Raw genomic sequence first — 56,632 nt, 5'->3', positions numbered from 1 at the left:
TCGTGACGATGTTCATCTATCGCGACTACAAATGGAGCGAACTGCCGAAACTGATGCACCGCACCGTGCGGACCATTTCGATCGTGATGATCCTGATCGGCTTTGCCGCCAGCTTCGGTTACATCATGACCCTGATGCAGATCCCGGCAAAGATCACCACGATGTTCCTGACGCTGTCGGACAACCGCTACGTGATCCTGATGTGCATCAACGCCATGCTGCTGTTGCTGGGCACGGTGATGGACATGGCGCCGCTGATCCTGATCCTGACGCCGATCCTGATGCCGGTGATTCTGGGCATTGGCGTTGACCCGGTGCAGTTCGGCATGATCATGCTGGTCAATCTGGGGATCGGGCTGATAACGCCGCCGGTGGGCGCGGTGCTGTTTGTCGGTTCGGCGGTGGGCAAGGTGAGTATCGAGAGCACCGTGAAAGCGCTTATGCCGTTTTATGCGGTGCTGTTTCTGGTGTTGTTGCTGGTGACGTATGTTCCGGCGATTTCGCTGTGGTTGCCGCATCTGGTGCTGTAAACCGTCGCTGTGGTGAGGGAGCTTGTGCCCCTCGCCACAAGGTTCAACTCAAGCCCGCAGCAACATATAAACCGCCACCACCACACACACACTGGCAAACCCCACCTGCAACGCCCGCGCCGGCACCCGCGCGCTGAGCTTGCGGCCGATGATCATGCCAACAATGCTGGCGACGATAAACGCGACGCCCTGACTGTCGATGCGAACGCCGGCGTGAAACGCGCCGATCACACCGATGGCGGAAATCAGACTGATCACCATCAACGACGTTGCGACAATCGCGCGCATCTGCACGTCGGTCAGTTGCTTGAATGCCGGCACGATCAGGAAGCCGCCGCCCACACCGAGCAATCCGGACACCACACCGGTAATCGCGCCCAGCGCCGCAAGCGTGGCGGTGCATTTGGCCGTCCAGTCCAATCGGCCGGTTTGTTCATTGAGCATGCAATTCTTCTGGCCCCAACTGGCGTGGCCATGATCGCTGGGGCCCTGCTGCTGACGCTCACGGCGCAGCATGCGCCAGGCCACCATGACCATCAGCAGGCTGAACAGAATCATCAGGATCTTTTCCGACAATTGATGCGCGAAGTAGATCCCCAGCGGCGAAAACACGGCGCCCAGTGCGGCAATCAGCAGCGCCGCACGATAACGCACCAGGCCATGGCGCAAGCCGTCGATGGCACCGACCGCCGCCGCACTGCCGACCGCAAACAACGCCACCGGCGCTGCCTGGGTCATCGTCCAGCCGAGCCCGAGCACCAGCGCCGGCACCGCGAGAATCCCGCCGCCCGCCCCCGTCAGCCCAAGAACCAACCCCATCAGCACACCAAACAGACTTGCCAGCAACATAAGGAGTCCTCAGTCAACTTTGGACAGGGAAGTCAGCCACTCGCGCCCCTTGAGCATGCCGTGCCAGTAGAACCACGGCAGCAACGTTGCCTTGAGTAACCACGCCGAACGACGCGGCACCGTCGGGTCAAGGGGAAAGGTCGGCAGCAACTTCCCGGCATAACCGAACTCGGCGAGGATCACCTTGCCCTTCTCCACCGTCAGTGGGCATGAGCCATAACCGTCGTATTTCAGCGGCAGCGGCTGTTGCTTGCGTTGGGCCAACAGATTTTGCGCCACCACCACGACTTGCTTGCGCACCGCCGCCGCGGTTTTCGCATTGGTTGTGCCGCAGATATCACCCAGTGCGAACACCTCGGGATAACGCGGGTGCTGCAGGCTGTGCTGATTGACTTCACACCAGCCGGCAGCGTCGGCCAACGCACTTTGTGCGATGAAATCCGGGGAGACCTGCGGCGGTACGACGTGCAGCAAATCGAAGGTTTTTGCCTCGCGGGTGACGTTGCCGTCAGCGTCCTTGATCTCGAACCATGCCGTTTTCGCCGGGCCGTCGACCTTGACCAGATTGGCGTTGAAGGCCAGTCGGGCGTTGTACTTGTCGATGTACTTCATCAGCGGCGGCACGAACGTCGCCACGCCGAACAATGCGGCGCCGGCAAGATTGAACTCGACATTGACGTTGTTCAGCACGCCGGTTTTACGCCAGTGATCGCAGGACAGGTACAGCGCCTTTTGCGGCGCACCGGCGCATTTGATCGGCATCGCCGGTTGTGTGAACAGCGCTTTGCCACCGCGCAATTTCTGCACCTGGTCCCAGGTGTATTGCGCGTGCTGATAGCTGTAGTTGGAGGTCACGCCGTGCTGACCAAGGCTTTGCTGCAAGCCTTCGATTTTTTCCCAGGCCAGACGCAGGCCGGGGCAGACGATCAGGTTTTGATAGCTGACGATACGTTGATCGTTGAGGGTGAGTTGGCGAGTCTCCGGATCGACGTTGGTCACCGCTGCCTGCACCCAGGTGACTTGACGCGGTAGCACCTTGGTCATCGGTCTTACGGTGTCTTTCACGTCGTAGGCGCCAGCGCCGACCAGCGTCCACGCCGGTTGGTAGTAGTGCTGGGCGCTCGGTTCGATCACAGTGACTTTCAAGTGCCGATCGCGCTTGAGCAGACTGGCAACGAAAGCGATGCCGGCCGTACCGCCGCCGATGACCACGATATCTGCACTGATGGATGGGCCCCCGTGTTGATCGTTCATTGCTTGTTCCTTTTACTGCACGCAAGAAGGGTGTCGCCTTGACGCAAGTCCGCTCCCGAATCGGGTTTGTTTGCTGGCTGACATTTATGAGTGACCCCAGCTTTTGACTACCGCCCCGCAATACAAACCGGAGAGGGTTTTCATCACCTGGATGACTTCCGGGCTGGCCAGGCCGTAAAAAATGTATTTGCCTTCGCGGCGCGTCGCGACCAAACCTTCATCACGCAGAATGCCGAGTTGCTGGGACAGGGTCGGCTGACGCACGCCGGTCATTTTTTCCAGTTCGCCGACGTTGCGCTCGCCCTGAGTCAGTTGGCACAGGATCAACAAGCGATCCTCGTTGGCCAGGGCCTTGAGCAAGGCGCAGGCCTTGGAGGCCGAGGCGCGCAATTGCGCAACTTCACATTCGCTCAAACTGGATTGCATTTGCAGGAAGCCCTCAACGTCACTTAAGCTGCGAACATTATGTTTTTACATAAAGTGTTGCAAGCGACTTTTCGCCACCTGACTTTTCTCGTCCTCTGCACAGGTTCATGCCCATGCCCGCGCTGATTGAAGCTTTCCTCGACCCCACCTCCTGCACCTACACCTACGTGGTGTACGAGGCAGATGGCGGGCAATGCGCGATCGTCGACCCGGTGCTCGATTACGACGGCGCCGCCGGGCGCACCTGTACCGCTCAGGCCGACAAAATCATCGCCTTCGTCCGCGCACACAACCTGCAGGTGCAATGGCTGCTGGAAACCCACGCCCATGCCGATCACCTGTCCGCCGCACCGTATCTGCGTCGCGAGCTGGGCGGGAAGATCGCCATTGGCGAATCGATCAGCAAAGTGCAGAACGTGTTCAAGGCGCTGTTCAATCTGGAGCCTGAGTTCTGCGTTGATGGCTCACAGTTCGATCACCTGTTCGCCGCGAACGAGTCGTTCATGATCGGCAACCTCAATGCCACCGCCCTGCATGTCCCCGGTCACACCCCGGCGGATATGGCTTACCTGATCGACGGCGAACAGATTCTGGTCGGCGACACGTTGTTCATGCCTGACGTCGGCACTGCGCGCTGCGACTTCCCCGGCGGCAATGCTCATCAGTTGTTCAACTCGATCCACAAACTTTTGGCCTTCCCGGCGAGTGTGAAGCTTTACGTTTGCCACGATTACCCGCCTGAAAGTCGCCCGGCACGCTGCCAGACCACCGTCGGCGAACAGCGCAAAAGCAACATCCATGTGCATGACGGCATTGATGAAGCGGCGTTTGTAGACATGCGCACAAAACGCGATGCCGGGTTGGGCATGCCGACGCTACTGCTGCCGGCGATCCAGGTGAATGTGCGTGCGGGGAATTTTCCGGCGCCAGAGGACAATGGCGCGGTCTACCTCAAGATCCCACTGAATCTCTTGTAGGAATACTCTCTTAACTATCTGAAATAAAAGACTTTCCTACACTCTCTGGCGATAGAGATGAACTGGAAAAAATCCCGCCGACGGCCAGACTTCATTGGGTATACATTCAATGGAGTCTTTACAACATGGATATTCGTCAAAACCACCGCGACATGACAAAGGCGCAAAAAAACGCCTTCATCGATGCGGTTCTGTTACTTAAAAACAATGTCGACAGCGTCCTGCGGCCCGGACAACAAAGTCGCTACGATGACTTTGTACAAATCCACAAAAACTCGATGGGGCGAGGCAACCCCCTGACGCCCAACCCCCATCGCAGCCCCTTGTTCTTCCCTTGGCACCGAGTTCTGATCCGCCAGTTTGAACTGGCCTTGCAGGTTGCCGCCAACAACCCAGGCATAACACTGCCTTATTGGAACTGGCAAATCACAGGGCCAGACAATCCCTTCACCTCAAGCTTCATGGGCGGGAACGGTGACAACACACAAGATCAGCGCGTAACAAGCGGCCCATTTTCCAGCGAGCATTCTCAATTCAACGTCGCCGTTTGGGACGAAGGCACCGGCAATCCGGGCGTCCGCCGCAACCTCGGAGCACAAGAGACCTTGCCCTCTGCCGAAGCGGTTATTTCAGCCTTGAACAGAACGCCCTATTGGCAAGCCACCGATCAAGCAGGCTGGGAAAACTCCGCTGAACGCGAGCTTCACAATCCGGTGCACGCCTGGATCGGTGGCAGCATGGCCGAAGCCTCCTCGCCCAACGACCCGATCTTTTTCCTGCACCACTGCTACCTCGACCTGCTCTGGGAGCGCTGGAAGCACCAACACCCCAACATTCCTTCCTTTCCATCGGATGAAATGAGTGGATCAATACTGGTGTTTCACCCTGCCAACGAGCCTGCGCCCTGGATGCAAACCTACACCGTGCAGCAGACGCTGTTCACCGAAGAGCTCGATTACCGCTACGAGGACATCTGACGGTACATGACGCTCAATTGCCCAAGGTCAAACCGTTCGCCGGCAATGGCAACGCGGTTTTGTAGCGCACCTGCTTCAGCGCAAAGCTCGACCGGATGTTCGCCACGCCCGGCACCTTGGTCAGAAAGTCCATCATGAACCGCTCCAGCGACTGAATGGTCGGCACCAGGACCCTGATCAGGTAATCCGGGTCGCCGGCCATCAGATAGCACTCCATCACTTCGGGGCGATCGGAAATCGCCTCTTCAAAATGCTGCAATGCTTCCTCGACCTGCTTTTCCAGGCTGACATGAATGAACACATTGACGTGCAGGCCCAGCAGATCGGCGTCCAGCAAAGTGACCTGCTCACGAATCAGCCCCAACTCTTCCATTGCTTTGACCCGGTTGAAGCACGGGGTGGGCGACAAATTCACCGAGCGAGCGAGGTCGGCGTTGGTGATGCGCGCATTCTCCTGAAGGCTGTTGAGAATGCCGATGTCGGTACGGTCCAGTTTGCGCATGAGACAAAACCACCTGTTTTTTATGTTTATGCAGAATTTTTATCTGCAAATGATCTGAGGCGCAATGAAACAGAGATAAATATTCTTCTTGGCCGGGCCTATGATTGTTGTAGGACAAGATTTCTTTTATCGAAGAATGACTGCCAGCTCACTACAAGAAATTCACAAGATCGAGCGTAGAAGCCATGACCCAAGCGTATGAACCGCTGCGTCTGCACGTCCCTGAACCTTCGGGCCGCCCAGGCTGCAAAACCGACTTTTCCTACCTGCATCTGACCGATGCCGGTACGGTGCGCAAACCTCCCATCAACGTAGAACCCGCCGACACCGCCGACCTGGCCCGTGGCCTGATTCGCGTGCTCGACGATCAAGGCAACGCTCTGGGCCCCTGGGCTGAAAACGTGCCGGTGGAGATTCTCCGCAAGGGCATGCGCGCCATGCTCAAGACGCGGATCTACGACAACCGGATGGTCGTCGCCCAGCGTCAGAAAAAGATGTCCTTCTACATGCAGAGCCTGGGCGAAGAAGCCATCGGCAGCGCTCAGGCCCTGGCGCTGAACATCGACGACATGTGCTTCCCGACCTACCGCCAGCAAAGCATCCTGATGGCCCGCGAGGTACCGCTGGTCGACTTGATCTGCCAACTGCTGTCCAACGAGCGCGATCCGCTCAAGGGCCGTCAGTTGCCGATCATGTACTCGGTGAAAGACGCCGGGTTCTTCACCATCTCCGGCAACCTCGCGACCCAGTTCATTCAGGCCGTGGGCTGGGGCATGGCTTCGGCAATCAAGGGCGACACCAAAATCGCCTCGGCGTGGATCGGCGACGGCGCCACCGCCGAATCGGACTTCCACACCGCCCTCACCTTCGCTCACGTTTATCGGGCGCCAGTGATTCTTAACGTGGTCAACAATCAGTGGGCCATTTCGACCTTCCAGGCCATCGCCGGCGGTGAAGCCACCACCTTCGCTGGACGCGGCGTCGGTTGCGGCATCGCCTCACTGCGGGTTGACGGCAACGACTTCTACGCGGTCTACGCCGCTTCCGCCTGGGCTGCCGAACGCGCCCGCCGCAACCTTGGTCCGACCATGATCGAGTGGGTCACCTACCGCGCCGGCCCACACTCGACCTCCGACGATCCGTCGAAATACCGCCCTGCCGACGACTGGAGCCACTTCCCGCTGGGCGACCCGATTGCCCGCCTGAAACAGCACCTGATCAAAGTCGGCCACTGGTCGGACGAAGAACATGCCGCCGTCAGTGCCGAACTCGAAGCTGAAGTGATTGCCGCACAGAAACAGGCCGAACAGTACGGCACCCTCGCCGGCGGCCAGATCCCGAGCGCCGCAACCATGTTCGAAGACGTCTACAAAGAGATGCCGGAGCACTTGAAGCGCCAGCGTCAGCAGTTGGGGATCTGACATGAACGATCACAACAACAATATTCAGTTGGAAACCGCCATGACCACGACCACCATGACCATGATCCAGGCCCTGCGCTCGGCCATGGATGTGATGCTTGAGCGTGATGACAACGTCGTCGTGTTCGGTCAGGACGTCGGTTATTTCGGTGGCGTGTTCCGTTGCACCGAAGGCCTGCAAACCAAGTACGGCACCTCGCGAGTATTCGACGCGCCGATCTCCGAAAGCGGCATCGTCGGCGTCGCCGTCGGCATGGGCGCTTACGGCCTGCGCCCGGTGGCCGAGATCCAGTTTGCCGACTATGTCTACCCGGCTTCCGACCAGATCATTTCCGAAGCGGCGCGCCTGCGTTACCGCTCGGCTGGCGAGTTCACCGCACCCATGACCCTGCGCATGCCTTGCGGTGGCGGCATTTACGGTGGCCAGACCCACAGCCAGAGCATCGAGGCGATGTTCACTCAAGTCTGCGGCCTGCGCACCGTCATGCCATCCAACCCGTATGACGCCAAGGGCCTGCTGATCGCCTCCATCGAAAACGATGACCCGGTGATCTTTCTTGAGCCAAAGCGCCTGTACAACGGCCCGTTCGACGGTCACCACGACCGTCCGGTAACGCCGTGGTCAAAACACCCGCAAGCCCAGGTTCCGGACGGCTATTACACCGTGCCGCTGGACGTCGCCGCGATCACCCGTCCAGGCAAGGACGTGACCGTGTTGACCTACGGCACCACCGTTTATGTGTCGCAAGTCGCCGCTGAAGAGAGCGGTGTCGACGCCGAAGTCATCGACCTGCGCAGCCTGTGGCCGCTGGACCTGGACACCATCGTCAAGTCGGTTAAGAAAACCGGGCGCTGCGTCGTGGTCCACGAAGCCACACGCACCTGCGGTTTCGGCGCCGAACTGGTGTCGTTGGTGCAAGAGCATTGCTTCCATCACCTGGAAGCGCCAATCGAACGCGTCACCGGTTGGGACACCCCCTACCCGCACGCGCAAGAGTGGGCGTATTTCCCTGGGCCGTCCCGAGTGGGCGCGGCGCTGAAACGGGTCATGGAGGTCTGAATGGGCACGCACGTTATCAAGATGCCGGACATCGGCGAAGGCATCGCAGAAGTAGAGCTGTCGCAATGGCACGTCAAGGTGGGCGATCTGGTCGTTGAAGATCAGGTGCTGGCCGATGTGATGACCGACAAGGCGATGGTCGATATCCCGTCGCCGGTACACGGCAAGGTCATTGCGCTGGGCGGTCAGCCGGGCGAAGTGATGGCGGTCGGCAGTGTACTGATCAGCATTGAAGTGGAAGGCGCGGGTAACTTGAAAGAGTCCGCAGCCCCTGCACCCGTCAAAGAGGCAGCGGTTGCCGTACCTGCGAAAACCGAAACTCCCGTTGAAAACAAATCCGCCGCCATAGCGCGCCCGGCCCCTGCCTGCCAAGGCCCGGTGGTTGCCCGCGAGGCCGATGAACGCCCGCTGGCCTCGCCGGCCGTGCGTAAACATGCACTGGATCTGGGTATTCAGTTGCGCCTGGTACGCGGCACTGGCCCGGCCGGCCGCGTCTTGCACGACGACCTCGAAGCCTATCTGGCGCAAGGTCAATCCAACGCCTCGGCGCCTGCATCGGCGGCCTACGCCCAGCGTCACGACGAAGAGCAGATTCAAGTGATCGGCATGCGCCGCAAGATCGCCCAGCGCATGCAGGACGCCACTCAGCGTGCCGCGCACTTCAGCTATGTCGAAGAAATCGACGTCACCGCGATCGAAGAACTGCGCGCGCATTTGAATGCAAAGCATGGCGCCAGCCGTGGCAAATTGACCTTGCTGCCATTTCTGGTGCGCGCGCTCGTGGTTGCCCTGCGCGACTTCCCGCAGATGAACGCCCGTTACGATGACGAAGCCCAGGTCATCACCCGCCTCAGCGCAGTGCATGTCGGCGTCGCCACGCAAAGCGATGTCGGCCTGATGGTCCCGGTGGTGCGTCACGCCGAGGCGCGCAGCCTGTGGGACAGCGCCGCTGAAATTTCGCGCCTGGCCAACGCTGCACGCCATGGCAAGGCCAGCCGCGACGAACTGTCAGGTTCGACCATCACCCTGACCAGCCTCGGTGCGCTGGGTGGCATCGTCAGCACGCCGGTGCTGAACCTGCCGGAAGTGGCAATCGTCGGCGTCAACAAAATCGTCGAGCGGCCAATGGTCGTCAAAGGCCAGGTGGTGATCCGCAAGATGATGAACCTCTCCAGCTCCTTCGATCACCGTGTGGTCGATGGCATGGACGCGGCGCTCTTTATCCAGGCCATTCGTGGCTTGCTCGAACAACCCGCCACTTTGTTTGTGGAGTAAGGCGCGCATGCAAACTTTGAACACCACGCTGCTGATCATCGGCGGCGGCCCCGGCGGTTATGTGACGGCGATTCGCGCCGGGCAACTGGGTATAGCGACGATTCTGGTGGAGGGCCAATCGCTGGGCGGCACCTGCCTGAACATCGGCTGCATTCCGTCCAAGGCACTGATCCATGTGGCTGAGCAGTTTCATCAGACTCAGCATCACCATCAGCACTCGGCGCTGGGCATTAGCGTTCCGGCACCGACTCTGGACATTAACAAGAGCGTCGAGTGGAAAGATGGCATTGTTGATCGCCTGACCACTGGCGTCGCCGCCCTGCTGAAAAAGAACAAGGTTCAAGTGATCCAAGGCTGGGCCAACGTCATCGACGGCAAAACCGTCGAAGTGGCTGGCACTCGCATTCAGTGCGAGCACTTGGTACTGGCCACCGGTTCCACCAGCGTTAACTTGCCGATTCTGCCCATTGGCGGTCCGATCATTTCCTCCACCGAAGCTCTGGCGCCAAAGTCAGTGCCCAAGCGTTTGGTGGTGGTCGGTGGCGGTTACATCGGTCTGGAACTGGGTATTGCTTATCGCAAGCTCGGTGCCGAGGTCAGTGTGGTCGAAGCACAGGATCGCATCCTGCCGGCCTACGACGCCGAACTGACGCAACCGGTGCACGAAGCGCTGAAGCAACTGGGCGTAAAACTGTATCTCAAGCACAGTGTTCTGGGTTTCGACGGCACTTTGCAGGTGCGTGATCCGAACGGCGACACCCTGAATCTGGAAACCGATCAGGTGCTGGTCGCCGTCGGTCGCAAACCCAACACTCAGGGCTGGAACCTCGAAGCGCTGAATCTGCAGATGAACGGCTCGGCGATCAAGATCGACAGCCGCTGCCAGACCAGCATGCGCAACGTCTACGCCATCGGTGACCTGAGCGGCGAGCCGATGCTGGCTCACCGCGCCATGGCGCAAGGCGAAATGGTCGCCGAACTGATCAGCGGCAAACACCGCGAATTCAACCCCACCGCCATCGCAGCCGTTTGCTTCACCGACCCGGAACTGGTGGTGGTCGGCCAGACGCCGGACGAGGCCAGGACGGCCGGGCTGGACTGCATCGTGGCCAGCTTCCCGTTCGCCGCCAATGGCCGGGCGATGACTCTGGAGTCCAAAAGCGGCTTTGTGCGGGTGGTCGCTCGTCGGGACAATCATGTGATTGTCGGCTGGCAGGCGGTGGGAGTCGGTGTTTCCGAGTTGTCGACTGCGTTTGCGCAGAGCCTGGAAATGGGCGCACGACTGGAAGACATTGGCGGCACCATTCACGCGCATCCGACACTGGGTGAAGCGGTGCAGGAAGCAGCGTTGCGGGCTCTTGGACATGCGTTGCATCTGTAAAGGAGGGTGGCAGTGATGGCCTCTTCGCAAGCAAGCCCGTTCCCACAGGGGGAATGCATTTCAAATGTGTGTGGGCTTGCTGGCGAATTCTTGAGGCCAACACGATTTATCTGTCTGTCATCCGATAGTCCGGGCTGCGAAACCGCTCAAGAATGAAGTATTGTTGTGCCCATCCAAAAAACGTCAGAAGCCTTGAACCGTTTCGACGGTTGTTCAGTGATAGAGGGTGTCATGGGTAACGAAAGCATCAATTGGGACAAGCTGGGTTTTGACTACATCAAGACCGACAAACGCTATCTGTCGTACTTTCGCGATGGCGAGTGGGACAAAGGCACCCTGACCGAAGATAACGTGCTGCACATCAGCGAAGGCTCGACGGCCCTTCACTATGGCCAGCAGTGCTTCGAAGGCATGAAGGCCTATCGTTGCAAGGACGGTTCGATCAACCTGTTCCGCCCGGACCAGAATGCCCTGCGCATGCAACGCAGTTGCGCGCGTCTGCTGATGCCAATGGTGGAAACCGAGCAGTTCATCGAAGCCTGTAAGGAAGTGGTTCGCGCCAACGAGCGTTTCATCCCGCCGTACGGCACCGGCGGCGCGCTGTACCTGCGTCCGTTCGTGATCGGCGTGGGTGACAACATCGGCGTGCGTACTGCTCCCGAGTTCATCTTCTCGATCTTCTGCATCCCGGTTGGCGCCTACTTCAAAGGCGGCCTGACCCCGCACAACTTCCAGATTTCCAGCTACGACCGCGCCGCCCCACAAGGCACCGGTGCAGCCAAGGTCGGCGGTAACTATGCGGCCAGCCTGATGCCAGGCTCCAAAGCGAAGCAAGCCCACTTCGCCGACGCTATCTATCTGGATCCGATGACCCACACCAAGATCGAGGAAGTCGGTTCGGCCAACTTCTTCGGGATCACCCACGACAACAAATTCGTGACCCCGAAGTCGCCATCGGTACTGCCGGGCATCACTCGTCTGTCGCTGATCGAACTGGCCAAATCGCGCCTGGGCCTGGAAGTGGTTGAAGGTGATGTGCTGATCGACAAGCTCTCAGACTTCAAGGAAGCCGGCGCTTGCGGCACTGCTGCCGTGATCACCCCGATCGGTGGCATCAGCTACAACGACCATCTGCACGTATTCCACAGCGAAACCGAAGTCGGCCCTGTGACCCAGAAGCTCTACAAAGAACTGACCGGCGTGCAAACCGGCGACATCGAAGCGCCAGCGGGCTGGATCGTCAAGGTTTGATCTGACGGCCGCAGATGCAAGAAAGCCCCCACGGAGTGATCCGTTGGGGGCTTTTTATTTGATCGTTTATTTATGCGCAATACGTTTACCCGACCGACCGGCAATCCCGCTCGCTTGCCCATCCTGTTGTTTGCCCATGCGCGCCTGAGTAATCAGCCCGGGAATCAACTCCCCCTCTGGCAGGTTTTTCCAGAAGCGCACCGGCAAATGCCCTTGCATGACTTTTGGATTCAACCGCGCCGGGTTGAAGATGTGGCTGTAATAGGTCAACCAGAGATCGCCATGCGGATCATCGACGTTCTGCGCCAATTGCTGCCACTCCACAGGGCATCGGCGCTGGTGGATCAATTGTTCGCCGTCGTAATACACCCCGTCACGGGGTGTGGCGATCAACCAGCGGTGGCGGCCCATGCGTGCGACGAAATGCTCACTGGCACGGTGCAGGATGTCGTGGGCCGGTTCATGCCACGCCACGTATTGCGGCCCTGGCAGATCTTTCGGTCGCTCGATGAAGCGCACGAATGCATGGAGGTGATGCGCTTCGCGCTGAACTTGCTTGATCCGCCGCTGCAATTCACTGCCCAGCTTGTCGCCGGCCATCATCGCCGTGTGGTCGCCGTGACTGACGCGCCACAACACTTCATACAGCAGGCTCCAGCGCTGGTCGCCCCGATAACTGGCTGCACGCTCCAGGGTGTCGAGCAAGGTACGCGGGATGCGCGCCTGAAACGGCCCTTGGCCTTTGGGCACGGACTGGTCGCCGGCAAACAGATCGCCCACCCCTTCCGAGGCCCAGCTCACCAGGCTCGGATCGATTTCATGGCTCAGTAACCAGCGAGCCTGTTGCCGCCAAGTGTCGAACAGGTCATCGCAATCCAGATCGATCATCCCCACAACCCCATCTGTTGCGGCATCGGCCGGTCGCGCAATTGCTGATACAGCATATGACTGGTGACCTCGGCTTGCTGCGGATGGTAATCGCTGGTGATGATGAACGGCCTGGCTTTGGCCAGTACGCACCGCATGCGCGCCACGTCCTCGTAGCGAATCCGCCGCTGTCGGCGCAGCTCCACCAGGCGTTCGGTGGTGCGCAGGCCAATACCGGGAATACGGGCGATCAGGGCCGGTTCAGCACGATTGAGGTCCAGCGGAAACACCTCGCGATTCTGCAACGCCCACGCCAGTTTCGGATCGATATCCAGCGCCAGATTCCCCGGCCCCTTGAGCAGCTCACCGGCGCTGTAGCCATAGCTGCGCAAGAGAAAATCGGCCTGATACAACCGATGCTCACGCATCAAGGGGGGCGCAGCCAGCGGTACGCTTTTCGGGCTGTCGGGGATCGGACTGAACGCCGAATAGTAAACCCGGCGCAGCCGGAAGTTGCCGTACAACGCCTGCGCACTGTGGAGAATGGTGCTGTCGTCGGTGTCGTCAGCGCCGACGATCATCTGGGTGCTTTGCCCGGCCGGCGCGAATTTAGGCGCGCGTGGTTCGTTGCGCACGGTCTGTTCGCCGGTGTAGATGGTCCGCATCGCCTGTTTGATCGAGACAATCTGTTTCTCTGGCGCCAGGGTTTGCAGGCTGGCATCGGTGGGCAACTCGATGTTGACGCTCAAGCGATCGGCGTAACGCCCGGCCTCCTCGATCAGTGCCGGGTCAGCTTCGGGAATGGTCTTGAGGTGGATATAACCGCGAAACTCGTGCTCTTCGCGCAGAAGCTTCGCAACCCGCACCAGTTGCTCCATGGTGTAGTCCGCGGAGCGGATGATCCCGGAGCTGAGAAACAGCCCGCTGACACAGTTGCGCCGATAGAAATCCAGGGTCAACGCCACGACTTCTTCCGGCGTGAAACGGGCACGCGGCACGTCGCTGGAACGGCGGTTGACGCAGTATTGGCAGTCGTAAAGACAGAAATTGGTCAGCAGAATCTTCAGTAGCGACACGCAGCGCCCGTCCGGCGTGTAGCTGTGGCAAATGCCCATGCCATCGGTCGAGCCTACTCCGCTCTTGCCCTCGGAACTGCGCTTGGGCGCACCGCTGCTCGCGCAGGATGCGTCGTACTTGGCGGCGTCGGCGAGGATGCTGAGCTTGTCGATGATTTGCATGGCGAAGGCTCTTTACTGGTTGCATATACAGTATCGAGTCTATTGGATTGGCACAAGGTGCAAAGCAGATCAAATGCTCGCCGCTACAGGGGAACGCCATGATCGGCAGGCGTTGCCACGGACGGCGATGTTTTAAGCCTTGCTTGCGCCGCCAATTGGATACCGAACCGCGCGCTGAGCGCTCTGTGCCCCGCCGCTGTCAGCGCCAATGCCCGACTGTCCAGATCCTGCGTCACCCATTTGCGCTCCAACGCGGTTTGCAGCAGTGCAGCGCCCAGCGCCCCCCCTAGGTGTGGCCGGCGCATGCTCCAATCCAGGCACGGGCAGGCAAACTTGCGGCGCAGTGCATTCAAGTCCTGCACTTCAATACCCAACCCTGCAAATAACGCCGCGCCACTGTCACTCAAGCGATACGCCTGCTCGTCGGTTTCCACCAGCCACCCGGCATCGATCAAACGGTCATGCAGCAACACCGCCAACGTTCCGGCCATGTGGTCGTAACAGGTGCGGGCAAATTGCAGGCGATCCGGCGTGTGCGGCTTGAAGGTCGGCGCGGCGCTCTGGCCGATCACCATCAGGGCTTCCAGCGCCTGGGCGACGCGTTTGTCGGCGAGGCTGTAATAACGATGGCGGCCCTGCACATGCAGACGCACCAACGCCAGATCCTTCAGTTTGCTCAGGTGCGCGCTGGCGGTGGACGCACTGACTTCGCCGATAGCCGCCAGCTCCGTGCTGGTGCGGGCGTGACCGTCCATCAGCGCGCAGAGGATTTTCGTCCGGGTCGGTTCCGCGATGGCGGCGGCCACTTGCGAGACGCCGATGTCTTGATGTTCTGCGTGCATATTTCGCTCCCCGACGAATCATCGCCGTTACAGACTGGAGATAGTAGCAACACTTTCCTCTCCGACAAGGCTACGAACATGGACCCGATCGTCGCGGCGACGCATGCCGACCCCTACCCGTATTACGAAACACTGCGCGCCGAGGGAGGGCTGATGTTTCACCCCGAACTGAAATTGTGGGTCGCCAGCACGGCCCGTGCGGTTTGTGCGGTTCTGGCTCATCCCGACTGCCGGGTGCGTCCGGTGCAGGAGCCGGTGCCCAAAGCGATCGCCGAGGGCATGGCCGGTAAAGTCTTCGGTCAGTTGATGCGAATGAACGAAGACGAACACCAGCGCTGTCCACGTTCGGCCATCGAGCCGGCATTGACGCTGATCGACAGCGATGAAGTTCAGGCGTTGGTGAGCGCACGCCTGATCTGCGCGAACGCCGATGGCGTGCATAAAGCCATGTTCAGGGGGCCGGTCTGTGTGGTCGCGGTGTTGCTCGGGTTCGCCCCCGCACAGGCTCGGGCAATCAGTGAGTTGACCGGGGATTTTGTCGCGTGCCTGTCACCGTTGAGCAATGACGTGCAACTGGCGGCCGCCCACGCAGCGGCGCAGCAGTTGCACGGATATTTCACCGAGTTGCTCGCCGGCCCGCGGGAGCAAACGACTTTGCTGGCCGGCATCACGCAGCGATTCGAGGGGAGCGAGCAAACCCTGATCGCCAACCTGATCGGTCTCTGCTCACAGACGTTTGAAGCGTGCGCAGGATTGATCGGCAATGCGCTGGTGGCTTTGCGGCGAGCGCCAGCGCTACGCACAGCCTCCATTGAGGCGCTACTGGCTGAAGTGCAGCGCTTCGACCCTGCGGTGCAGAACACCCGGCGATTTGTCGCAACCTCCTGCGACATCGACGGGGTTCGCCTTGAGGCGGGCCAGGTGATTGTGCTGCTACTGGCCTCGGCCAACCGTGATCCTGCACTCAATGAAAACCCCGACCGGTTTGCACTGGATCGCCCCAACCGCCGCAGTTTCAGTTTTGGCAGCGGTCGCCATCAGTGTCCGGGGCAAGCGCTGGCGATGACGATTGCCAGCGCAACGGTCAAGGCAATCGTCGATCTCGGCATCGATCTTGATCGCCTGAGCTGGCACTACCGCCCTTCTCTTAACGGGCGCATTCCACTGTTCAGCGAGGTACAGCGTTAGGCGCGGTGCAATTCGATGGTCAGGTGCGATAGCTCATGCACCGGGCTCATCGGTGGCGTCGAGCAATACGGCAGCGCTGTCACGCATCAGGTTGTAGGCCCATTTGGCGATGACAATGGCGCCGACAATACCCAGGGCCGGGTCCAGCCACACCCAGCCGACGAAGGTGTGCGAATAGATTAGTCAGTCAGTCGCTCAGACCGCCAATTGCAAAATCAACCAGCTATTGGCCCCGCTGATCAGCACAAACAAGCCCCACGCCAGCACGCGAGTCGGCCAACGGTTCACGAATGGCCCCATCAGTTGCTTGTCGTTGGTCATGCGAATCAGCGGATACAAGGCAAACGGCAGTTGCAGGCTCAACACCACCTGGCTGAGCACCAGCAATTTGCCCACTGCGCCGTCACCCATGAGCCAAACACCGATGAATGCCGGAATCAACGCCAGCCCTCGGGTAATCAGCCGCCGTTGCCAGCAGGGAATCCGCAGATTCAGGTAACCCTCCATGATCACCTGGCCGGCGATGGTGCCGGTAAAGGTCGAGCTCTGCCCGGACGCGAGCAACGCCACACCGAACAGCACGCTGGCCAGCGCGCCGCCCACCAGTGGGTCCAGCAGGTGATAGGCATCCTGAATCTCTACCACGTCGGTATGACCGGACTGGTGAAAAGCGGCCGCCGCGAGGATCAGAATTGCCGCGTTGACCAGTAACGCCAGCGCCAGCGAACCGATGGTGTCGATGCGCGCGAGTTTCACCGCGTCCTGTTTGCTCGCCAGATCCTTACCGATCATCCGTGTCTGCACGATGGAGGTGTGCAAATAAAGGTTATGGGGCATGACGGTGGCGCCCAGAATGCCGATCGCCAGGTACAACGGCGCGGCATCGCTGATGGCGGCCAGTGACGGTTTGAAGCCCTGAGCCACGTCCGGCCAGTACGGCTTGATCAGCAACAATTCAACGAAAAAACACACGCCAATGGTGGCGACCAACACCAGCATGATCGCTTCGAGGCGGCGGAACCCGCGATTCTGCAGGGCCAACACCAGCAACGTATCGAAGGCTGTCAGCGCGATACCGAACGTCAGCGAACAACCAAGCAACAAGTGAAACGCCAGCGCGCAACCAAGGACTTCGGCAAGGTCGGTGGCAATAATCGAGATCTCCGCCAACACCCATTGCAGCCGCGCCGTCGGGGTGCTGTAGCGCTCGCGGGACAATTGCGCCAGATCGCGGCCGGTGGCGATGCCCAGGCGCGAACACAGGCATTGCACGACCATGCCAGCCAGACTCGCCAGCAGCACGACAAACAGCAGGCTGTAACCAAACCGCGAACCCGCCTCGATCGCCGTCGCCCAGTTGCCCGGATCCATATAGCCGATCGACACCAGCAAGCCAGGGCCGGCGAAGCGCAGCACGCGCTTGAAAAACGAAGCATTGGGATCTACCGCAACGCTGCCAGCCACTTCCGGCGGGCAAAACGGCGCGGTGGCGATTTTGGGCAAGCTGAATTTCACGCACACATCCAGAAACAAGTCGAAAGACGCAGCTTAGACGTTTCGCCCCCTGAGATGAAAGCTCAAGATCCGGCCACACCCAGTAGTTGCTGACGCAATTCGGGACTGCGTGTACGTGGACTCAACCAGATATCAAAAAATGCGCGGGCGAACTGTGGGTCGTCGATTTCGTGCTGCAACTGTTGGCCAACAAAAAACCGCGCCCCCTGCCCCGGCAAATAAACCCCGGTGATGCGGGTGCCTGCACGGACGTCGACGAACGCCTGCTGCATTTGCGTCTGCCAGACGGCCAGTTGCGCCGGGCTGATCGAAGAACCCGCCAGACGTTTGATTTCATCCACACTGGCCTCGACCAGATCGTCGCGAGAAATCCTGCGCAGGTAGATCAACTCCAGCGCAAAGGGCTGCCCCTCCACCAGCGGTTGGGCGGCGCTCCACAGCCGCGCGTTATAAACGTCGAAACCGAACACACTGAAATCGCCGGTGCCGATGATTCTGGCGCCGGGCACTTCGTCCTGCCAGTTGGCCCAGGCAGGCGCCACCAGCAAGGCCCACAAGCCGATGGCGCAGCACCCACGCCAGACATTCTGTGTTCTGCTCATCACGTCATCGACTCCGGTAAACCCTGATAGACAAAGCATAGCCTGTATGCCTTCGGCATTTTGTATACAACAAAGCCTCACATATGCGGCAATCCGTTGACAGCGATGCTACCGTGACCGCCTCTCACCCGACGGAGACACCTGCGTGCTGATCCTCAAGTTGCTGTTGATTCCCGGTTTTCTGCTGCTGATATCTTTGGCGGGTAAACACTGGGGGCCAAGCGTGGCCGGGTGGCTGTCGGGGTTGCCGGTGGTCGTTGGGCCGATCCTGTTTTTCCTCGCCATCGAACAGGGCCCAGCGTTTGCCGCGCAATCAGCGGTGGCCGCGTTGTCAGCGATGTTCGCGATGATTGCGTTCTGCATCACCTACGCGCAGGTCGCGCAACGGGCCAACTGGCCTTGGGCGTTGAGCATTTCCCTGGCGGTCTGGGCTTTGCTGGCACTGGTACTGTCACGGATTCCCGCGTCTCTGCCGTTTTCGGTGCTGGCGGCGGCGGTTGCCCTACTGGCGGCGCCCTACCTGTTTCCCAACGTGCAGCCGCCGCTCAGCAGTCCGGTTCCGAAGTCGGACAGATTGATCTGGCGGATGATCGCCGGCGCTGCCCTGACGCTGGTGGTGACCATGCTCGCAAGCACCGTCGGCGAACGCTGGAGCGGCCTGCTTGCGGTGTTCCCGGTGCTTGGCAGTGTGATGGCGGTGTTTTCCCAGCAAACCCGCGGCCCTGAATTTACCGCCGCACTGCTACGGGCGACCGCGACGGGAATGTATTCGTTCTCGGCGTTTTGTCTGGTCTCGGCACTGACATTGCCGACCCTGGGCCTTGGTGGATTTGCCTTGGGAGTGGCGGTGTCGGTGGCGATGCTGGGCGTCACCAGGCGGCTATTGGCCCGCCCCGCCCCCAGGCAACAGACGCAATAACCCGTCAGACGAATCGCGCTGGAATGCCCGGCATGCTCCGTGGGATGATCGCCCGCCTCGCGCGACCATTCACCGGAGATTCCCATGTCATTGCTGAGCAAAAAAGCCGTCGTCCTGTTAGTCGCGGCTGTCGCCGGTCTAGGCGCCATCAACGCTCAAGCGGCCAAGCCCAAGGAAAAAGCCGCCACCGAGAAGGTCTCGATGCTGGGTGGCAAGTTCACCTTCGTGCTGCCCAAAGGCTTCGTTGCCGACCCGCTACCCGCTAGCCCGACCGGCGCCAAGGGCACCATGTACACCAACCAGGCGACTAAAACCGTGGTCATCGCCGCCGAAAACCAGATTCCCGAAGGCAACAACGTCAAGGACAACGACAGCGAGTTCCTCGACGGTAGCGTCTCTGACTTCATCGACGCCCAGCGCAAAGCCTTGCCTGACTTCAACAAACTCAGCGAAAAAAGCCTGACCCGCAAAGGCACTGGTCTGGGCCTGCGTCAGGTCGACAGCACCGCCACCCAGGGCGGCGGCCAGACGCTCAACACCACGTTGATGGCCGGTTCCGGTACGAAGATGGCACTGGTCCAGGTGATCTCGCGGGTCAGCGACAAGCAAGGTCACGATGCACTGGTGAAAACCATCCTCAAGGATTGAGTTGCTGCAACCAGCCATTCAGATCCCGCAGTTCGGCCGCGCTGATGCTGTGGCCGACCCCGGGATAAGCGTGAAACTGCGGTGTGTATTTGAGCTTGTGTAGCCGTTCGTTGGCGCCAGTGCCGTCGCGATACGGCACGCGATCATCGGCGGTGCCATGGCCGATGAAGATGCTCAGCGGCAGCGGTTGTTGTTCAGGCTTGAGTTCGGCTTTCAACACCGGCAATAAACGCCCGCTCAACGCCGCGATGCCGCCCACGGCCACGGGTGGGCGCAGCCCCACCTCGTAGGTCATCATGGCGCCCTGACTGAAACCGATCAGGTACACCTTGTCCGACGTGGTGTGATATTTCTTCGCCGCTTGCGCGACAAAGTCCCTCAGCTTCTGACCGCTGACCTTCAGATCATCAGTCTCGCCGTTGTAGGCGCCTTCGCCTTTTTTGCGAAACCACTGGAATCGCCCTTCACCCAACGCCAACGGAGCCTGCACGGACAGGTAGTTGTACTGCGCCGGCAGCCGGAATTTCATGCCGATCAGATCGGCCTCGTTACTGCCGTAGCCGTGCAGGAAAATCACCAGCGGACGCGGATCGGCGTCTGGGTGAACCTGTTCGATGTACTTGAGCGGCAGATCGCTTTGCAGGGTGGTTTGAGCTTGAACAGCGCTGGACGCCAGCAGGGTCAACAGAGCAAACACCTTCAACATACGTTTTCCTCCACTGGGTGCAGGGTTTGGGGTGAGCCTAACACCCTGAAACGAGGATCCAAATGACGGGGATTGCTGATGCCGCCTTCGCTGACAAGCCACACACAATAATCTGTGCCGTTCACAAAACCCGTGGGAGCGGGCTTGCCCGCGAAGGAGCCTCTGAACACAGCAAAAATCTGTCAGTCGTTCGTCAGTTTGCCCGTGCGAAACGGCACCCGCCCCGCCACTTTCGCCTGCCAGATACCCGGCTCGGTATAGCGCCCACGATCAATCGCAAACAACACCCCGCTGGTGCCGGCGTGGATCGTGGTCACGCGATCCTGAAGGGGATCAACCACCTCAAACAACGCATCGCCCTTCTCTACCCACTCGCCCGCATTGCGCAGGAAACTCACCACACCATGGTGCGGCGCGAACAAATATTCGGTGCCTTCGAACGGCATCCCCTCACAGCACTCTTTCGGCGCTGCCGGCCATTCGCCGCTGATGAACCCTTGCTCGGCGAGAAACCCGAGAATCGCCTCGCAATTGGCCTGAGCCTGATCGACACGCGTATCGCCCATGCTGCCCAGCTCCAGCGTTGTCGCGAGGTTGGCCGGTGGAATCGCCGCGTCGGGGAACGCCCGCGCCAGGCGCAGCCACGGCGTCGAGCAGGACTCATCGAACGAGCTGCCGCCAGAGTCCTCACACAGCAACGCCACGCCAGCCTTCAACCGCGCCGCCAGCGATTGCCACTGCGGCCAGTGTTGCGGCAGCGCGTAGAGGTGAATCGAGGCTTCAAAATCGCAATGCAGGTCGAGGGTGATGTCGGCATCACAGGCATGGCGCAACAACAAACGGTGCAGCGCTTCCAGTGGCGAGGCCGGTGCCGGCAGGTCATCGAAAACCTGGCCCATGGCTTGGCGAATCAGCGCGATGTTGGCGTCAGCATCGGCGCCCAATTGATCACCGATCAACGCCGCCACCGGGGCGCTGAGTTCAACGAAGGCACGGTTGAAATTCTTGCCGCTGCCCAGTTCGAAACGGCCCATGTGCGCGCCTTGCAGGTGTTGATCCAGGCCGATCGGGTTGGCCACCGGCACCAGCTCAACCACACCTTGCAAACGGCCTTGGGCTTCGAGTTCATTCAGACGTTGTTTGAGCTCCCACGCGGTGCGCATGCCTGGCAGTTCATCGGCGTGCAGGCTGGCCTGAATGTAAACCTTGCGGGTGCCGGCGCCGTAACGAAACACGCTGAGGGAACGTTCGCTGCCCAGGTGGCTCCAGGGCAGAACATGGTCGATGCGTTGCATGGGTAACTCCTGAGTAACGGATCACTGAGATCCCCTGTGGGAGCGGGCTTGCTCGCCAATACGGTGTATCAGCCCACGAAACGGTTGAATGTCAAACCGTATTGGCGAGCAAGCCCGCTCCCACAACGTTCTCGTGTTGATCAGAGCGTAAAAAAAGTGGCCACCGCGTTAACGGGGCCACTTTTCTACGGCGTATTAATGGCCGTACACGTCAAAGTCGAAGTACTTGTCCTGCACTTGCTTGTACTTGCCGTTGGCGCGGATTTCGGTGATTGCCTTGTTGAATTGCTCAGCCAGCGCGGTATCGCCCTTGCGCACTGCAATACCGGCGCCGCCGCCAAAGTATTTGGCGTCTTCATAGGTCGGGCCGACGAATTCAAAGCCTTTGCCGGCGTCGGTTTTCAGGAAACCGTCGCTCAGGTTGACCGAGTCGGCCAGCATCGCGTCGAGGCGACCGGAGACCATATCGAGGTTGGCTTCCTGCTGCGAGCCGTAGCGCACCAGATCAATCCCGGCCGGGACCAGCACTTCGGTGGCGTAGCGGTCGTGGGTACTGGCACGCAGTACGCCGACTTTTTTGCCTTTGAGTTCGGTCAGCGGGTCTTTGACACCCGAACCTTCCTTCATCACGAAACGTGCAGGCGTGTGGTAGTACTTGATGGTGAAATCGACGTTTTTCTTGCGATCGTCAGTGATGGTCATCGAGGACAGGATCGCGTCGATTTTTTTCACTTTCAGCGCCGGGATCAGGCCGTCGAATTCCTGCTCGACCCAGGTACATTTGACTTTCATCTGCTCACACAGCGCATCGCCGATATCCACGTCGAAGCCGGCGAGTTTGCCGTCAGGGGTTTTCATCGAGAATGGCGGGTAACCGGCTTCGATACCGATGCGGATCGGCTTGGCGTCTTCGGCCACAGCGGTCAGGGACAACATCGACAGTGCCAGGGCACCAAACATCACTAGCTTCTTCATTTATAACTCCTGTGTGCGGAGGCTTTTATTGGCAGCTTCGATTCAACGTTCGGTCATGGCCAGTTAACGGCAAAAAACCGAAGTGGCCGGCAGTCTATGGCGGCGCGCACAGGGCAAATTGTTTTTAAGCGACAAATACTTACAGAAGATCGGCGCACCGGCTGACCGGGGTCAACAGGTGCGCCGTCGTGGTGCAAAGGCTGTAGGACAAGCGCTGCTTTCGTTCAATAAACCTTGAAAAGCGTCAGCATTCGCAACCGAGTGACACTGCGGCAACAGACGAATCACTGAGCGAAAAACCCTCATCCAGCCACCCGGTCACGCCGCCGATCATTTCCTTGACCGGGTAACCCAGCGCCGCCAGTTTCACCGCTGCCTTGTTGGCGCCGTTGCAATGTGGGCCCGCGCAATAGACCACGAACAGCGTGTTTTTCGAGTAACTCGCCAAACCTTCAGCCGTCAGCAAACGCCCCGGCATATTGATCGCGCCCGGCACATGGCCACGCTCGAAAGCCAGCGGTCCACGCACATCGACCAACACAAAGTCGACCTCACCGGCCTCTTGGCTGCTGAATACGTCGGAACAATCGGTTTCGAAGGTCAGACGGTTGCTGAAATGCATCAGGGCAATCGCCGAGGGAGCGGCAGGAATTTCGCGAACAAGGCTGGGCATCGGGTATTGCTCCTTCATCTGATCGGGTATGAACAGACTTTATCGAGCCGCAGCCTGCCGCTACAGTGGCGGACAAGACACTCATCGGGAATTTTCCGCCAAATGCCAACATCACCAGGTCTGGTCGCGATTCTGGCCTACGACGGCCTCTGCACTTTCGAGTTCGGCATCGCCGTGGAGATCTTCGGTCTGGCCCGGCCGGAGTTCGATTTTCCTTGGTACGAGCATGCGATTGCTGCGGTCGATCAAGGGCCGATGCGCGCCATGGGCGGGATTCAGGTGTTGGCCGACGGCGGTCTGGAACTGCTGGCCGAGGCCCGCACCATCATCATTCCCGGCTGGCGCGACCGGAATGCGGCGGTGCCTCCAGCCTTGATCGATGCGTTACGGCAAGCCCATGAGCGTGGCGCTCGCTTGTTGTCGATTTGTTCCGGGGTATTTGTCCTGGCAGCCACCGGCCTGCTCGACGGCCACGGCGCCACCACCCATTGGCGCTACACCACGGAATTGGCGCAACGCTATCCGGCGATTGCGGTTGATCCGGATGTGCTCTACGTCGACGCCGGCCAGTTGATTACCTCGGCAGGCAGCGCAGCCGGCATCGACGCCTGCCTGCACCTGGTGGCGCGGGACTGCGGCACTCAAGTCGCCAACTCAGTGGCGCGACGCCTGGTGATGTCGCCGCAGCGTACCGGCGGGCAGGCGCAGTTCATTCCAACCCCGGTGAGCGCGACGCCGCGCAATGACCTGTCGCGGGTGATGCAGTGGGCGCGCGAGCGCTTGCATGAACCGCTGGAGGTGCGCGATCTGGCCAGTGAAGCGGCGATGAGTGAGCGCACGTTTTTGCGGCGCTTCAGCGAGGCCAGCGGTCAGACGCCCAAAGCGTGGTTGCAGCATGAACGCCTGGCCCGGGCGCGAGAGTTGCTGGAAAGCACCGATCAGCACACCGAACAGATTGCCGAACGCTGTGGTTATCGGTCGGTGGAGAGTTTCCGGGTGGCGTTTCGTGGCGTGGTCGGGGTGCCGCCGTCGGTGTATCGGGAGCGGTTTGGGCGTGAGGTGAAGGTCAGTTCTTGAGTGAATTTTGAAGGCCGCATCGCGAGCAGGCCCGGTAAAAAACAGCATCATTTTGGCATCAGCCATGAGGCTACAGCGCCTGCGCCTTTGCCTACAACTACGCCAGAATCCGCCGGCTTGTGCGGCTTGGGGTCGCCAGTAACTTGGTTCGCGTCACTGAAGGGTCAGTGATCGGGTTTAGTCGCTCGGTGTTATCTCAAGTTCGCAAGCTGTTATTCAGTCGGGTATTTCCATGCCTGCACTCAATGGCGGCTGTACGCAGGGCGCTTTCGAGCGCGCCGGTAAAGCTTGGGATGCCGGTCGACTAACCTGCGTATAGCTGCCACCTAATGTTTAGTCGCAGAACGGTGTCAGCCTCATTGAGGTTTCCCGGCACATGTTCAAATAAGGCGCCTCAATAACCACACGAAAACGGCGCAGGACAGCACCCGACCCGCGCCCACAGCTTTCAGCGTCGTACACAACATCTGCAATCCGCATAAAACCCCGTGGGAGCGGGCTTGCCCGCGAAGGCGCCAGAACGGACACCCAATCAATCAGCAGGTGATCCCGGCACCCGCATCACCCCGGCACTTGCAAATTATCCAACGCCCGATTCACCGCCAACTCCCCGAGCATGATCAACTGCGCAATCCCCAACAACGCCCGACGCTGCGATGCCGGCAACAGACTGGCGACGTTCTGGGCGATGGTTTGGGCCGAAGCGAGTGTTTCACTGGCATCGATCAGCAGTTCTTCATTTTTGTTGTCCGCCGTCACGGCGTACATCCCACGGTTTTTACGTGGCGGCGGCGTGGAGCCGGGCGGACAGAGGTAATGGTCGAGCGCACGGTCGGCGGCTTCGTGGAGTTTTTTTGAGTCGAGGGATTCGTAGGGGGAAACCGAGTCGGTTTCGGGCGGGTTGGGTGTTGGTTTGATCATGGTGAAGCTCCTTGATTATTGGAGCCGCCACATTTCGCTGCGAAACGAAGGGAGGTGGCAGCTGTACGCAGGTTCGCAGACCGGGAATCAAGGCACCCGGCATACCCGAAGGTATCCCGCGCACAGCCGCCATAAAGCACCATTGCCGAAAATGGCAACGAGATTGGGAGCGCTGTGCGCCTTGATTGATCCGGGCTGCGAAACCCGATCGCTGATTCGTCAGCGACCGCACCACAATAGAACCCGCCCCCAAGGCGCACAAGCCGGCGGATTCTGGCGTAGCTGTAGGCAATTACGCAAGGATGTGTAGCCTGAGAGAGTGTCTGGAGATGTCTTTTTAAACGTTGGTGTTTATCGGAATCCTCATTGCGTCTCGGATCCCACGAAAGAGAGACTGCCAAAAATTTTGTGTTCGGGCATAACATGTTGAAAAGGAGCATGTATGCCGACCAAAAAGAAACCGGCCTCGGAGGCCAAACCCCAGTTTCCTTCGATCCCGAAAGAGCTGATTGATCAGTTCGTTAAAGGCCCAATGAGCGCCGAGGCGATTCAGGATGCGTCGATGGCGTTCAAAAAGGCGCTTATCGAGCGAGCCCTTTGCGCGGAGCTGGGTCACCCCCCCGAACATTGAGCCGAGAACTCGTGCCGATTTGCTTTCAAAGGGGAATGATTTACTCCAGAAAATAAAACGGTCCCCCACTTTTCAAAACAGTCGGTTGGGAACATCTGCTTTCGGCCAAATGCAGACGTTCGTTTAGGTCTGCTTTCGGCCAGAAGCAGCCTTTGTGTCCGACGCGCAATTACCGGCCGAGAGTGGCCATTCGATCTACTTTCCGGACACCATAAAGACGGGCAGAAACGAGCTATGAGTATGAAACATGAACTTTGGCTGGAACCCGATGGTTGCCAGACTTTCTGCCTGGCAGGTATTCACGGTGATGACGCGCGCAATCTACTTTCAGCAAACTCCCAACTGATCTGGACAGTCGAAGCTGACAGTCACTTCGAGGCGATGACCAAATACTATTCCTTCATGGAATGGGGTGAATACCAGACAGACTTCCCCGAGCATGACCAAATGTCCTACGCAGAGCTAGGATGGGATGAGTAACGGGGGCCAAGCTATAGGACAAGCAGCCGCGTTTTGAGCTCTAGACCCAACGTCCGCATTGGGTCGATTGAAGCCCTTCGTGACAGGCAGCAATCGGCCAATAGCGTACGGTTCCCGATAAACATCATTGAAAGCATTTTGCTACTATCGGGCGCTCTTACCCATTAGCGACGTAAATCTTAGGTTCTTCCATGTTCGACAGAAGCGACTTTGATCAACTCTCCAGTGAGCAACTGACTTTTTGGACAGCGCACAATGATTGTCCCGGTCTCTATTACGTCACCTATCCAGCAATCGCCTTTCGATGCTCTGCCTCTCAGGAGATCATTAGGATAACCCGCGCCCCCAAACGGCAAGGCGAAAACGGATTAAACTTCTGGCTTCACGCGGAATGGATGGATTGGCGGCCTGGAGGAGAAAGTTATTTCCCAGGCTACGTTTCTGACGCTCAGTTTGAGGAAATCTCGGAAGCTGTTTTCAATCAGATGGTTGCGGATCATGCGTTTGAATTGATCGCTCCGCTCAAACAACCGCTGCATGAGTCGACCGGTTTCGTCGGAGCGTTATTGATGTACTCAATGAAGACGGAGTTCATCGTTTCGCTGTTCGCGGAGTATGAAGACGAGTACATCCATTTCTATTGGGACACGACTGCATGAACGGCAGCTATGGGTCGATTGAAGCCCTTCGTGACAGGCAGCAATCGGCCAAAAGCGGACTTTTTAGATAATTTGCTCAGGTGTCACTGCCCTTCAGAAGCGGTGAATTTTAATCTGGATTCCCTCATCTGCATCCGGAGCACGAAAGTAGCTCGTGATCAAATCGAACTCAGCGTCGCTTGCTGCAAACTCATGCTCTGCGCGGCCATTGCGCTGATGTAGCCGGCCCCGACAGGTCTCATCATCCACTTCGATGTAGTGGAAACAGTGGGGAATTTCGGCTGCGTGAGCCAGACCGCATAACCATTGCCGATCCTCTGGAGTGTTGGCCGGGAAATCCAGAATCACAGTCACGCCCGCCTTCAGCAAATCGGTGACAAGCGGGCCCACCAGTGCCCGAATCTGACGTGCAAGCCGCACGTAATCGGCCACTGAATGGATCTGGTCAGGATAAAGCCTTGAAAGCCAATAATCCTCACTCATCAGAATAGCCGACCGTTCAGATGCCAAGGACTTGGCCAGCGTCGATTTGCCGGATGCAATCTTGCCTGACATCAAATGAAGCATTGGTTGAGTCATGGGGGACATCTCCTTGTCGAGTACTGATGATGCTCATTGAAAAGCGTCGAAGCAACTGCAGATCGTCCACTGTCAGCTTTGGGGCGGAAGCGGTCGTCATGAACGTCCGGTATTGGCCGAAAGCGGGAATTCACGACGACCTGTTTCTGGTCGAAATCAACAACGAATACTTTGCTTGCCAGTTCATTTTTTGCACAGATGCTTGAACTGACACCTGACTAAACGGCAAAAATTGCCCACTAAACCCATACAATTCAGGGCCTCGTTAGCTTCGGTAACACGGGCCCTTCCACCAACCTCTCCACCCCCAACCGCACCCTCTCCCCCCCCTGCTCAATCACCACCCCATCCCCCTCCACCGCCACCAACTTCACCCCAGGCCCAACCGTCTCCCCCTGCAGAAAACTACGCGGCGGCCCATCGTTCAGGCTCAGTATCGCCACCGCCCCCCGACTACTCGCCATCACCCCGCTCACCTTGATATCCACTGGCGCCGTTTGATTGGAAAACCACTGCAACGCCGGGCTGTCACTGCGAACCGCGAGCAATTGCGGGGCTGCCGGCGGGGTGTGGGATTCGGCGGTGGTCAGCAGCAGCGACGACCACGTCGCCACGCCAACCAGCGCGGCGAGCAGTGCCGCGGCCTGGACCATTTGCGGTGGGGAAAAGCGTGCGGTGAACATCATGGGCTGAATCTCCTTTTAGTCCCTGCCCACAGACTACGCGGCAATTCTCTCGGTTTTATTTCACACGCCTTACATGTTGGCGGTGCAGGATGATCCTCAACGCAAAGGAGCGCGCAATCGATGAACAGGCAACAGGGCTTTACCCTGATCGAGTTGATGGTGGTGCTTGTGATCATCGGTATCGCCAGTGCGGCGATCAGCCTGAGTATCAAGCCCGATCCGCTGCAGTTGCTGCGCAAGGATGCCGAGCGTGTGGCGCAGTTGCTGCAGGTGGCGCAGGCCGAGGCCCGCGCTGATGGCCGGCCGATTGTTTGGGTCAGTGATGCCAAGGGTTTTCGGTTTAGTCGGCGCAGCGACAACGGCAAGGGTTTCGAGCATTTCAATGACGATGCACAACTGCGCCCGCGGCCGTGGCAGAGCCCGAAGGTGCAGGTGCGGGTCGAGCCGAAACAGAAAGTCGTGCTCAACGCTGAGTGGATCAATCCGCCGCTGCAACTGACGTTGTCCGATGGCGCCAATCAGTTGAGTGTCCTGCGCGATGTCGCCGGCCGGATCAGCGTGCAATGAAAGACCAACAAGGTTTCACCCTGATTGAGGTGATGGTCGCGATTCTGCTGATGGCGGTGGTGAGTTTGATTGCCTGGCGTGGGCTCGACAGCGTGACGCGGGCTGACAGCCATTTGCAGGCCAGCAGTGAGCAGAGTGACAGCCTGTTGCGGGCGCTGAATCAGTTGCAGCGGGATGTGGACAGGCGCGCGGGCATTGAATTGACTGAGCCGAAGAAAGTCGGTGTGGACGACGAGCCGCCCAGCGCCCCGCCCGCGATTACTGTGCGCAGCAGTGACAACAAGGGCTTTCGCCTGGACATCATTCGTACGGCGGCGGATCAGCCGGGGGCGTTGCAGCGGGTGCGGTGGTGGGTCAAGGGCGACACGCTGTATCGGGCGGTGGCGGCGGCGCGCAGTCGGTATCCGTTGCCGGCGCCTACTGACGGGGTTGCTGTGCTGAACGATGTGAGCGATGCACAGATTCGGGTATGGGAAACGGATAAGGGCTGGCGGCAATTGAGTGGTAATCGGCGCGAGGATCCGCAAGGGCTGGAGATTCGGTTGACTCGGCAAACGCCGCAGGGAGTGGAGAAATATCGGCAGGTGATTGGGCCGTTGGACTGACAAACGCCTGAGTTCCCCTGCCCCGTCCACCCTGGAGCTGCCGCAGGCTGTGGTCTTTTGATTTTATTTTTCAGAAGCAAGATCAAAAGATCGTCCGAACGCGGCCCGCGCCTTCGGCAGCTCACACTGGGATCGGGTGTACCTGCCAAAGTCTGTCAGGCCGCCATCGCTGGCAGGCTCCCACAAGGAATTGAGTACACCCCGCACGCGGCGCATGCCGCCCCACTCAACACAATGAGCGTTAGCTCGAGTACCGCTTTTGATCTTAAAGCGCCCGTCGGCAGGCTTCGTTCCGGAATTGATCCGGGGTGGGAGCGCAGCGACCGTTTGGCGAAGCCAAACAATGTCCACCGCCCCCCCACTAGCTGAGAACGACGACCCCCCCAGGCAACTCAGTGCATTTGACGCCGTAGGCATCGCGAATCAACAACGCCACACCCGCCAGTTGATCAAGGCTAAACCGCGCCTGCACTCGACGCTGTCCAAGCTCACGGTTGAGCAGCAAAAGCATCCCCGGCCGATAGCGATTAATCTCATCAATCATCTGGCTCAGGGTCGCCCCATTAAACACCAACACCTGCTGCCGCCAATTCATCACCGCCGCCGTGTCAACGTTCTGTACCGCGCCAACCTGCCCCGCGTCATAGGTCACTTGCTGCCCCGGCGCCAGACGCAAACTGCGCCCTTCAACGTCTACTTCCACAGCACCCTCAATGCAAGTCACACACACCTGCTGATCGGTATTGCGCAGATTGAATCGCGCCTGACTGGCCCGCAACCACCCGCCCCCCGCCTGCATCGCCAACGGTAACCGCGCGGTCTGCACTTCGACTTCACCACTGACCAGTTCAAAACCTTGCACGCCGTCATCCACGGAACGCTGATTGATGCGGGTCTGCGTGTTCAGTTCCAGGCTCACACCCTGCGCCGGTTCGAAGCGCCGCTGTTGGCCGACTTCGGTGATGTAGTCGGCACCCAGCCCTTCGAAGCCACCGGGAATCGTCCCACGTACCAGCAGGAACGCCGCCGATGCGGCAATCGCACCGCCGAGAAAGGCACGGCGACCGAAACGGCGTGGCGCCTGCATTTGCTCCACGGCGGGTTGCAGGTTGTGCCACAACACCTTGGCCTGCTCGAAAGCCTGCGCATGTTCGGCGCTCTGGGCGCACCATTGGCGCAAGGCGCGGGCGTCGGCCACGGTGGCGCGGCCGGAGGTCAGCAGGACCAGCCAGTCGCGGGCTTCGCTGTGCAGTTTCTCGGCCGCCGATGGCTCGGCAGGTGTCAGTCGAAAGATGTTCAAACGCGCAGATTCTCAACGAATTGATCGGGCACTATTCAGAAGACGGTTTTCCGGCCCCGCGACCGAACCGCTGAAACACTTTTCTTTCCAGTTTTGCAGCGCAATGCCCCAGTGCGGCTTTGATTTCCTTCTCCACCATGCGCGTGGAAATGCCGAAACGCTGGGAAATTTCCAGGTGGGGAGCCTCCTCCAGGCGCGCGGCAATGAAGATCTTGCGGCGCCGCGCCGGCAACTCGTACAACGCGCTGAGTAGCGACTGGATTTCCTTTTGCCCGCCCACCACCCGTGCCGGATCGAGCGCCTCGTCGCCGATTTGCAGCAACTCTTCGACTTCGCTTCCGGTGAGCAAACGCGCGTCGGCCTGGCGCCGGTCCGCAGCGATGTTCAGGGCCATGCGATACAGGTAGGCGTTGGGCCGCAAGAGGTTCGGCGGCGGCTCCATGCGGTCGACCCGCAGGTAAGTTTCGTGCAGCACGTCGTTAGCCAGATCCTCTGAGCCCAGACGCCGACGCAGGCGCACCCGAAAATCCTCGTAAGAGGTCAGGAACAGTTGGACCATCGAACCTTGTCCGGTGTCTTTCATCCCCCGGAAACTCCTTCCCATTTGGTGCATTCCATGCGTTTCCCTGACGACTGCGGTAACAACAGCAACGTGACCGGCTGACGCAAGGCGCTGGGCGTCGGCCGGTCGATCCTGAGACTGCGAAAACTTTCTACCAGCGCGGTATCGCGCCGTACATCGCCGGTGGAGGTGACCAACCGGTTGTGTTGCACCACGCCATCGCGCCCGACCCAGACCTGCAACACCGCGCGATAACCGCCCGGACGGGTCAGCGGTGAACGGCACAGGTTGCGCTCGATCGCCGCTTGTACCGCCGTGGCGTAACTGCGGTTGACCGCGATGCTGGCGGGCGATGGCTTGTCCCCGGTCGATGGCACGTCCTCGACCTGTGCCACCTGCAAGGTGAACGCATCATCACGGGCATAGCGCGCCATCAAGCCGCTGCCGCCGAGCAAACGACGCAAGGCATCAGCGGCGGTGTACTGACCCTCAACCGCCAGCGAACGTCTGCCTCGACTCAACTGGCTGTCGACCAGCACCGCAACGCCCGTGGCGTGGCTGTATTGATCCAGTGCCCGAGCCAGATCCTGCGCCGGAATGTGCAGCGTCATGCGCAGGTCCGCCAGCACCGCGTCGGCCATTGCGTGGCTCGCCGCACAGCCAAGCAGCCACCCCAGACACATCCGGCGTACAAGCCTCGTTGAACGCTGAAGACCGCCCCTGGAACTGCCTCGCTGCACGGCTGACGTATCCCTGAAATTCGTCATCCTGAGGGCTGTTTATGAATCTGGTGTGACGGGCGCTGCAAAAAAACCATCACGGGTTTTGTATCGGCCTTGCACTAGACTCAAGCCCTAGAGCAGCCCCTTCGGGCTGGCCAGGAGGCAGGCATGAAAACACTCTGCAGAATCACCCTGGGCGGGCTGTTGCTGAGCGCATTGGTCAACGCCCAGGCCGAACAACCGCTGGGCTGCGTAGAGGTGGCGGTCGGCGGCTACAAGGCACCGAATTACGATTGCCTGACCCAGCAGATGGGCAACAACCCTGAAGGCGCCGCGGCCGCCGAGAAAAACCGTGAGGCGTTGAATGTGCCGGTGAACAAGCGGCCACCCAATCAGATGGGATTGGCGACGCCCGCCGGCACCAGCACGCGCATGGGCAATACCTTTGGCTCGTCGGTAAAACCGCAACGACCACCGAATTGAAAACGTTTCAGTCGCTGGGCGTCTGGCGAAAACTCACTGCGAGGCGATTCCAACTGTTGATGGTGGTTACGGCGATGGTCAGGTCGACCATTTCGGCTTCGTTGAACTGCTCGCGTGCCTGCTGATAAACGTCATCCGGCACATGGCTTTCGGCGAGCAGCGTCACCGCTTCGGCCCAGCCCAGCGCCGCGCGTTCGCGAGGATTGAAAAACCCGCTGTCGCGCCACACTGCAATCGCGTACAAGCGCCGATCACTCTCCCCGGCCCGCCGTGCGTCTACCGAATGCATGTCGGTGCAGAACGCGCAGCCATTGAGCTGCGAGGCGCGGATCCGGATCAGTTGCAGCAGTGGCTGCTCGATGCTGAGGCTGGCGGTCAGCGCCTCCATGGCAATCATCGCTTTCATCGCTTTGGGCGAAGCGTTGTAGTAGTCCAGGCGCGGGGACATGGCAGGTCTCGGGAAGCGCAATGATGAGTTCACGGTAAGCGCAGAGCTACCGGCGTTACAGCCCCAATTCCACGGAATATCGCTACACCAGTGAAATCCCGGCCACACACAAATCCCCCTTGTGGGAGCGGTGACCAATTTCGGGTTTTTGTGCTGCGCAACTATTGCCGACCACGCAACAGCGGTAATCTGGCGGGCACGCCAAATAGCCTCGGGAGCCTCGTCGGTATGGAACTTCACGTTGTGATCAACGGCCGCAAGGATCTGGCCGGTCAGTTGTATCAGCAACTGCGCGACGCCATCGAATCCGGGCGTCTGGCCGCTGGCACACAATTGCCGCCCAGCCGCTTGCTGGCCGAGCAACTGGGGATCTCGCGCAAGACCATTTCCGACACTTACGCGCAGTTGACCTACGAAAACTTCCTCACCGGCGTGATCGGTAAAGGCACCTACGTCAACGCACGCCCGGCGCAGGTCCAACGCAAGCAAAGCCACACCGAGCTGGCCAGCGCCGAGGTGATCGAGCGCTGGCGCAATCTGCCGGTGTTCCTGCGCCACCCGACGCTGGAGGGTTCGCTGCGCTACGACTTCATCGGTGGCGCCACCAGCAAGGGCCAGTTTCCCCATGACGACTGGCGCCGCTGTGTCTCTCATGCGATGCGCCAGATGGCCGGTTCAAAAGGCTTCTACAGCGTGCCCGAAGGTTTGCCGGCGTTGCGCAATGCGATTGCCCGGCACATCGCGTTTTCTCGCGGGGTGAACTGCCAGGACGAAGACATCGTGGTGTGCAACGGCGCGCAACAGGCGCTGGACCTGATCACCCGCGTGTTGATCAGCCCCGGCAGTCGGGTCGCGATGGAAGACCCGGGCTACCCGCCGGCGCGCTTGCTGTTCGGCACCCACGGCGCGGATGTGGTCGGCGTGCCCGTGGATGACGAAGGCATTGTGGTTGAGCAAATTCCGGAGGGCACGCGGCTGATCTACGTCACGCCCTCGCACCAGTTTCCCCTGAGCATGCCGATGAGTCCGGCGCGGCGCGAAGCCTTGCTGGCCCGCGCCTATGAGCTGGGCGCAATCATCATCGAAGACGACTACGACAGTGAGTTTCGCTACGAAGGTCGGCCCACCGACTCACTGTTCAGCCTCGACCAGCGCGGCATCGTCGCCTATGTCGGCACCTTCTCCAAGACCCTGCTGCCAGAGCTGCGCCTGGGTTATGCGATTCTGCCGCCAGCGATCCTCGAAGCGGTGATCCGCGCCAAACAACTCACCGACCTGCACGCCTCTACCCTGCCGCAATGGGCGCTGGCCAAGTTCATCGCCGAGGGTTGCCTGCTCAAGCATATCCGCCGCTGCCACACGATTTACGCCCAGCGCCGCGAACGGATTCTGGCGCGCATGGCCAGCGATCTGTCGCCGTGGCTTGAGGCGGTGCCACCCAGCGCCGGGTTCCACATGGCGGCGTTCTGCAAACGGCCGATCGACCTGCCGCTGGTGATCGAACTGGCGAAAAAGGTTGAAGTGGGCCTGTACTCGATCAACGGTTTCTATCATCAGCAAGCGCCGAAAAACGGTTTGTACTTTGGCTTCGGCGCCATCGAAACCCTGGACATCGATATCGCCCTCGATCGCCTGCGCGACATACTCCAGCAAGTGGCTTGAGTGATTGGCCTAACCGATTAACCGCCGATTGGTTATTGGTGATAGCGAGGTGCCGGCCTATTCTGCACAGGCGTTTTCCCTCAATGAGCAGGATTCGTCCGGCCTGATTCAGGAGTGTGAGCAATGTCCAACGAAGTGATCAACACCGTACAGGTGCAGGCCGCCGCCGGCCGCTCGGATGAACTGGGCAGGCAACTGCAGAAGATCGTCGAAACCCTGCGCGAAACGCCGGGCTGTGATTCCTATATGGTCGACCGCTGCCCCGAGGACAGCCACCGCTGGATGGTCAGTGCCCGTTGGCAGTCGGAAGCGGCGATGCAGGCGCATTTCAACCGGCCCGAGGCGCAGGGGTTTATCGACTTGATCGATAGCCGGCTGGCCAATAGCGTGGATTTCAACAGTTTCCCTATCGTTTGACCCGACGCCTTCGCGAGCAAGCCCGCCCCCACATTGGAATGCGACCCACTGTGGAAGCGGGCTTACTCGCGAAGGCGTTTGCCGCACACCGGTTTTTTCTGGCATCCCCCAGTATTGGTCACCCGATCTTCCCGAATATTGGCCGTTTGAATGCGCCACCCCGCGCACTACTGTGATCACCGACATCCCCACTTCACAGGTGATCCGCCATGAAAACCCTGCACGTCCTCGCCGCCGCCCTCGCCCTGACGATTTCCGCCTCGGCCCTGGCCCACGACTCGTCCGAGAAAGTCACTGTGCTGCAAGACCAGATGCTGAAAAACGCACCGGGTAAAAAAGCCATGATGATCGAAGTCGACTACAAGCCCGGCCAATCCTCGATTGCCCACAAACACGACGGCACCGCCATGGCCTATGTGCTGGAAGGCGAAGTGATTTCCCAGGTGAAAGGTGAACAGGCGATCACCTACAAAAAAGGCCAGTTCTGGTACGAACCGGCCGGTTCCGAACATCTGGTGTCGAAAAACGCCAGCAAAAGCAAACCAGCCAAGTTGCTGGTGTTTATGGTGCTGGCCCCGGACGAGCAAGTGCTGATCCCCCTGAAAGACTGATAGTTGTTCGGCCTGCCATAAATAAAAAGGCGCAAATCGTTGATTTGCGCCTTTTTATTGCTCGGAGAAATTAACCGGTTCCGTTTAAAGCAAATGAAACTATCCACGCGCTGATAAACCGACAAATTGTCAGCTGCCTTACAGACTCTCCGGTTTAGTCTGAATTAAAGCCGAGCGCCCTTTTAAAACTCGGCAATTGCAACTTTCCGACTGAAGTTGTTTCACGGGAGATTCACCATGAAACTTGCGTTGGCCAGTACGTTGGTAATTTCGGTTTTAGCCCTCAGCGCCTGTTCAGTGCCCACCGTTCCTAAAGCGGTCCCGGCGTCGCGCTAGGCGTCATCTCCAGCCCAAGCACCCAGATCAATCGCGACTACCTGCGCGACTATCAGGCCAACGCCGGCACCGGTTTCGGCCAGAGCCTGCTGGTGCAACCGATTCACGATGCCTATGTTGCCAGCTCGAAACCGGACATGGCGGTGGATTGGGTCAACGCCTCCCTGCAACACCAGTTCGGCTCAGTGACGGTCTACCCGGACATGCAAAGCCTGCGTGCTGCAAGACCGGATGTGGTGGCGATTGTCGACACCCACAGCCAACTGATCACTTCGCGCAGTTCCGATATCAAGGCGGACGTGAGTGCCGATTTCTATGATGTGCAACTTAACTACATCGGCACGGCAAAAGGCTCGGACGCGAAAGAACTGACGCAACTCTGGGCGGACTTTAAACGTTCTGAGGAGATTATTGCGGACATCACTCAACAACAAGACGTTCAAGTAAGGGCATTGCAGAATTTTGACTAGCCGCTCAGTAATTTACTAACCAGACCGACGGGCAAAGTGTCGATGCTCGATAACACACAAGCACAAAAGTTGTATTGACAACAGGTACCCACCACCCTTTCAGGCGACTGTCTACTGTCAGGTATTACAGTAGACAGCCACTCTTCAAGCGCCTCCAATAGCCAGCCTGCGTTGCACCGATCCGCCTCTTTCGGATGTCGCTATACGCAGTTCTCCACGCGTATTGAGGAACAAAAAATGTCTGATAAATTCGGCAATTCAACAGTTGGAGATCTCGATCCCGACTTCGGGCCTGATGGCACGGGCATTTCCTGGCTCGAATATCCGGATGGAGATAATGGCTTCGCCAGTGGCATAACCGTTACGCCGGACCACAAGTTACTGATTGCTGCCAGATCGGGACAAAAGTATTCAATTGTGCGATTGACTGCGGATGGCAAGCAGGACGACAGCTTTGGTAATCGAGGAACCGTCACGGGTATGTTTGCCAGCGGTTTCAAATCAACAGGCAAAAGCATTCGCGTGCTAAAGGACCAAAGAATATTGCTTGATGGACTTTTCGACCTAGAGGAATTTGGCGCTCCACCGGTACGCGGGCTTGCACTTTACGACGACAAGGGCGCCCTCGTGTCGGCGTTTGGAGAAGGCGGGGTAACTGTCGTTCATCCGATTACTTCACCTCAATACGCGCTATCCGAAGAGGAAAAGAAACAAAAGGGCCCGTCTGCATCAAGCCAAAATGGTAATTCGATCGAGTTGCCCGATGGAAAACTCATGGTTCTTAGCAATCATTCGTACAGCTTTGCGGACCAGATTGGTCTGTTAATGAGGCTTAACCCAAACGGATCATTGGACACGACGTTTGGCGATGGGAAAGGTTATGTTCCCATCCAGTACCTGGCGAACTCTACTTGGGCTGGCTCACTGCTTCACCTCCAAGACGGGACATTTGCCGTCGCAGGTTCAGCACACGTAGAAGGCACGTCGTTCGCCATGATTGCTCGTTTTGACGCTCAGGGCATTCCTGTCAGAAATTTTGGCCGCAATGGTTTTGTTCTGTTTGATTTCCAGAATCCTAGTAGTGAAATAACCGAGCTTGTACAAATGCCTGACGGCAATATTCTCGGAATGGGGAGCACCGGACAGACCGGAATATTCTCGGGTGTAATGGTATGTATTGATTCGAAAGGTGCATTTGCTGGCTCTTTCAACGGAGGCAATCCGCTCCTCACGCCCTTTCCTCAAGCGCCGCTTGGCATCCAATGGATATCTGGCGCGCAACGAGATGACAACAAAATAGTGGTTATTGCCAACACCTTGGGCGAATCAAACTCAAAATTGCTCCTGGCCCAATTCCACCCAACTGGCGAACCTGATCTCGGTTTCGGCAATCAAGGCAAGTTAATGATTGATTTGACTGATGTGCTGGACATGGCAAATGGCATTGCCATTCAGAAAGGTCAGATCGTCGTATCCGGCACTTCTCTGCCGCATCCACAAGGTGTATGCAGTTTCGCCTTGCGCTGTTCTGCAGTGCATTGAAAACTGATAAAAAAAGCCCCGGCATCTCACGACACCGGGGCTTTCTCATTCAGCCACTACTTACGCCAATTCAGGCTCGGCATTCGCAGCAACTACAGGCACTACCGCTTGCCCGCTCAACGCCAGATCCAGCAGTTCGCGGTTGGCCACTGCATACATGGCGTAGTCAGTGCCGCTCGCAGCACGAATTTCCACCAGCATGGCACGCCAGCGCGAAATCATTCTTTCGTGCTGTTCCATCCACAGCGCCAGGCGTTCTTCCACTTCATGAGTGCCGTCGCCCTGTTGCAGGACGGAGATGGTGATCGCACGTTGCTGCCAGTCGACGTCATCGCGGAACGCTTCACGGGCCAGGGCCTGCCAGTTGTTTTCAACCGGCAGTGCGCTGATCTGTTGCAGGTACCAGGTGATGTCCAGCGCACTGCCCACGGCGAAGTAGGCCTTGGCCACTTCTGCCGGGTTCTGGCCCGTCACGTCGGAGGCTTCGATGATCGGCAGCAGGGTGTACAGGTGCGAGGTGCCCGCCACCATACGCGCCAGCAACTCCGGCACACCGGCTTCGACGTAAGCCTGATAACGCGCCTGCCAGTTTTCGTGGATCTCGCCGCTCAGCAGTTCATCGAGTTTGAGACCCAATTCCTTCAGGTGCGGACCGAAATGCGCGACGTCACGGGCAGCGTTCTGCTCGTTGCGGCGGGCACGCAGGAACCAACGCGTAGCACGACGGCCCAGACGCATCAGCTCGTCCATCAACTCCAGTTGCACGTCAGCGGAAACCTGGTAATCCAGGGCTTCGATCTGACGGAACCAGTGCGGGAGATGGAAGATGTCACGCACAATCACATATGCGCCCGCCACGTTCGCCGGGCTCATGCCGGTCGACTCTTTGAGTCGCTGAACGAAGGTGATGCCCATGTGGTTGACCAGGTCGTTGGCGATCTGGGTGCCGACGATTTCACGTTTGAGACGGTGACGACGCATGGCGTCGGAGAACTTGCTGACCAACGTCGGCGGGAACGCCGTTTCCATGTCGCGGGTCAGGTAATCGTCGTCCGGCACCTGAGAGCCCAGCAACTGCTCCTTGAGGTCGATCTTGCTGTACGAGATCAGCACCGACAGTTCGGGGCGGGTCAGGCCATGGCCTGCTGCCACTCGCTCGTTGATCTGTTCTTCGGTCGGCAGGAACTCGATGGCACGGTCCAGCTTGCCACGGCCTTCCAGATCACCCATCAGACGCTTGTACTCAGCGATGCGTGCGTAAGCGCGACGCGCTGCCAGGGACAGGGCCTGAGTCTGCTTGTAGTTGTTGCCCAGCACCAGACCACCGACTTCTTCGGTCATGCTCGCCAGCAACAGGTTGCGTTGCTTGTCGGTCATGTCGCCAGCCTGAACCACTTCGTTCAGCAGGATCTTGATGTTCACTTCGTGGTCGGAGCAGTCCACGCCACCGGCGTTGTCGATGAAGTCGGTGTTGGAACCGCCGCCATTGAGGCCGAATTCCACACGACCCAGTTGGGTCATGCCGAGGTTACCGCCCTCGCCCACTACTTTGCAGCGCAGTTCGTTGCCGTTCACGCGCAGCGCATCGTTGGCCTTGTCGCCGACGTCGGCGTGGCTTTCAGTGCTGGCCTTGACGTAAGTGCCGATACCGCCGTTCCACAAAAGATCAACCGGAGCCTTGAGCAAGGCGTTGAGCAGTTCGGTCGGGGTCAGCTTGTCAGCCTTGATGTCGAAGCGTTCTTGCATCTGCGGGGAAATTGCGATGCTCTTCGCGCTGCGCGAGAAGATACCGCCGCCTTCGGACATGAGGCTGGTGTCGTAATCGGTCCAAGCCGAACGCGGCAGATCGAACAGACGCTGACGTTCGACGAAGCTGGTCGCCGGGTTCGGGTTCGGATCGATGAAGATGTGCAGGTGGTTGAATGCAGCAACCAGTTGCAGCTTGTCGGACATCAGCAAGCCGTTACCGAACACGTCACCGGCCATATCGCCGACGCCCACCACGGTGATGCTGTCTTCCTGAACATTGATGCCGCGTTCGCGGAAGTGACGCTGTACGCCCACCCACGCGCCTTTGGCGGTGATGCCCATTTTCTTGTGGTCGTAACCGGCAGAACCACCGGACGCGAACGCGTCACCCAGCCAGAAGCCGTAGTCGATGGCGATACCGTTGGCGATGTCGGAGAAGGTTGCAGTGCCCTTGTCCGCCGCGACCACCAGGTACGGGTCATCGTCGTCATGACGCACGACGTTGGCCGGCGGCACCAGTGCGCCGTCTTTGAGGTTGTCGGTGATGTCGAGCAGACCGGAAATGAAGATGCGGTAGCAGGCGATGCCCTCGGCCGCGATCTCGTCACGGCTGCCGCCCAGTGGCAAGCGACGCGGCAGGAAGCCGCCCTTCGCACCCACCGGCACGATGACCGAGTTCTTCACTTGCTGGGCTTTTACCAGGCCGAGGACTTCGGTACGGAAGTCTTCTTCACGGTCGGACCAGCGCAGGCCACCGCGAGCAACGTTACCGAAGCGCAGGTGCACGCCTTCAACGCGTGGCGAGTAAACGAAGATTTCGAACTTCGGTACTGGCTTCGGCAGTTCAGGAATCGCGTGCGGGTTGAACTTGAAGCTGAAGTACGACTTGTTCTGGCCGTTGGCATCCGTCTGATAGAAGTTGGTGCGCAGCGTGGCTTTGATCAGGTCCAGGTAGCGACGCAGGATGCGGTCTTCGTTGAGCACCTGAACATCGTCCAGTGCGGTCAGAATTGCCTGCTCCAGGCGCTGTTGCTTGTCTTCCAGATCATCGCTGCCGAGCTTGCGGGCTAGGTAGAAGCGGGTTTTGAACAACCGGGTCAGTTCGCGAGCGATGTCGGTGTGGTTGTTCAGGGTGCTGGCGATGTAACCCAGATCGAAGCCCAGACGAATCTGCTTCAGGTAACGGGCGTAGGCACGCAGCAGCGCAACGTCGCGCCATGGCAGGCCGGCGGTCAGCACCAGACGGTTGAACGCATCGTTCTCGGCGTCGCCACGAACGATGTGGACGAAAGCGTCCTGCAGGGTGTCGTTGAGTTGCTGGATGTCGAGTTCCAGGCCTTCAGCGGCGGTGAACGCGAAGTCGTGAATCCAGAACTCGCGGCCTTTGGTGTGACGCAGGCGGTACGGGAATTCACCCAGCACGCGCAGGCCGAGGTTTTCCAGGATCGGCAGGACGTCGGACAGCGCCAGTGGCGTGTCGGCGTGATACAGCTTGCAATGCAGCTCGCGCTGGCCGGAAACCTGACCCAGCGGCTGATAGAAGCTCATCACCAGCGGATTTTTTTCGTTCAGGCTCAGCAGGTGCTGCATGTCGACCACAGCCGAATGCGCGGCGAAACGCTCGCGGTAACCGGCCGGGAAGCCTTTCGGGAAGTCGGCCAGCACGTTGGTGCCGTGGGCTTCGCCGAAGCTTTCGACGGTCAGTGCGGCGTAGTCGTCCTGCCAGCTACGGCAAGCCTGAACCACTTCTTTTTCCAGCAGTACGGTGTCGATGTCGAGACGGTTTTTCGGATCGACACGCAGGATCAACTGCACGCGAGCCAGCACAGACTCGGAGAAGAATGTCCAGAATTCGCAATCGGAAGCCTTCAGGCGCTCCATCAGCACTTGCTGAATCTTCTGGCGAACTTCGGTGGAATAGATGTCGCGCGGCACGTAGGCCAGGCAGTAGCAGAAACGACCGTACGGGTCTTTGCGCAGGAACACGCGAATCTTGTTGCGCTCCTGGATCTGCACAATCGACATCACGGTGGTGAACAGTTCGTCGACCGGGGTCTGGAACAGGTCATCACGCGGCAGCACTTCGAGCACCTGGGCCAGTTCTTTGCCCAGGTGAGCCTTGGACTGGAAGCCTGAGCGGTGCTCGATTTCTTCGACCTTGCGGCGGATGAATGGGATGACCCGCACGCTCTCGCCATACACCGAGGAGGTGTACAGGCCCATGAAACGGTGTTCCTTGATGACTTTGCCGTCGGCGTCGATTTCGCGGATCGACACGTAGTCCGGGTAGGCCGGACGGTGCACACGGCTTGGGTGCGCAGCCTTGGCGAACGACAGCAGGGTCGGCTCACGCAGGTAGCTCACGGCGTAATCTTCGATGCGCAGGTCATCGTAGGTCAGGCCGGTGCGCAGCAGTTTGGTCAGGCCGAGGAAGGCGTTCTGGTCGTACTCGATGTGGCCGCCATCGGCCTGATCGGTGACCACAAACTCTTCGTAGCCAAGGAAGGTGAAGTGGTTGCCCACCAGCCATTCCAGGAAACTTTTGATTTCGTTCTTTTCGTCGGCATCGATGGCGAATGCACTGTTGTCGAGCTTGGTGAGGATTTCCTGCACCTTGGCTTTCATCGGCTCGAAATCGGCGACCGCGACGCGGACTTCACCGAGCACCTGCTCCAGCTCTTTGCTCAGCACATTCAGTTCGGCCGCGTTGGCGCAACGGTCGATTTCCAGGTACATCAGCGACTCTTGCAGAATGTCGTCGCCCTGGGTGCCTTTTGGCAGGATTTCCAGCAATTCGCCCTTGCTGCCACGACGCACGCTCAGCACGGTGGTTTGCAGGGTGTGGATGCTGTAGCCGCGGCGGTTCAGTTCAGTGCGCACCGAGTCGACCAGAAATGGCAGGTCGTGGTGCAGCACTTCGACCGCGGTGTGGGTCGACTGCCAGCCGTGGCGTTCGTAATCAGGGTTGTAGACGCGCACTTGCGGTTGCGCGTGATCGAAGCGCTCAAGCAGGCGCCACGCGGAAAGAGTACAGCCAGCGAGGTCGGAGAGGCGACGTTGAGTCAGCTCGTCCAGGGAAATGATGCCGAAGAATTGTTCAGCGAACAGCGCCACTTGTGGCAGTGCCTGTTCACTGATGTGCTGCGCCAGTGCCGCTTGCAGTTGGTGCTGGAAGTCGGCTTTGCTGGCTGCGGTGAAGAACGCCATCTGTGGTACTCCGCTTAAGCTTGTTATTGATGGAAAGCGTCGCGTGCAACACCCCTTTCGGGGTTTGTATCGCCCTGCTCCTGATTCTCGGGCAGAGGAAACAGGGTGACAGGTGGGTGAAGCTGGACGGGACGCTCAGGTCACATTCACCTTCCATGAATGGGCATCTGCAAAAGCGACTGTCAGGGCTGCCGACAATGCCTTTACGGGTGCTCATCCGTTGCGCAGCTTAAAGGGTGCGACAATGTGTCTGCTTGCGGTGCTGCGACATATTCGGTCATTGGCACGTAAACCGAGGGTTTCGCACCGGTAAACACTAGCAGTCGTGGCGGAAAACGCCGGGTTGCATGCCCGTATTTACGGGACATCCGTCCCAGATGCAGACCTTTTGCCCTTACATATCCAGAAACGAAAACGCCCAAGGCCGTTCTATCGACCTTGAGCGTGGCATCGGGTTCAGCGTCAGCGGTTGACGCGGATCAGTCGGGCAACTCTTCGTAAGCGCGAAATTTGCTCACGGTGGCGCAGTCGTAGCACTGCATCTGCAGGGTCAATTTATCCATGCTGGCGTCGATGTTGCTGGAGTCGCACTCGCGGCAGAACAGCTGCGGATGGTCGAATTGCGGCGCGGCGATCGGCGAGCCTGTGAGAAACCGAGGCACAAATTCGTCTCGCCAGAACAGCCCCGGCGACTTGGAAAAACCGGCGCCGCTATCCTTGAACACGACATCGTAAAGCAGGCGGGTCATGGCCGGCTGCGGCACGCGCGAATCGCGGTAGCTGTCCTTGCGCCAGTTCTCCGCCAAGGCGAGTTGCGCGGTGCTCTGCATGTTGCGCGGAATGGTGTTCGAGGCGTGAGTGCGGCCCTTGGAATTTCCGGTGGCATAGAAGTGTGCTGCACTTTTCACCGCCACTCTGGCGAAGTAGTAGATCTGGCTGACCGAGAAGTTCTGCAGCAAAGTGCCGATCACCGAGTCGGCGCGGGCTTCGGCGGTGAACGCCATACCTACCTGATTGGCCAGCAAGTGAACGTATTGAATCGATTCCTCCCGCGCGAGCCTGAAGATCAATGCATACAACTCACGTTTCCATCCTGGCAGCACAGGCCCGGACAACTCTTCGTACAGCGCGAGGTAGAGCGTATCGCGCGTGCAGCGCACGCCTTCTTCCAGTGCGACGTTGGCTCGCCAGTAAATGGTCGAATAAGTGCTGATGCTGAAATCGTCGGCCCGATTGAACGCCCGAATGTCCGATGCCGTATCGACCTGCAAGGCGCCCGCCTCGTGCAGGCCTTTCACCAACTCCTCACTGAAAGTGTCAGTGGACGTGAGCTTTTCTCCTCTGAGTTCAGCATCAAGCGCGGCAATGCGTTCGCCTGCGCCTTGGCCGCCGTCATCCAGTAACGCCAGCAGAGCAAGTTTTTGCTGGAATCCAAGACTGGTAAAGGGCACGGGTGGGCGTGGTGTGCCGTAGCGCATGGCTAGATCGCTGCGGTCACGTTCGGCCTGATCGGCGATTTGCTGTTTGCGCAGCCGGACACAGGCATCACAACCACACACGTTGCGTCGCGAGCCAAAACCGGCGGTGAAGTATTGATGCTCGCAATTCACACATTTGTAAGCGCTGCGCAGGGAAACCGGGGTGCCGCGGGCAGGCCGGCGCATCCACATCGGCAAATCGCAATATGGGCATCTCAGGTCGGCGCTGACAATCGGTGGCAACACTTTCAGCACACTGCGCACTGTGTCCGCGAGCTTGTACTCATCGATCAAGTCAGCAGTTTTTTCGCCATTGAGGTAGCGCTGGTAAAGCGCTTCAACCTGCTCTTCGGACAGATGGCGGATTTCTTGCGCCCATTCGAAATACTGCTTCATCAAAAGAGATCCTTTTTATCATGTCGTCCATCGCACTCCCTTGCGTTTGAGCAATAAAATCTGCCGGGAAAAAGCCGCAAAAACAAGCGAAAACACCTCTAACTTGCGCCATCCATCGCCTTTTCTGAAACCCTACGAGGCCGTCGGACAATTCGTACCCGCCGTGAGGAAATGTCCTTAAGAGCACGCCTTGGCTCAATGATGTGCAGCAGAATTTTCTTGAGGCTGGCAAAATCGCCTTTTTTGCGTCCCGCCTGCCGCGCCCGCTCAACCAGGAATCCCCTCATGCAAATGACCACCGCCCTACTCATCGTCAACCCGTGCGATGACGAAGAAGACAACATGGCCATGCTCTGCTGCCACAGCGACAAGGGCGACATGTTCCTGATGAGCCGCTATCCGGACGAGGACGAGCTGGAGATTACGCTGGATGGCGAGCCTTCGACGCTTGATGGGGTGAAAGTTACTTTGACCTCGACGCTGCTGAAGATCGAGATTGCAGCGGCGGATGCCGATGCGTTGAATGGGGATGATGTGCTGGAGATCACCTTTAACCCGGATATGGTGGATCTGGATGAGGTTGAGGAGACCCTGAAGAATATCCTTGATGGGACTGGCACCTATGTCAGTGAGCTAGGCTGATCAGGCCTGCTATCCCAAACGTAAATTGAGTGGCGATGGTGCCCAAGTAAAATGCGCCACGCCACTGTCAGTCCTGTAACGGGCGTTTCGCTTCAACTTTCGCTGAAAACCTTAAACACTTAAAGACCATACATATCAATAAATATGCAAGCACACTGCCTTGCACGTTTACCCGAGTAAAGTTTCATCCTACTTCCCGACAAGAACCGCCCTACACAATCATCGGAAGTCCTACACCGATATCTGATTGCCTGGTCGCGCGCTCATTGCTATTAATTATCCCACCTGCGAACTATCTCGCAGGTTCGGTACTGATAGAACAGCATCGAAAATCCAAGATCAAATGGAGTTAATACCATGGGTAAAAAACGCTCTGAAATAAACACCTTCGATGATTTGCCGCAGGCTACAGGTCATTCAGAAGGTTTCCTTGCGACCGAACTGAACTTCTTCGCTTCATTAACCCGCTGATTGGATGCACCAACCAGCTCACATGCCGAAAGCTTGTCTTTCGGCATTTAAATTTAATGAGGCAAGCTATGTTCGAGCGTGAAATAACACCCAGCAGAGCTCTGAATGAAATAACCTGTTCCATCCAGGCGCTAGAGCTTAGAGCAATTGTCCGCTATGTCGGCGAAGGTGATCTGGTTGCAATCGCTGAACTTTACGACAAAGACGAAAAACTGATTGAGTCTGGAGCAGGCAAGGGACCTGATGCCCTTATCGGAGCGATGGCCGAGAGCCTTGAACACTACGGCACCTTCCACTGCCGACAGTCGCAGCGATCACGAATTAGCTGCGATTCGATTGCAGTTCAGCGCGATGCTCAATGCGACGGCATACTTGCAAGTTTGCCAAGCACTAACGAACTTGTTGAATGTTTTAGGCTTACAGCCCTTGATGACAAGCGCGAACTATTTGTGCCATGCGCCCTCCTCCATCCAACTGCCGAAAATAACAACACAGGTTCTCGGGAAACCCGATTTTTAAGCCGCTACGCCTCTAACTCAGGAATTGCTTTCGGCTGTACCAAGGCCGAAGCGCTGCTGCACGGCACTCTTGAGGTAATAGAACGACACTTGTTATCGCAGTTTTTTCTTGCCGTTTGCGCAATACGACCGGCAATGGACCTTTATACACCTTCAAAAGCATTACTTGTTGAAGCATTGCTGCATCGCCCATATGCTTTAGAGGCTGCAAGCAAGTTGCAAATCATCGTTATCAAAGATGAATCCGGTGTCTATTTTTCGGTTGCTTTCCCTAAGATGGGGCCAGGCGACTTGCATATTTCCCCCATCGGTTCGGGCTGCTCATTGGATATCTGCATCGCTGTACAAAGAGCAGTCACGGAACAGTTCCAGTCAAGCACGCTATATGGTATCAGTGAAGAAACTTCTGACCGCAAGGCTTTTGACATGCTTTCAACCTCTGACGCCTTAAAAAACTTAATAGACTTTTCTCCGTTGAAAAACCTGAAGCTTAGAACCTTTGAACCCACCTCAGAAAGCCAAACAAGCACCGTTGCACAGCAAATAGCATTACTGCAACGAAACTTGAAAAGCGTCGGCAAAGCAATTTTCCATAGAACTGTCGCACAGTACGCCAACACAAACATCGTCACCCAGATATACATACCCGGCCTCGACAGGTTCAACATAATCAGAAAAGGCCAGTTGGTAGCTCCACAGCACATACTGCTAAATAACACCAAGCGCCCTGGCAATTAATTAAAACGACCAACAGGCAGTTTCTCCATGCGGACACTCATCAGAACAGCTTGCAAAAAGCATCGACTGCTATTGATCACAACAATCACCGCCATTATTTCGCTAAAGCTTCTAGCCCTTGCGCCGCCATTGTTACTGGGTGCCATTGTCGATTCGCTCAGTAACGCAGATCACACCACGCTCAACACGCTACTTTTCTTTACAGCGGCCTTTGTCTTGGCCGGATGCGCTCAGGCGATAATTGCACCTCTGCAGACACTACTTCTTTCGAAACTCGTCCAGCGGATTGTAATGAACGCGTCCATTACATGGATGGCGCAATTGATAGGAAAAGAATTCTCTCGATTCAGCACTTGGCGCATCGGTCACTTCATCAAATCGGTAGAGCGCGGAATCACCGCCCACGAGCAACTGCTGACGTTCTTTGTCACGGTGGGCTTTCCACTGTGTCTGGAGTTCCTGATCATTGCCGCCGCATTTTGGTACATGGGCGGCACCTGGGTCTTTTGCGCGATGGCGAGCCTTGGAGTGCTTTACCTTTTTGCCACCCATCGAATCATCAGGTGGCGCAGAAAACATATTGATGCCGTGAATGAGCAGGAAGATGAACTGAGCGCGATCCTGTTCAACACCTTGAAGGCAGGCAAATCGATAAAACTGGAGCGCGCCGAGCAGACCGCACTGCAACCCTTGAACAGAGCCTTCAACCAATATGCCGAAGCGGCGGTAACCGTCGCGGGATCCGGTGGATTGTTAAGCGGGGCAAAGATCTTGTTTATCAGTCTTTCCACAGGAGGATTGTTAAGTTGGGGGGTTGTCGATCAATTGTCGGGGGCCGCGAGCATTAGCGTCGGGCAATTGGTCGCGATCTTTTCCATCGCCAGTACGTTCCTGCTGAACATCACAGCCTTGACCGAAGGCTATCGAGTGCTGGATCAGTTTTTAGCGGATCAACGCCGTCTCCAGCAACTGCTCAAAACAGCCGATTTTGATAATGAAGGTCGTAGAGGCGAAGTGACCCAACAGGACGAATCAACGTTACGGCTCAAACCCTGCGTCATCACCGACAATGGCGCCGTCCGGCTATCCATCGCAAACCTGATTGACTTCAAACAAAGGCAATCGGTCGCGATCACCGGCCCTAGCGGCGCAGGCAAATCCACCTTGCTCGAAGCGCTAGCCGGACTGAACGCTTCGGTAAGGAGCCAACTGAACATTGACGATATACCCGTTGATCGCTTGAACGCTCAGAGCCATCTGCAAGTACTGCGTTACTGCCCTCAATCCCCGCAATTCCTGGAGGGCACCTTCGACAGGTCAGTTTTGTTTGGTGTTAATCCTTCGCTGCATTTGCGCAGCGCCATCCAGCGTTTACAGCTTGAAGAGATCGTCAGCGGGCGCGACATCAACGAAAATGCCGCCAACATTTCCGGCGGTGAAGCCAAACGCCTGACGCTGCTGCGACTGATTAACCGGCCGGGTAAATTCAACCTTTTTGACGAACCGAGCGCATCAATAGAGCCGAAGCTCGCCGCACCGGTTTGGGAGTTGCTGTTCGAGACGTTTGCCGGCCAAGGTCTGATTTGCGTAACGCACGATGTCAGCCATCTACACCGCTTCGACCGGGTCATTGTTATGCATAATGGCGAAATCATTGAAGATGGCCCCTGGCATGATCTGGTGGACAGAGCATCGATCAAACGGCTGCTAAGTGACCTTCAAACCGTTAACCAATAAAAGGGCGTTAAAAGGTCCTTTCTGCAAAATGCCGTTAGTCGCCACCCCCCGCGATGGATTAAAGTAACGCCCCCAGCCCCGGTGTTATCCAGACGCCCGTGGCCACCCCTTTCCAGGAACAGTCATCGATGGAACATCGTGAAGCGCTGCTGGCGCTGCGAACCTTTCTTTCAACGCAGATTCTCGGCCAGGAAAAACTCATCGAGCGTTTGCTCATCGCCCTGCTCGCCGACGGCCACATGCTGGTCGAGGGCGCTCCGGGTCTGGCCAAGACCAAAGCGATCAAAGAACTCGCCGAGGGCATCGAAGCCCAGTTCCATCGTATCCAGTTCACACCCGACCTGTTACCCGCCGACATCACCGGTACCGAGATCTATCGCCCGGAAACCGGCAGCTTCGTGTTCCAACAGGGGCCAATCTTCCATAACCTGGTGCTGGCGGACGAAATCAACCGTGCCCCGGCCAAGGTGCAATCAGCGCTGCTCGAGGCCATGGCCGAGCGTCAGGTCAGTGTCGGGCGCAGCACTTATGAGCTGTCGCCACTGTTTCTGGTAATGGCCACGCAGAACCCGATCGAGCAGGAAGGCACCTATCCGCTGCCCGAAGCGCAGCTCGACCGTTTCCTGATGCATGTAAAAATCGGCTTCCCCGACGCCGCCGTCGAACGCCGCATCCTCCAGCAAGCCCGTGGCGAAGCGCTGAACGGCGAGACCAAGCCCGAACGCCGGGTCAGCCAGCAGGCAATCTTCGCCGCACGCAAGGAAATCCTCGGTCTGTACATGGCCGACGCCGTGGAGGAATACCTGGTGCAACTGGTCATGGCTACGCGCAACCCGGCCAAGTTCGACCCGGAAATGGCCGAGTGGATCGCTTACGGCGCCAGCCCGCGTGGCTCGATTGCCCTCGATCGCTGCGCCCGCGCCCATGCCTGGCTCGCCGGGCGCGACTTCGTCAGCCCCGAAGACATTCAGGCGGTGCTGTTCGACGTGCTGCGCCACCGCATCATTTTGTCGTTTGAAGCCGAAGCCGCTGGCATCGATCAGGATCGTGTGGTGCAGCGGATTCTCGACGTCGTAGCCGTCGCTTGACCCCCATGAATGCCCCTCTGCCGTCCGAACCGGGCATCCGCGTCAGCCTCGCCGAGCTGATCGAGATGCGTCATCGCGTGCGCGAAGTGCAGCTGTTTTCCACGCCGAGTCAGCGCAGCCCGCTGATCGGTCTGCATCATTCGAAATTCCGTGGTCGCGGCGTCGACTTCGATCAGGTGCGGGTCTATCAGGCCGGCGACGACGTACGCACCATCGACTGGCGCGTGACGGCGCGCACGCAAGAACCGCACACCAAACTGTTCCATGAAGAGCGCGAGCGACCGATTTTCATCATGGTCGAGCAAAGCACGCGGCTGTTTTTCGGCTCAGGCCTGATGTTCAAGTCGGTGCTGGCGGCGCAAGCGGCGGCGTTGATTGGCTGGGCGGCGCTCGGCCATAACGACCGGGTCGGCGGACTGGTGTTCGGCGACAACGAGCATTACGAGATCAAGCCTCGGCGCAACAAGCAAAGTTTGCTGCAATTGCTCAATCGCCTGGTCAAGGTCAATCAATCGCTGCACAGCGAACGTGAACCGGATCGCGATGCCTTTGGCGTGGCCCTGCGGCGCGCCCGTGAGGTGCTGCGCCCGGGCAGTCTGGTGATCGTGATCTGCGATGAGCGCGCCTTGTCCGACAGCGCCGAACAACAACTGAGCCTGCTGTCGCGCCACTGCGATCTGTTGATGTTGCCACTGTCCGATCCGCTCGATCACGCCCTGCCCGCCGCGGGATTGCTGAGATTCGCCGAGCGTGGTGCACAGCTTGAACTCGACACCCTCAACTTTGAGCTGCGCCAGACCTATCGCGCCCAGGCCGAAGCACGCATCGCGCGCTGGGAATTGCTCGCCCAAAAGCTGCGCGTGCTGCTGATGCCGTTGAGCACGCAAAGCGAGTTAGTCGAGCAAATGCGTGAATTCCTCAACCCGCAGCGTCCGGGGAAAGGTCGATGAACGACCTTGATCAGCTACAACCGCTGATTTCGCCGCCACCGATCGCCTTCTGGCCACCGGCGCCGGGCTGGTGGCTGCTGCTTCTGTTATTGCCGCTGCTCGGTTTTGCTGTGTGGCGGCTGCGGCGTTTCATCCCGATCAAGAAACGCCCGATCGTGCGTGCCGAACAGCCGCTCGATCCGGTGCGCATCGCCGCCCTCGCCGAACTGGCGCGAATGCCCAAACCCTACGACGGCGCGCCGGCCGGGGCGTGGTTGCAGCAACTCAACGGCCTGCTCAAACGGCTGTGCCGCAACCATTACCCCTACAGCCAGAGTCATACGCTCAATGGCCGCAAGTGGCTGGCATTCCTCGACAACCGTTGCCCGGCTGCCGGCCTCACCCGTTGGATGGTACTGGTTGAAGGCGCGTACAAACCGGAATGCAAACTCGACGACAAAGCCATCGCCGGCCTGACCCAAGCTGTCGACACGTGGATTCGCAAACATGTTTGAGTTCGCCTGGCCGTGGATCTTTGTGCTGTTGCCGCTGCCGTGGCTGATGCGTCTGGTGCTGCCGGTGGCGGACAGTGGCGAGCCAGCGCTAAAAGTCAGTTTCCTGTCTGATCTGGAAGGTCTCGCCCGCCGCCGCGCCCGGGCGAACCTGCCGGCGTGGCGCCAGCAGGCACCGTTCATGCTGCTGTGGTTGTTACTGTTGATTGCCGCTGCACGCCCGCAATGGCTCGGCGAACCGCTGCCGATTGCCGCCAGTGGCCGTGATTTGTTGGTGGCGGTGGACGTGTCCGGCTCGATGGATTTCCCCGACATGCAATGGCAGGACGAAGAAGTCAGCCGTCTGAATCTGGTACAGCACCTGCTCGGCGATTTCCTCGAAAGCCGCGACGGCGACCGCGTAGGCTTGATCCTGTTCGGCAGTCAGGCTTACCTGCAAGCACCGCTGACCTTCGACCGCCACACCGTGCGCGTGTGGCTTGATGAATCGCGGATCGGCATCGCCGGCAAGAACACCGCCATCGGCGACGCCATCGGTCTGGCCCTCAAACGCCTGCGCATGCGTCCGGCGCAGAGCCGCGTGCTGATTCTGGTCACCGACGGCGCCAACAATGGCGGCGAAATCGATCCACTGACCGCAGCGAAACTCGCCGCCAGCGAGGGCGTGAAGATTTACCCGATCGGCATCGGCGCCAATCCTGAAGACAGCGGTTCGACCGGTTTGCTCGGGATCAATCCGAGCCTGGACCTCGACGAGCCGGCACTCAAGGCTATCGCCCAAGTCACCGGCGGCCAGTATTTCCGCGCGCATGACGGCAAAGAATTGCAAGCGATCAAGGACACCCTCGATCAGCTCGAACCAGTGACCCAGCAACCCACCCAGGCGCGCCCGGCGCAAGCCTTGTATCAATGGCCGCTGGCGCTGGCCTTGTGGCTGAGCCTGTTACTGGTCGCCCGCGAATTATGGCCGGACAATCCGCTGCAACGCCTGTTCACCAAGGAGCTGTATCTGCAAAGTCCGCTGCCTGACTGGCGTGAGCGCCTTAAGCGCCTGCGTCTGCGGAGGCGCCGATGATCGCGCTCTGGCCGCACTGGTTCCGTCCATGGTGGTTGCTGTTGCTACCGCTGCTGGGCTGGCTGATCTGGCAACTCTGGCATCGGCAGAAACGCGCCGGGCGCTGGCAGATGATTCTGCCGCCGGCGTTTCATGCCACCCTGCTCAGTGGCGGTAACGGTCGCGACAGCAAACTGCCGTGGATCGTCCTAGGCGGGGCATGGTTGCTGGGCCTTGTGGCGCTGCTCGGGCCGAGTTGGGAGCGCGTCGAACAGACCAGCCAGAAACCCGCCGATCCGTTGGTGGTGGTGCTGGAACTGACGCCGGAAATGCTCGCCACCGATTCACCGCCGACGCGACTGGAACAGGCGCGGCGCAAGCTGTTCGATCTGCTCCAGGCACGCAGCGACGCGCAGACCGCCATCGTCGTCTACGCCGGCAGCGCCCACACGCTGGTGCCGCTGTCGGATGACCTGGCAACCAGCCGAAACCTGGTCGACGCGCTTAAACCGTCATTGATGCCACAAAGCGGTCATCGTGCTGACCTTGCCGTGGGCAAAGCGTTGGCATTGCTCAAGCAGGGCGCACTCGGTCAGGGCCGGATTCTGCTGATCGGCTCATCGCTGAGCGAAGAGGAACGCCAAGGCATTCGCCGCGCGCTGAACGGGCATTCGGCGCAGTTGTTGATGCTCGGCATTGGCACCGCTGAAGGCGCACCGATTGCTCAGGAGGACGGCAGTTTCCTCAAGGACGAGCAAGGCGCGATTCGTGTACCGCAACTCGACAGTCCGGGGCTTGGTGCTTTCCTCAACAGCGTTGGCGGCGAGTATCACCCTGCACGGCTGGACGAAACCGACCTGCGTGCCCTCGGCCTGCTGGATGGCCCGCGCAGCTTACGCGACGACGGTCAGACCGTGCGCCTGGATACGTGGGCCGATCAGGGTTACTGGCTGCTGTTGCCATTGTTGCTACTGGCCGCGAGTGCCGGACGACGCGGCTGGCTGTTTTGCCTGCCGCTGCTGTTCTGCCTGCCACAGCCGAGCTACGCTTTTGACTTCAAAGACCTGTGGCTGCGCCCTGACCAACAGGGTCTGCACTTGCTCAATCAAAAGCGCCCGGCCGAAGCGGCGCAACATTTTGACGATCGCCAGTGGCAAGGGGTGGCGCTGTACGAGGCCGGCGACTACAGTGGCGCCGCCCAGCGTTTCGCCGAAGGCGGTGATGCTCGCGACCACTACAATCGTGGCAACGCTTTGGCCAAAAGCGGTGAGCTGGAAGCGGCCATTGACGCCTATGAGCAGGCGCTGGAGTTGCAACCCGATTTGCGCCCGGCGCAGATCAACAAGGCGTTGGTGGAAAATCTGCTCAAGCAGAAAAACACGCCGCCGCCCGTCGAACCGGACAGTAAACCCGCCGAGCAAAACTCGCCGGGCGAAGAACCGCCGACCGCCACCGCACCACCGGCGGCGGTGAAAAGTGAATCCCAGAGCGAGGCCCAGCCTGCCGAGTCGGCCAACGAGCCGCCGCCGACCACCCCGCCGCAACCGGGCCCCAATGAAGTGCCGGGCGACGAGCCGGAAGAGCAACGAGACACGACGCCGACACTGCAGCCAAGCGAGGACAACCTCGCAGGCGAGCAACGTCAGGCACTGGAACAATGGCTGGGCAAGATCCCGGACGATCCGGGCGAACTGTTGCGACGCAAATTCTGGTACGAACAGCAACAACATCAGGATCAGGAAAACACTCGATGACCCGCTTCACCGCTCTCTTGCTGCCCCTGCTGATCTGCACGGCCACTGCCCAGGCGGCCGAGCTGACGGCCAGCGTGGATCGCAGTCGCCTGAACTCCGGCGAGACGGTCGAACTCACCCTCGAAACCAGCGACGTCACCCAGTTCGGCAAACCCGACCTGACCCCGCTGGAGCCCCTGTTCGAAGTGCGCGGCACGCGGCAGGTCAACCAGTTGAACACCCTCAATGGCGACAACCGCGCCACCACACGCTGGATCATTACCCTGCTGCCGAAAGAGAACGGCAGCGTGGTGATTCCAGCGCTGCAGATGGGCGATGTGCAGAGCCAACCGATCAGCGTGCAAGTGGTCGAAAGCGACACCCGCGAAGACAAGAACAGCCTCGACCCGGTGTTTATCGAAGCCAGCCTCGATCAGTCCAGCGTCTATGTGCAGGCCCAGGCCATCCTGACCCTGCGCATCTACCATTCAGTGTCGCTGTACGACGACAGCAGCCTGACCCCGCTGAAAATCGCCGACGCGCGCATCGAACAGCTTGGCGACACGCGTACCTACGAAAAAGACCTCAACGGTGTGCGCCATGGCGTGATCGAAATGCGCTATGCGATCTACCCGCAGCACAGCGGTTTGCTGACCATCGCGCCGCAGACCTTCAGCGCCACACTGGTCGATACGCAGCCGTCTCAGGATGCCAATGCGCAGGGGCCGAAACCGGGCAAATTGATGCGCGTCAGTTCCTCCGAAATCCCCCTGACGGTCAAACCCAAACCCCTGACCTATCCGGTCGATGCGCCGTGGCTGCCCGCGCGCAGTCTGAGCCTCAGCGAAAGCTGGAATCCGGAACCTGAACACACTCAGGTTGGCGATTCCCTGACCCGCAGCCTGACATTGAAAGTCGAAGGCCTGGCCGCCTCGCAATTGCCCGCACTGCCCGCCACCGACGTCAACGGCCTGCGCCGCTATCCGGATCAACCGGTGCTGAGCAACCAGAGCACTGACCGGGGCATTGTCGGCAGCCGTGAAGAACGCGAAGCCTTGGTGCCGAGCCGCAGCGGCGCCATCGAATTGCCGACGGTGGACGTGGTTTGGTGGAACACCTTCGAAGACCACCTGGAACACAGCAGCCTGCCGGCGCGCACTCTGCAAGTGGCCAACAACCCGAGCCTGCAAGTCGACACCCCGACCGGCAACCTGCAGCCGAGCATCGTCGATAACGATGTGTTGTGGTGGTGGAAACTCAGCACCCTGATCCTCGCCTGCACCACCCTCCTCGGCTTCGGCCTGTGGTGGCGCGCGCGCTGGCAACCAGCCGTGCACCGCGCCGCCCAAACCGGCCCGAGTCCACGCACGTTGATGGATGACATCAAGCGTGCGAGCCAGGCGAATGATCCGCAGGCGACACGGCAGGCACTGGATGCGTGGGCGCGCCAGCAGCCGGAGACGCTGGCGGATATGGCGGCGCGGTTTGTGCCGTTGTCGGATGCGCTGGATGGGTTGAATGGTGCGCTGTACAGCGAGACGGGGCAGCATTGGCAGGGTGAGGATTTGTGGCGGGCGATCCGCACGATTCCGGCGGCGGAACGGGTGCAGGATCCGGTGGGTGATAGCGGGTTGCCGCCGCTTTATCCGAAGTAAAAGCAAAAGATCGCAGCCTTCGGCAGTTCCTACAGAGGGTATGTGTAGGCGCTGCCGAAGGCTGCGATCTTTCGATTTTGCTTTAGGGATAAAAGGCTGAAGACAATCGAAATCAATAGTCGAATTTCGTTTTCACTTGTTCGCCTTCGCGATAGGAGAGAACAAATGCCTTCCAGGGCCTCACCGCGAGCGACTGCATGCTCGTGTAATTTTTCTACAAGCGCATAGATTTTCGAATGATTGAAATCAGTTTCAGCGTCCCAGATTTCTGAGCTATTTTTTTCAACGGCGAGGTCTACCTCCATATAGTTCCCCCCCCCATTCAACGCGGTATCGAAAGGCGTCATAACCGTGAACAATTCCGGCCTCAACCAGCTGGAAAATGGCTGTCACAAGTTTAAATTCTTCAGCAATCACTCTCTGACCTCCGGAAATTGATTGTTCCTATCATCCCCTCTTTGGGTAAAACGGGGACAGACCCTGAGGGATCCCCGATTTTTCTTACAGAAAATCAAGAAGTTGGAATATTGAAGAGGCCTGCATGAGTCGGCAACTTGGTTTGCACCACACAAATACAAGAAACCGAACCCATGCAA

The 56,632-nt window shown here is 58.9% G+C and carries 52 protein-coding genes and 3 pseudogenes (1 of these 55 cut by a window edge); 32 read left to right on the top strand and 23 right to left on the bottom strand.

What is annotated here, in order from left to right; all coding sequences use genetic code 11:
* Window positions 1-530: the final stretch of a TRAP transporter large permease gene (locus AACY18_RS24840; protein WP_221733606.1), read on the top strand. Its footprint begins 751 nt before the window's first position; only the last 530 of its 1,281 coding nucleotides appear in the window; its start codon lies beyond the left edge, outside the window; its stop codon occupies window positions 528-530.
* Between the two features lie 48 nt (window positions 531-578).
* Here the strand turns inward: AACY18_RS24840 and AACY18_RS24835 are convergent, their stop codons facing one another.
* The 3 genes from AACY18_RS24835 to AACY18_RS24825 all read right to left on the bottom strand — a co-directional run bounded on the left by AACY18_RS24835 (window position 579) and on the right by AACY18_RS24825 (window position 3,059).
* Window positions 579-1,379, bottom strand: a complete 801-nt coding sequence (locus AACY18_RS24835; RefSeq protein WP_339434176.1) for a sulfite exporter TauE/SafE family protein — start codon at window positions 1,377-1,379, stop codon at window positions 579-581.
* Window positions 1,380-1,388: 9 nt separating this feature from the next.
* Window positions 1,389-2,633, bottom strand: coding sequence for an NAD(P)/FAD-dependent oxidoreductase (locus AACY18_RS24830; RefSeq protein ID WP_339466377.1), 1,245 nt, complete (start codon window positions 2,631-2,633; stop codon window positions 1,389-1,391).
* 84 nt (window positions 2,634-2,717) lie between these two features.
* Window positions 2,718-3,059, bottom strand: coding sequence for an ArsR/SmtB family transcription factor (locus AACY18_RS24825; protein WP_221733609.1), 342 nt, complete (start codon window positions 3,057-3,059; stop codon window positions 2,718-2,720).
* Between the two features lie 113 nt (window positions 3,060-3,172).
* Between AACY18_RS24825 and AACY18_RS24820 the strand changes: the two genes are divergently transcribed.
* A complete protein-coding gene (locus AACY18_RS24820; RefSeq protein WP_339434178.1) occupies window positions 3,173-4,036 on the top strand; it encodes an MBL fold metallo-hydrolase in 864 nt (287 codons plus the stop codon).
* Window positions 4,037-4,161: 125 nt separating this feature from the next.
* The gene (locus AACY18_RS24815; protein ID WP_339434179.1) at window positions 4,162-5,013 is read left to right on the top strand and encodes a tyrosinase family protein; all 852 of its coding nucleotides are present in this window, start codon (window positions 4,162-4,164) and stop codon (window positions 5,011-5,013) included.
* Between the two features lie 13 nt (window positions 5,014-5,026).
* On the opposite strand, the gene bkdR is transcribed toward AACY18_RS24815, so the two are convergent.
* Window positions 5,027-5,515 carry a Bkd operon transcriptional regulator BkdR gene (gene bkdR, locus AACY18_RS24810; protein WP_007915088.1) on the bottom strand — a complete coding sequence of 163 codons (489 nt, stop codon included), beginning with the start codon at window positions 5,513-5,515 and terminating at the stop codon, window positions 5,027-5,029.
* Window positions 5,516-5,700: 185 nt separating this feature from the next.
* On the opposite strand from bkdR, the gene AACY18_RS24805 reads away from it, so the two are divergent.
* From AACY18_RS24805 to AACY18_RS24785, 5 genes are all read left to right on the top strand, one after another.
* Complete coding sequence (locus AACY18_RS24805; protein WP_339434180.1) at window positions 5,701-6,936, top strand: 3-methyl-2-oxobutanoate dehydrogenase (2-methylpropanoyl-transferring) subunit alpha; 1,236 nt, start codon at window positions 5,701-5,703, stop codon at window positions 6,934-6,936.
* A 1-nt stretch (window position 6,937) separates the two neighbouring features.
* On the top strand, window positions 6,938-7,996 hold the full coding sequence (locus tag AACY18_RS24800; protein ID WP_064390582.1) for an alpha-ketoacid dehydrogenase subunit beta: 1,059 nt from the start codon (window positions 6,938-6,940) through the stop codon (window positions 7,994-7,996).
* Complete coding sequence (locus AACY18_RS24795) at window positions 7,997-9,271, top strand: dihydrolipoamide acetyltransferase family protein (protein WP_339466376.1); 1,275 nt, start codon at window positions 7,997-7,999, stop codon at window positions 9,269-9,271.
* A gap of 7 nt (window positions 9,272-9,278) precedes the next feature.
* Window positions 9,279-10,652: a dihydrolipoyl dehydrogenase gene (gene lpdA, locus AACY18_RS24790; protein ID WP_339434182.1), complete on the top strand. Its 1,374-nt coding sequence runs from the start codon at window positions 9,279-9,281 to the stop codon at window positions 10,650-10,652.
* Window positions 10,653-10,883: 231 nt separating this feature from the next.
* On the top strand, window positions 10,884-11,903 hold the full coding sequence (locus AACY18_RS24785) for a branched-chain amino acid aminotransferase (protein ID WP_339434183.1): 1,020 nt from the start codon (window positions 10,884-10,886) through the stop codon (window positions 11,901-11,903).
* Window positions 11,904-11,969: 66 nt separating this feature from the next.
* On the opposite strand, the gene AACY18_RS24780 is transcribed toward AACY18_RS24785, so the two are convergent.
* The 3 genes from AACY18_RS24780 to AACY18_RS24770 form a co-directional block, all read right to left on the bottom strand.
* The gene (locus tag AACY18_RS24780; RefSeq protein WP_339434214.1) at window positions 11,970-12,791 is read right to left on the bottom strand and encodes a TIGR03915 family putative DNA repair protein; all 822 of its coding nucleotides are present in this window, start codon (window positions 12,789-12,791) and stop codon (window positions 11,970-11,972) included.
* Window positions 12,788-14,008, bottom strand: a complete 1,221-nt coding sequence (locus tag AACY18_RS24775) for a putative DNA modification/repair radical SAM protein (protein WP_339434215.1) — start codon at window positions 14,006-14,008, stop codon at window positions 12,788-12,790. Before AACY18_RS24775 ends, AACY18_RS24780 begins: the two co-directional genes overlap by 4 nt.
* Window positions 14,009-14,091: 83 nt before the next feature.
* A complete protein-coding gene (locus tag AACY18_RS24770; RefSeq protein WP_339466374.1) occupies window positions 14,092-14,850 on the bottom strand; it encodes an ArsR/SmtB family transcription factor in 759 nt (252 codons plus the stop codon).
* Window positions 14,851-14,928: 78 nt separating this feature from the next.
* On the opposite strand from AACY18_RS24770, the gene AACY18_RS24765 reads away from it, so the two are divergent.
* On the top strand, window positions 14,929-16,038 hold the full coding sequence (locus tag AACY18_RS24765) for a cytochrome P450 (protein WP_339466373.1): 1,110 nt from the start codon (window positions 14,929-14,931) through the stop codon (window positions 16,036-16,038).
* A gap of 45 nt (window positions 16,039-16,083) precedes the next feature.
* Here the strand turns inward: AACY18_RS24765 and AACY18_RS24760 are convergent.
* The 3 genes and pseudogenes from AACY18_RS24760 to AACY18_RS24750 all read right to left on the bottom strand — a co-directional run.
* Window positions 16,084-16,203: pseudogene (locus tag AACY18_RS24760) on the bottom strand (cation transporter); the annotation flags it as partial.
* Window positions 16,204-16,233: 30 nt separating this feature from the next.
* On the bottom strand, window positions 16,234-17,502 hold the full coding sequence (locus tag AACY18_RS24755) for an Nramp family divalent metal transporter (protein ID WP_339466382.1): 1,269 nt from the start codon (window positions 17,500-17,502) through the stop codon (window positions 16,234-16,236).
* Between the two features lie 113 nt (window positions 17,503-17,615).
* Window positions 17,616-18,155: a chalcone isomerase family protein gene (locus tag AACY18_RS24750; RefSeq protein WP_339434219.1), complete on the bottom strand. Its 540-nt coding sequence runs from the start codon at window positions 18,153-18,155 to the stop codon at window positions 17,616-17,618.
* A gap of 145 nt (window positions 18,156-18,300) precedes the next feature.
* On the opposite strand from AACY18_RS24750, the gene AACY18_RS24745 reads away from it, so the two are divergent.
* Window positions 18,301-19,074: a hypothetical protein gene (locus AACY18_RS24745; RefSeq protein WP_339434220.1), complete on the top strand. Its 774-nt coding sequence runs from the start codon at window positions 18,301-18,303 to the stop codon at window positions 19,072-19,074.
* 84 nt (window positions 19,075-19,158) lie between these two features.
* Window positions 19,159-19,722 (top strand): hypothetical protein, encoded by a 564-nt coding sequence (locus tag AACY18_RS24740; protein ID WP_221733624.1) that lies wholly within the window; start codon window positions 19,159-19,161, stop codon window positions 19,720-19,722.
* Here the strand turns inward: AACY18_RS24740 and AACY18_RS24735 are convergent.
* From AACY18_RS24735 to AACY18_RS24720, 4 genes are all read right to left on the bottom strand, one after another.
* Window positions 19,712-20,428, bottom strand: a complete 717-nt coding sequence (locus AACY18_RS24735; protein ID WP_339466372.1) for an alpha/beta hydrolase — start codon at window positions 20,426-20,428, stop codon at window positions 19,712-19,714. The genes AACY18_RS24740 and AACY18_RS24735 overlap by 11 nt on opposite strands.
* 182 nt (window positions 20,429-20,610) lie before the next feature.
* On the bottom strand, window positions 20,611-21,723 hold the full coding sequence (locus AACY18_RS24730; RefSeq protein ID WP_339434222.1) for a succinylglutamate desuccinylase/aspartoacylase family protein: 1,113 nt from the start codon (window positions 21,721-21,723) through the stop codon (window positions 20,611-20,613).
* 195 nt (window positions 21,724-21,918) lie between these two features.
* Window positions 21,919-22,698 carry an ABC transporter substrate-binding protein gene (locus AACY18_RS24725; protein WP_221733627.1) on the bottom strand — a complete coding sequence of 260 codons (780 nt, stop codon included), beginning with the start codon at window positions 22,696-22,698 and terminating at the stop codon, window positions 21,919-21,921.
* A 244-nt stretch (window positions 22,699-22,942) separates the two neighbouring features.
* The gene (locus AACY18_RS24720; protein WP_339434224.1) at window positions 22,943-23,371 is read right to left on the bottom strand and encodes a rhodanese-like domain-containing protein; all 429 of its coding nucleotides are present in this window, start codon (window positions 23,369-23,371) and stop codon (window positions 22,943-22,945) included.
* 102 nt (window positions 23,372-23,473) lie between these two features.
* On the opposite strand from AACY18_RS24720, the gene ftrA reads away from it, so the two are divergent.
* On the top strand, window positions 23,474-24,448 hold the full coding sequence (gene ftrA / locus AACY18_RS24715; RefSeq protein WP_339434225.1) for a transcriptional regulator FtrA: 975 nt from the start codon (window positions 23,474-23,476) through the stop codon (window positions 24,446-24,448).
* A gap of 561 nt (window positions 24,449-25,009) precedes the next feature.
* On the opposite strand, the gene AACY18_RS24710 is transcribed toward ftrA, so the two are convergent.
* Window positions 25,010-25,369 (bottom strand): DUF6124 family protein, encoded by a 360-nt coding sequence (locus tag AACY18_RS24710; protein ID WP_339466371.1) that lies wholly within the window; start codon window positions 25,367-25,369, stop codon window positions 25,010-25,012.
* A gap of 442 nt (window positions 25,370-25,811) precedes the next feature.
* Here AACY18_RS24710 and AACY18_RS24705 point away from each other — a divergent pair.
* From AACY18_RS24705 to AACY18_RS24695, 3 genes and pseudogenes are all read left to right on the top strand, one after another.
* Window positions 25,812-25,985, top strand: a pseudogene (locus tag AACY18_RS24705) (IS256 family transposase); the annotation flags it as partial.
* A gap of 255 nt (window positions 25,986-26,240) precedes the next feature.
* Window positions 26,241-26,480, top strand: coding sequence for a hypothetical protein (locus tag AACY18_RS24700; RefSeq protein WP_339434227.1), 240 nt, complete (start codon window positions 26,241-26,243; stop codon window positions 26,478-26,480).
* A gap of 191 nt (window positions 26,481-26,671) precedes the next feature.
* Entirely contained in the window at window positions 26,672-27,139 is a 468-nt protein-coding gene (locus tag AACY18_RS24695; RefSeq protein ID WP_339434228.1) for a hypothetical protein, read from the top strand.
* 93 nt (window positions 27,140-27,232) lie between these two features.
* On the opposite strand, the gene AACY18_RS24690 is transcribed toward AACY18_RS24695, so the two are convergent.
* On the bottom strand, window positions 27,233-27,718 hold the full coding sequence (locus AACY18_RS24690) for an AAA family ATPase (protein ID WP_339466370.1): 486 nt from the start codon (window positions 27,716-27,718) through the stop codon (window positions 27,233-27,235).
* Window positions 27,719-27,972: 254 nt separating this feature from the next.
* Window positions 27,973-28,404, bottom strand: a complete 432-nt coding sequence (locus AACY18_RS24685) for a type II secretion system protein N (protein WP_339466369.1) — start codon at window positions 28,402-28,404, stop codon at window positions 27,973-27,975.
* Window positions 28,405-28,524: 120 nt separating this feature from the next.
* Here AACY18_RS24685 and gspH point away from each other — a divergent pair, with 120 nt between their 5' ends.
* On the top strand, window positions 28,525-28,971 hold the full coding sequence (gene gspH, locus AACY18_RS24680) for a type II secretion system minor pseudopilin GspH (protein WP_339466368.1): 447 nt from the start codon (window positions 28,525-28,527) through the stop codon (window positions 28,969-28,971).
* The gene (locus tag AACY18_RS24675) at window positions 28,968-29,576 is read left to right on the top strand and encodes a prepilin-type N-terminal cleavage/methylation domain-containing protein (RefSeq protein ID WP_339466367.1); all 609 of its coding nucleotides are present in this window, start codon (window positions 28,968-28,970) and stop codon (window positions 29,574-29,576) included. Before gspH ends, AACY18_RS24675 begins: the two co-directional genes overlap by 4 nt.
* Before the next feature lie 361 nt (window positions 29,577-29,937).
* Here AACY18_RS24675 and AACY18_RS24670 read toward each other — a convergent pair whose 3' ends face one another.
* The 3 genes from AACY18_RS24670 to AACY18_RS24660 are packed head-to-tail and all read right to left on the bottom strand — an operon-like array spanning window position 29,938 to window position 32,121.
* Window positions 29,938-30,876: a FecR family protein gene (locus tag AACY18_RS24670; RefSeq protein ID WP_339466366.1), complete on the bottom strand. Its 939-nt coding sequence runs from the start codon at window positions 30,874-30,876 to the stop codon at window positions 29,938-29,940.
* A gap of 31 nt (window positions 30,877-30,907) precedes the next feature.
* Window positions 30,908-31,459 (bottom strand): RNA polymerase sigma factor, encoded by a 552-nt coding sequence (locus AACY18_RS24665; RefSeq protein ID WP_339434164.1) that lies wholly within the window; start codon window positions 31,457-31,459, stop codon window positions 30,908-30,910.
* The gene (locus AACY18_RS24660; RefSeq protein WP_339466365.1) at window positions 31,456-32,121 is read right to left on the bottom strand and encodes a secretin and TonB N-terminal domain-containing protein; all 666 of its coding nucleotides are present in this window, start codon (window positions 32,119-32,121) and stop codon (window positions 31,456-31,458) included. Before AACY18_RS24660 ends, AACY18_RS24665 begins: the two co-directional genes overlap by 4 nt.
* A gap of 207 nt (window positions 32,122-32,328) precedes the next feature.
* Between AACY18_RS24660 and AACY18_RS24655 the strand changes: the two genes are divergently transcribed.
* Complete coding sequence (locus AACY18_RS24655) at window positions 32,329-32,643, top strand: hypothetical protein (RefSeq protein ID WP_339434162.1); 315 nt, start codon at window positions 32,329-32,331, stop codon at window positions 32,641-32,643.
* A gap of 7 nt (window positions 32,644-32,650) precedes the next feature.
* Here the strand turns inward: AACY18_RS24655 and AACY18_RS24650 are convergent, their stop codons facing one another.
* Window positions 32,651-33,091 carry a carboxymuconolactone decarboxylase family protein gene (locus AACY18_RS24650; RefSeq protein WP_339434161.1) on the bottom strand — a complete coding sequence of 147 codons (441 nt, stop codon included), beginning with the start codon at window positions 33,089-33,091 and terminating at the stop codon, window positions 32,651-32,653.
* Window positions 33,092-33,319: 228 nt separating this feature from the next.
* Between AACY18_RS24650 and pdxR the strand changes: the two genes are divergently transcribed.
* From pdxR to AACY18_RS24625, 5 genes and pseudogenes are all read left to right on the top strand, one after another.
* Window positions 33,320-34,753: a MocR-like pyridoxine biosynthesis transcription factor PdxR gene (gene pdxR / locus AACY18_RS24645; RefSeq protein ID WP_339434160.1), complete on the top strand. Its 1,434-nt coding sequence runs from the start codon at window positions 33,320-33,322 to the stop codon at window positions 34,751-34,753.
* A 123-nt stretch (window positions 34,754-34,876) separates the two neighbouring features.
* Entirely contained in the window at window positions 34,877-35,170 is a 294-nt protein-coding gene (locus AACY18_RS24640) for a putative quinol monooxygenase (RefSeq protein ID WP_123533564.1), read from the top strand.
* A 209-nt stretch (window positions 35,171-35,379) separates the two neighbouring features.
* Window positions 35,380-35,781, top strand: coding sequence for a cupin domain-containing protein (locus AACY18_RS24635; protein WP_339434159.1), 402 nt, complete (start codon window positions 35,380-35,382; stop codon window positions 35,779-35,781).
* Between the two features lie 237 nt (window positions 35,782-36,018).
* Window positions 36,019-36,665 (top strand): annotated as a pseudogene (locus AACY18_RS24630) (ATPase).
* A 159-nt stretch (window positions 36,666-36,824) separates the two neighbouring features.
* The gene (locus tag AACY18_RS24625; RefSeq protein WP_339466364.1) at window positions 36,825-38,129 is read left to right on the top strand and encodes a hypothetical protein; all 1,305 of its coding nucleotides are present in this window, start codon (window positions 36,825-36,827) and stop codon (window positions 38,127-38,129) included.
* A gap of 60 nt (window positions 38,130-38,189) precedes the next feature.
* Here AACY18_RS24625 and AACY18_RS24620 read toward each other — a convergent pair whose 3' ends face one another.
* Both AACY18_RS24620 and AACY18_RS24615 read right to left on the bottom strand, forming a co-directional pair.
* Window positions 38,190-43,085, bottom strand: coding sequence for an NAD-glutamate dehydrogenase (locus AACY18_RS24620; RefSeq protein WP_339466363.1), 4,896 nt, complete (start codon window positions 43,083-43,085; stop codon window positions 38,190-38,192).
* Window positions 43,086-43,564: 479 nt separating this feature from the next.
* Window positions 43,565-44,959, bottom strand: coding sequence for a hypothetical protein (locus AACY18_RS24615; protein WP_339434155.1), 1,395 nt, complete (start codon window positions 44,957-44,959; stop codon window positions 43,565-43,567).
* A 285-nt stretch (window positions 44,960-45,244) separates the two neighbouring features.
* Between AACY18_RS24615 and AACY18_RS24610 the strand changes: the two genes are divergently transcribed.
* The 9 genes from AACY18_RS24610 (at window position 45,245) to AACY18_RS24570 (ending at window position 56,036) form a co-directional block, all read left to right on the top strand.
* Window positions 45,245-45,601: a hypothetical protein gene (locus AACY18_RS24610; RefSeq protein WP_186624269.1), complete on the top strand. Its 357-nt coding sequence runs from the start codon at window positions 45,245-45,247 to the stop codon at window positions 45,599-45,601.
* Between the two features lie 539 nt (window positions 45,602-46,140).
* Window positions 46,141-47,328, top strand: coding sequence for a YcaO-like family protein (locus AACY18_RS24605; protein WP_339466362.1), 1,188 nt, complete (start codon window positions 46,141-46,143; stop codon window positions 47,326-47,328).
* Window positions 47,329-47,355: 27 nt separating this feature from the next.
* A complete protein-coding gene (locus tag AACY18_RS24600; protein ID WP_186624267.1) occupies window positions 47,356-49,065 on the top strand; it encodes an ATP-binding cassette domain-containing protein in 1,710 nt (569 codons plus the stop codon).
* A 128-nt stretch (window positions 49,066-49,193) separates the two neighbouring features.
* Window positions 49,194-50,153 carry an AAA family ATPase gene (locus tag AACY18_RS24595; RefSeq protein ID WP_007913915.1) on the top strand — a complete coding sequence of 320 codons (960 nt, stop codon included), beginning with the start codon at window positions 49,194-49,196 and terminating at the stop codon, window positions 50,151-50,153.
* A 5-nt stretch (window positions 50,154-50,158) separates the two neighbouring features.
* On the top strand, window positions 50,159-51,103 hold the full coding sequence (locus AACY18_RS24590; RefSeq protein WP_339466360.1) for a DUF58 domain-containing protein: 945 nt from the start codon (window positions 50,159-50,161) through the stop codon (window positions 51,101-51,103).
* The gene (locus tag AACY18_RS24585; RefSeq protein ID WP_339434154.1) at window positions 51,100-51,597 is read left to right on the top strand and encodes a DUF4381 domain-containing protein; all 498 of its coding nucleotides are present in this window, start codon (window positions 51,100-51,102) and stop codon (window positions 51,595-51,597) included. The genes AACY18_RS24590 and AACY18_RS24585 overlap by 4 nt, the downstream gene beginning before the upstream one ends.
* A complete protein-coding gene (locus AACY18_RS24580; protein ID WP_339466359.1) occupies window positions 51,590-52,669 on the top strand; it encodes a vWA domain-containing protein in 1,080 nt (359 codons plus the stop codon). Before AACY18_RS24585 ends, AACY18_RS24580 begins: the two co-directional genes overlap by 8 nt.
* The gene (locus AACY18_RS24575) at window positions 52,666-54,402 is read left to right on the top strand and encodes a tetratricopeptide repeat protein (protein WP_339466358.1); all 1,737 of its coding nucleotides are present in this window, start codon (window positions 52,666-52,668) and stop codon (window positions 54,400-54,402) included. Before AACY18_RS24580 ends, AACY18_RS24575 begins: the two co-directional genes overlap by 4 nt.
* Window positions 54,399-56,036, top strand: a complete 1,638-nt coding sequence (locus tag AACY18_RS24570) for a BatD family protein (protein WP_339466355.1) — start codon at window positions 54,399-54,401, stop codon at window positions 56,034-56,036. The genes AACY18_RS24575 and AACY18_RS24570 overlap by 4 nt, the downstream gene beginning before the upstream one ends.
* Window positions 56,037-56,632: the final 596 nt, after the last annotated feature.

The organism is Pseudomonas sp. EA_65y_Pfl2_P74 (assembly GCF_963970575.1).
Lineage (GTDB): Bacteria > Pseudomonadota > Gammaproteobacteria > Pseudomonadales > Pseudomonadaceae > Aquipseudomonas > Aquipseudomonas baetica_A.
This window is presented reverse-complemented; position numbering and strand designations above follow the sequence as displayed.

Coding starts and splice junctions, on each gene's coding strand:
- AACY18_RS24835 (WP_339434176.1), bottom strand. CDS start 1,379: ATGTTGCTGGCAAGTCTGTTTGGTGTGCTGATGGGGTTGGTTCTTGGG.
- AACY18_RS24830 (WP_339466377.1), bottom strand. CDS start 2,633: ATGAACGATCAACACGGGGGCCCATCCATCAGTGCAGATATCGTGGTC.
- AACY18_RS24825 (WP_221733609.1), bottom strand. CDS start 3,059: ATGCAATCCAGTTTGAGCGAATGTGAAGTTGCGCAATTGCGCGCCTCG.
- AACY18_RS24820 (WP_339434178.1), top strand. CDS start 3,173: ATGCCCGCGCTGATTGAAGCTTTCCTCGACCCCACCTCCTGCACCTAC.
- AACY18_RS24815 (WP_339434179.1), top strand. CDS start 4,162: ATGGATATTCGTCAAAACCACCGCGACATGACAAAGGCGCAAAAAAAC.
- bkdR (WP_007915088.1), bottom strand. CDS start 5,515: ATGCGCAAACTGGACCGTACCGACATCGGCATTCTCAACAGCCTTCAG.
- AACY18_RS24805 (WP_339434180.1), top strand. CDS start 5,701: ATGACCCAAGCGTATGAACCGCTGCGTCTGCACGTCCCTGAACCTTCG.
- AACY18_RS24800 (WP_064390582.1), top strand. CDS start 6,938: ATGAACGATCACAACAACAATATTCAGTTGGAAACCGCCATGACCACG.
- AACY18_RS24795 (WP_339466376.1), top strand. CDS start 7,997: ATGGGCACGCACGTTATCAAGATGCCGGACATCGGCGAAGGCATCGCA.
- lpdA (WP_339434182.1), top strand. CDS start 9,279: ATGCAAACTTTGAACACCACGCTGCTGATCATCGGCGGCGGCCCCGGC.
- AACY18_RS24785 (WP_339434183.1), top strand. CDS start 10,884: ATGGGTAACGAAAGCATCAATTGGGACAAGCTGGGTTTTGACTACATC.
- AACY18_RS24780 (WP_339434214.1), bottom strand. CDS start 12,791: ATGATCGATCTGGATTGCGATGACCTGTTCGACACTTGGCGGCAACAG.
- AACY18_RS24775 (WP_339434215.1), bottom strand. CDS start 14,008: ATGCAAATCATCGACAAGCTCAGCATCCTCGCCGACGCCGCCAAGTAC.
- AACY18_RS24770 (WP_339466374.1), bottom strand. CDS start 14,850: ATGCACGCAGAACATCAAGACATCGGCGTCTCGCAAGTGGCCGCCGCC.
- AACY18_RS24765 (WP_339466373.1), top strand. CDS start 14,929: ATGGACCCGATCGTCGCGGCGACGCATGCCGACCCCTACCCGTATTAC.
- AACY18_RS24750 (WP_339434219.1), bottom strand. CDS start 18,155: ATGAGCAGAACACAGAATGTCTGGCGTGGGTGCTGCGCCATCGGCTTG.
- AACY18_RS24740 (WP_221733624.1), top strand. CDS start 19,159: ATGTCATTGCTGAGCAAAAAAGCCGTCGTCCTGTTAGTCGCGGCTGTC.
- AACY18_RS24735 (WP_339466372.1), bottom strand. CDS start 20,428: ATGTTGAAGGTGTTTGCTCTGTTGACCCTGCTGGCGTCCAGCGCTGTT.
- AACY18_RS24730 (WP_339434222.1), bottom strand. CDS start 21,723: ATGCAACGCATCGACCATGTTCTGCCCTGGAGCCACCTGGGCAGCGAA.
- AACY18_RS24725 (WP_221733627.1), bottom strand. CDS start 22,698: ATGAAGAAGCTAGTGATGTTTGGTGCCCTGGCACTGTCGATGTTGTCC.
- AACY18_RS24720 (WP_339434224.1), bottom strand. CDS start 23,371: ATGCCCAGCCTTGTTCGCGAAATTCCTGCCGCTCCCTCGGCGATTGCC.
- ftrA (WP_339434225.1), top strand. CDS start 23,474: ATGCCAACATCACCAGGTCTGGTCGCGATTCTGGCCTACGACGGCCTC.
- AACY18_RS24710 (WP_339466371.1), bottom strand. CDS start 25,369: ATGATCAAACCAACACCCAACCCGCCCGAAACCGACTCGGTTTCCCCC.
- AACY18_RS24700 (WP_339434227.1), top strand. CDS start 26,241: ATGAAACATGAACTTTGGCTGGAACCCGATGGTTGCCAGACTTTCTGC.
- AACY18_RS24695 (WP_339434228.1), top strand. CDS start 26,672: ATGTTCGACAGAAGCGACTTTGATCAACTCTCCAGTGAGCAACTGACT.
- AACY18_RS24690 (WP_339466370.1), bottom strand. CDS start 27,718: ATGACTCAACCAATGCTTCATTTGATGTCAGGCAAGATTGCATCCGGC.
- AACY18_RS24685 (WP_339466369.1), bottom strand. CDS start 28,404: ATGATGTTCACCGCACGCTTTTCCCCACCGCAAATGGTCCAGGCCGCG.
- gspH (WP_339466368.1), top strand. CDS start 28,525: ATGAACAGGCAACAGGGCTTTACCCTGATCGAGTTGATGGTGGTGCTT.
- AACY18_RS24675 (WP_339466367.1), top strand. CDS start 28,968: ATGAAAGACCAACAAGGTTTCACCCTGATTGAGGTGATGGTCGCGATT.
- AACY18_RS24665 (WP_339434164.1), bottom strand. CDS start 31,459: ATGAAAGACACCGGACAAGGTTCGATGGTCCAACTGTTCCTGACCTCT.
- AACY18_RS24660 (WP_339466365.1), bottom strand. CDS start 32,121: ATGTGTCTGGGGTGGCTGCTTGGCTGTGCGGCGAGCCACGCAATGGCC.
- AACY18_RS24655 (WP_339434162.1), top strand. CDS start 32,329: ATGAAAACACTCTGCAGAATCACCCTGGGCGGGCTGTTGCTGAGCGCA.
- AACY18_RS24650 (WP_339434161.1), bottom strand. CDS start 33,091: ATGTCCCCGCGCCTGGACTACTACAACGCTTCGCCCAAAGCGATGAAA.
- pdxR (WP_339434160.1), top strand. CDS start 33,320: ATGGAACTTCACGTTGTGATCAACGGCCGCAAGGATCTGGCCGGTCAG.
- AACY18_RS24640 (WP_123533564.1), top strand. CDS start 34,877: ATGTCCAACGAAGTGATCAACACCGTACAGGTGCAGGCCGCCGCCGGC.
- AACY18_RS24635 (WP_339434159.1), top strand. CDS start 35,380: ATGAAAACCCTGCACGTCCTCGCCGCCGCCCTCGCCCTGACGATTTCC.
- AACY18_RS24625 (WP_339466364.1), top strand. CDS start 36,825: ATGTCTGATAAATTCGGCAATTCAACAGTTGGAGATCTCGATCCCGAC.
- AACY18_RS24620 (WP_339466363.1), bottom strand. CDS start 43,085: ATGGCGTTCTTCACCGCAGCCAGCAAAGCCGACTTCCAGCACCAACTG.
- AACY18_RS24615 (WP_339434155.1), bottom strand. CDS start 44,959: ATGAAGCAGTATTTCGAATGGGCGCAAGAAATCCGCCATCTGTCCGAA.
- AACY18_RS24610 (WP_186624269.1), top strand. CDS start 45,245: ATGCAAATGACCACCGCCCTACTCATCGTCAACCCGTGCGATGACGAA.
- AACY18_RS24605 (WP_339466362.1), top strand. CDS start 46,141: ATGTTCGAGCGTGAAATAACACCCAGCAGAGCTCTGAATGAAATAACC.
- AACY18_RS24600 (WP_186624267.1), top strand. CDS start 47,356: ATGCGGACACTCATCAGAACAGCTTGCAAAAAGCATCGACTGCTATTG.
- AACY18_RS24595 (WP_007913915.1), top strand. CDS start 49,194: ATGGAACATCGTGAAGCGCTGCTGGCGCTGCGAACCTTTCTTTCAACG.
- AACY18_RS24590 (WP_339466360.1), top strand. CDS start 50,159: ATGAATGCCCCTCTGCCGTCCGAACCGGGCATCCGCGTCAGCCTCGCC.
- AACY18_RS24585 (WP_339434154.1), top strand. CDS start 51,100: ATGAACGACCTTGATCAGCTACAACCGCTGATTTCGCCGCCACCGATC.
- AACY18_RS24580 (WP_339466359.1), top strand. CDS start 51,590: ATGTTTGAGTTCGCCTGGCCGTGGATCTTTGTGCTGTTGCCGCTGCCG.
- AACY18_RS24575 (WP_339466358.1), top strand. CDS start 52,666: ATGATCGCGCTCTGGCCGCACTGGTTCCGTCCATGGTGGTTGCTGTTG.
- AACY18_RS24570 (WP_339466355.1), top strand. CDS start 54,399: ATGACCCGCTTCACCGCTCTCTTGCTGCCCCTGCTGATCTGCACGGCC.